The 56,816-nt window shown below is 72.2% G+C and carries 49 protein-coding genes, 2 tRNA genes and 1 pseudogene; 30 read left to right on the top strand and 22 right to left on the bottom strand.

Features of this window, described 5'->3' with window-relative positions; genetic code table 11:
- The 11 genes from LO763_RS12650 to mnhG all read left to right on the top strand — a co-directional run.
- The coding region (locus LO763_RS12650) for a copper resistance CopC family protein (protein WP_230602574.1) at window positions 1-671 on the top strand (671 nt) is incomplete at its 5' end.
- A 149-nt stretch (window positions 672-820) separates the two neighbouring features.
- The gene (locus LO763_RS12645; protein WP_230602572.1) at window positions 821-1,543 is read left to right on the top strand and encodes a DUF1775 domain-containing protein; all 723 of its coding nucleotides are present in this window, start codon (window positions 821-823) and stop codon (window positions 1,541-1,543) included.
- Window positions 1,540-3,207: a copper resistance CopC/CopD family protein gene (locus LO763_RS12640; protein ID WP_230602570.1), complete on the top strand. Its 1,668-nt coding sequence runs from the start codon at window positions 1,540-1,542 to the stop codon at window positions 3,205-3,207. The genes LO763_RS12645 and LO763_RS12640 overlap by 4 nt, the downstream gene beginning before the upstream one ends.
- Before the next feature lie 53 nt (window positions 3,208-3,260).
- Window positions 3,261-3,860, top strand: coding sequence for a copper resistance CopC family protein (locus LO763_RS12635; RefSeq protein ID WP_230602568.1), 600 nt, complete (start codon window positions 3,261-3,263; stop codon window positions 3,858-3,860).
- 388 nt (window positions 3,861-4,248) lie between these two features.
- Window positions 4,249-5,961: a cellulose-binding domain-containing protein gene (locus LO763_RS12630; RefSeq protein ID WP_230602566.1), complete on the top strand. Its 1,713-nt coding sequence runs from the start codon at window positions 4,249-4,251 to the stop codon at window positions 5,959-5,961.
- A 251-nt stretch (window positions 5,962-6,212) separates the two neighbouring features.
- Entirely contained in the window at window positions 6,213-9,053 is a 2,841-nt protein-coding gene (locus LO763_RS12625; protein WP_230602564.1) for a Na+/H+ antiporter subunit A, read from the top strand.
- Entirely contained in the window at window positions 9,050-9,493 is a 444-nt protein-coding gene (locus tag LO763_RS12620; RefSeq protein ID WP_230602562.1) for a Na(+)/H(+) antiporter subunit C, read from the top strand. The genes LO763_RS12625 and LO763_RS12620 overlap by 4 nt, the downstream gene beginning before the upstream one ends.
- Window positions 9,490-11,016 carry a Na+/H+ antiporter subunit D gene (locus LO763_RS12615; protein WP_230602560.1) on the top strand — a complete coding sequence of 509 codons (1,527 nt, stop codon included), beginning with the start codon at window positions 9,490-9,492 and terminating at the stop codon, window positions 11,014-11,016. Before LO763_RS12620 ends, LO763_RS12615 begins: the two co-directional genes overlap by 4 nt.
- Window positions 11,013-11,594 (top strand): Na+/H+ antiporter subunit E, encoded by a 582-nt coding sequence (locus LO763_RS12610; protein ID WP_230602558.1) that lies wholly within the window; start codon window positions 11,013-11,015, stop codon window positions 11,592-11,594. The genes LO763_RS12615 and LO763_RS12610 overlap by 4 nt, the downstream gene beginning before the upstream one ends.
- Window positions 11,591-11,851, top strand: a complete 261-nt coding sequence (locus tag LO763_RS12605) for an MrpF/PhaF family protein (protein ID WP_230602556.1) — start codon at window positions 11,591-11,593, stop codon at window positions 11,849-11,851. Before LO763_RS12610 ends, LO763_RS12605 begins: the two co-directional genes overlap by 4 nt.
- Entirely contained in the window at window positions 11,848-12,225 is a 378-nt protein-coding gene (gene mnhG, locus LO763_RS12600; protein ID WP_230602554.1) for a monovalent cation/H(+) antiporter subunit G, read from the top strand. The genes LO763_RS12605 and mnhG overlap by 4 nt, the downstream gene beginning before the upstream one ends.
- 10 nt (window positions 12,226-12,235) lie before the next feature.
- Here the strand turns inward: mnhG and LO763_RS12595 are convergent, their stop codons facing one another.
- A complete protein-coding gene (locus tag LO763_RS12595) occupies window positions 12,236-12,667 on the bottom strand; it encodes a low affinity iron permease family protein (RefSeq protein ID WP_230602552.1) in 432 nt (143 codons plus the stop codon).
- A gap of 128 nt (window positions 12,668-12,795) precedes the next feature.
- Here LO763_RS12595 and LO763_RS12590 point away from each other — a divergent pair, with 128 nt between their 5' ends.
- Both LO763_RS12590 and LO763_RS12585 read left to right on the top strand, forming a co-directional pair.
- A complete protein-coding gene (locus tag LO763_RS12590; protein ID WP_230602550.1) occupies window positions 12,796-13,350 on the top strand; it encodes a hemerythrin domain-containing protein in 555 nt (184 codons plus the stop codon).
- Between the two features lie 111 nt (window positions 13,351-13,461).
- Window positions 13,462-14,289 carry an alpha/beta fold hydrolase gene (locus LO763_RS12585; RefSeq protein WP_230602548.1) on the top strand — a complete coding sequence of 276 codons (828 nt, stop codon included), beginning with the start codon at window positions 13,462-13,464 and terminating at the stop codon, window positions 14,287-14,289.
- An 11-nt stretch (window positions 14,290-14,300) separates the two neighbouring features.
- On the opposite strand, the gene LO763_RS12580 is transcribed toward LO763_RS12585, so the two are convergent.
- Window positions 14,301-15,113 (bottom strand): SigB/SigF/SigG family RNA polymerase sigma factor, encoded by an 813-nt coding sequence (locus LO763_RS12580; RefSeq protein WP_230602546.1) that lies wholly within the window; start codon window positions 15,111-15,113, stop codon window positions 14,301-14,303.
- Between the two features lie 386 nt (window positions 15,114-15,499).
- Here LO763_RS12580 and LO763_RS12575 point away from each other — a divergent pair, with 386 nt between their 5' ends.
- Window positions 15,500-17,482, top strand: a complete 1,983-nt coding sequence (locus tag LO763_RS12575) for a serine/threonine protein kinase (RefSeq protein ID WP_230602545.1) — start codon at window positions 15,500-15,502, stop codon at window positions 17,480-17,482.
- Window positions 17,483-17,782: 300 nt separating this feature from the next.
- On the opposite strand, the gene LO763_RS12570 is transcribed toward LO763_RS12575, so the two are convergent.
- Together LO763_RS12570 and LO763_RS12565 are read right to left on the bottom strand one after the other, a co-directional pair.
- Complete coding sequence (locus LO763_RS12570; RefSeq protein ID WP_230602544.1) at window positions 17,783-18,655, bottom strand: haloalkane dehalogenase; 873 nt, start codon at window positions 18,653-18,655, stop codon at window positions 17,783-17,785.
- Window positions 18,652-19,104 carry a nuclear transport factor 2 family protein gene (locus tag LO763_RS12565; RefSeq protein ID WP_230602543.1) on the bottom strand — a complete coding sequence of 151 codons (453 nt, stop codon included), beginning with the start codon at window positions 19,102-19,104 and terminating at the stop codon, window positions 18,652-18,654. Before LO763_RS12565 ends, LO763_RS12570 begins: the two co-directional genes overlap by 4 nt.
- A 96-nt stretch (window positions 19,105-19,200) precedes the next feature.
- Between LO763_RS12565 and LO763_RS29820 the strand changes: the two are divergent.
- Window positions 19,201-19,479: pseudogene (locus LO763_RS29820) on the top strand (MarR family transcriptional regulator); the annotation flags it as partial.
- Between the two features lie 228 nt (window positions 19,480-19,707).
- On the opposite strand, the gene LO763_RS12555 reads toward LO763_RS29820, so the two are convergent.
- Window positions 19,708-21,099: an aldehyde dehydrogenase family protein gene (locus LO763_RS12555; protein ID WP_230602539.1), complete on the bottom strand. Its 1,392-nt coding sequence runs from the start codon at window positions 21,097-21,099 to the stop codon at window positions 19,708-19,710.
- A 149-nt stretch (window positions 21,100-21,248) separates the two neighbouring features.
- Here LO763_RS12555 and LO763_RS12550 point away from each other — a divergent pair, with 149 nt between their 5' ends.
- Window positions 21,249-22,346 (top strand): calcium:cation antiporter, encoded by a 1,098-nt coding sequence (locus tag LO763_RS12550; RefSeq protein WP_230602537.1) that lies wholly within the window; start codon window positions 21,249-21,251, stop codon window positions 22,344-22,346.
- Between the two features lie 1,370 nt (window positions 22,347-23,716).
- Here LO763_RS12550 and LO763_RS12545 read toward each other — a convergent pair.
- A complete protein-coding gene (locus LO763_RS12545) occupies window positions 23,717-24,505 on the bottom strand; it encodes a TSUP family transporter (RefSeq protein WP_230602535.1) in 789 nt (262 codons plus the stop codon).
- An 89-nt stretch (window positions 24,506-24,594) separates the two neighbouring features.
- On the opposite strand from LO763_RS12545, the gene LO763_RS12540 reads away from it, so the two are divergent.
- Window positions 24,595-25,194 (top strand): helix-turn-helix domain-containing protein, encoded by a 600-nt coding sequence (locus LO763_RS12540; RefSeq protein ID WP_230602533.1) that lies wholly within the window; start codon window positions 24,595-24,597, stop codon window positions 25,192-25,194.
- 152 nt (window positions 25,195-25,346) lie between these two features.
- On the opposite strand, the gene LO763_RS12535 is transcribed toward LO763_RS12540, so the two are convergent.
- Window positions 25,347-26,819, bottom strand: coding sequence for a catalase (locus LO763_RS12535; RefSeq protein ID WP_230602531.1), 1,473 nt, complete (start codon window positions 26,817-26,819; stop codon window positions 25,347-25,349).
- Window positions 26,820-26,998: 179 nt separating this feature from the next.
- Between LO763_RS12535 and LO763_RS12530 the strand changes: the two genes are divergently transcribed.
- The 3 genes from LO763_RS12530 to nhaA all read left to right on the top strand — a co-directional run bounded on the left by LO763_RS12530 (window position 26,999) and on the right by nhaA (window position 30,977).
- On the top strand, window positions 26,999-27,415 hold the full coding sequence (locus tag LO763_RS12530) for a Fur family transcriptional regulator (RefSeq protein ID WP_230602529.1): 417 nt from the start codon (window positions 26,999-27,001) through the stop codon (window positions 27,413-27,415).
- A 191-nt stretch (window positions 27,416-27,606) separates the two neighbouring features.
- Window positions 27,607-29,043 (top strand): alanine/glycine:cation symporter family protein, encoded by a 1,437-nt coding sequence (locus LO763_RS12525; protein ID WP_230602527.1) that lies wholly within the window; start codon window positions 27,607-27,609, stop codon window positions 29,041-29,043.
- A 44-nt stretch (window positions 29,044-29,087) separates the two neighbouring features.
- Window positions 29,088-30,977, top strand: coding sequence for a Na+/H+ antiporter NhaA (gene nhaA, locus LO763_RS12520; protein ID WP_230602525.1), 1,890 nt, complete (start codon window positions 29,088-29,090; stop codon window positions 30,975-30,977).
- Between the two features lie 60 nt (window positions 30,978-31,037).
- Here nhaA and LO763_RS12515 read toward each other — a convergent pair whose 3' ends face one another.
- The 3 genes from LO763_RS12515 to LO763_RS12505 form a co-directional block, all read right to left on the bottom strand.
- Window positions 31,038-31,535 carry a Rieske (2Fe-2S) protein gene (locus LO763_RS12515; RefSeq protein ID WP_230602523.1) on the bottom strand — a complete coding sequence of 166 codons (498 nt, stop codon included), beginning with the start codon at window positions 31,533-31,535 and terminating at the stop codon, window positions 31,038-31,040.
- 451 nt (window positions 31,536-31,986) lie between these two features.
- Window positions 31,987-33,114, bottom strand: a complete 1,128-nt coding sequence (locus tag LO763_RS12510; RefSeq protein ID WP_230602521.1) for an acyl-CoA dehydrogenase family protein — start codon at window positions 33,112-33,114, stop codon at window positions 31,987-31,989.
- Between the two features lie 29 nt (window positions 33,115-33,143).
- Window positions 33,144-34,667: an acyl-CoA carboxylase subunit beta gene (locus LO763_RS12505; RefSeq protein ID WP_230602519.1), complete on the bottom strand. Its 1,524-nt coding sequence runs from the start codon at window positions 34,665-34,667 to the stop codon at window positions 33,144-33,146.
- A gap of 603 nt (window positions 34,668-35,270) precedes the next feature.
- Here LO763_RS12505 and LO763_RS12500 point away from each other — a divergent pair.
- Window positions 35,271-37,337 carry an acyltransferase family protein gene (locus LO763_RS12500; RefSeq protein WP_230602517.1) on the top strand — a complete coding sequence of 689 codons (2,067 nt, stop codon included), beginning with the start codon at window positions 35,271-35,273 and terminating at the stop codon, window positions 37,335-37,337.
- A 41-nt stretch (window positions 37,338-37,378) separates the two neighbouring features.
- Here the strand turns inward: LO763_RS12500 and deoD are convergent, their stop codons facing one another.
- Entirely contained in the window at window positions 37,379-38,086 is a 708-nt protein-coding gene (gene deoD, locus LO763_RS12495; RefSeq protein ID WP_230602515.1) for a purine-nucleoside phosphorylase, read from the bottom strand.
- Window positions 38,087-38,194: 108 nt separating this feature from the next.
- Here deoD and LO763_RS12490 point away from each other — a divergent pair.
- From LO763_RS12490 to LO763_RS12480, 3 genes are all read left to right on the top strand, one after another.
- A tRNA-Ser gene (locus LO763_RS12490) sits at window positions 38,195-38,285 on the top strand.
- Window positions 38,286-38,462: 177 nt separating this feature from the next.
- Window positions 38,463-39,398, top strand: coding sequence for an endonuclease/exonuclease/phosphatase family protein (locus LO763_RS12485; protein WP_230602513.1), 936 nt, complete (start codon window positions 38,463-38,465; stop codon window positions 39,396-39,398).
- A gap of 187 nt (window positions 39,399-39,585) precedes the next feature.
- The gene (locus LO763_RS12480; RefSeq protein ID WP_255672333.1) at window positions 39,586-40,293 is read left to right on the top strand and encodes an ABC transporter ATP-binding protein; all 708 of its coding nucleotides are present in this window, start codon (window positions 39,586-39,588) and stop codon (window positions 40,291-40,293) included.
- A 179-nt stretch (window positions 40,294-40,472) separates the two neighbouring features.
- Here the strand turns inward: LO763_RS12480 and LO763_RS12475 are convergent, their stop codons facing one another.
- Window positions 40,473-42,908, bottom strand: a complete 2,436-nt coding sequence (locus LO763_RS12475) for a transglycosylase domain-containing protein (RefSeq protein WP_230602509.1) — start codon at window positions 42,906-42,908, stop codon at window positions 40,473-40,475.
- Window positions 42,909-43,252: 344 nt separating this feature from the next.
- On the opposite strand from LO763_RS12475, the gene LO763_RS12470 reads away from it, so the two are divergent.
- Entirely contained in the window at window positions 43,253-43,579 is a 327-nt protein-coding gene (locus LO763_RS12470) for a WhiB family transcriptional regulator (RefSeq protein WP_230602507.1), read from the top strand.
- A gap of 584 nt (window positions 43,580-44,163) precedes the next feature.
- Here LO763_RS12470 and LO763_RS12465 read toward each other — a convergent pair.
- The 3 genes from LO763_RS12465 to LO763_RS12455 are packed head-to-tail and all read right to left on the bottom strand — an operon-like array spanning window position 44,164 to window position 46,848.
- A complete protein-coding gene (locus tag LO763_RS12465; protein ID WP_230602505.1) occupies window positions 44,164-45,297 on the bottom strand; it encodes an ArsA family ATPase in 1,134 nt (377 codons plus the stop codon).
- The gene (locus LO763_RS12460; protein WP_230602503.1) at window positions 45,287-46,276 is read right to left on the bottom strand and encodes an ArsA-related P-loop ATPase; all 990 of its coding nucleotides are present in this window, start codon (window positions 46,274-46,276) and stop codon (window positions 45,287-45,289) included. Before LO763_RS12460 ends, LO763_RS12465 begins: the two co-directional genes overlap by 11 nt.
- Before the next feature lie 14 nt (window positions 46,277-46,290).
- Entirely contained in the window at window positions 46,291-46,848 is a 558-nt protein-coding gene (locus tag LO763_RS12455; RefSeq protein WP_230602501.1) for a hypothetical protein, read from the bottom strand.
- A 127-nt stretch (window positions 46,849-46,975) separates the two neighbouring features.
- Here LO763_RS12455 and sp36 point away from each other — a divergent pair, with 127 nt between their 5' ends.
- Together sp36 and LO763_RS12445 are read left to right on the top strand one after the other, a co-directional pair.
- A complete protein-coding gene (sp36, locus tag LO763_RS12450; protein WP_166659633.1) occupies window positions 46,976-47,134 on the top strand; it encodes a Sp36 family protein in 159 nt (52 codons plus the stop codon).
- A 2-nt stretch (window positions 47,135-47,136) separates the two neighbouring features.
- The gene (locus LO763_RS12445) at window positions 47,137-47,619 is read left to right on the top strand and encodes a RidA family protein (RefSeq protein WP_230602499.1); all 483 of its coding nucleotides are present in this window, start codon (window positions 47,137-47,139) and stop codon (window positions 47,617-47,619) included.
- A 57-nt stretch (window positions 47,620-47,676) separates the two neighbouring features.
- On the opposite strand, the gene LO763_RS12440 is transcribed toward LO763_RS12445, so the two are convergent.
- The 4 genes from LO763_RS12440 to LO763_RS12425 all read right to left on the bottom strand — a co-directional run bounded on the left by LO763_RS12440 (window position 47,677) and on the right by LO763_RS12425 (window position 50,746).
- Complete coding sequence (locus tag LO763_RS12440) at window positions 47,677-48,771, bottom strand: fumarylacetoacetate hydrolase family protein (protein WP_230602497.1); 1,095 nt, start codon at window positions 48,769-48,771, stop codon at window positions 47,677-47,679.
- 56 nt (window positions 48,772-48,827) lie between these two features.
- Entirely contained in the window at window positions 48,828-49,679 is an 852-nt protein-coding gene (locus LO763_RS12435) for a tetratricopeptide repeat protein (RefSeq protein ID WP_230602495.1), read from the bottom strand.
- 21 nt (window positions 49,680-49,700) lie between these two features.
- Window positions 49,701-50,171, bottom strand: coding sequence for a 2-C-methyl-D-erythritol 2,4-cyclodiphosphate synthase (ispF, locus tag LO763_RS12430; RefSeq protein ID WP_369431977.1), 471 nt, complete (start codon window positions 50,169-50,171; stop codon window positions 49,701-49,703).
- Between the two features lie 77 nt (window positions 50,172-50,248).
- On the bottom strand, window positions 50,249-50,746 hold the full coding sequence (locus LO763_RS12425) for a CarD family transcriptional regulator (RefSeq protein WP_091037357.1): 498 nt from the start codon (window positions 50,744-50,746) through the stop codon (window positions 50,249-50,251).
- Between the two features lie 416 nt (window positions 50,747-51,162).
- On the opposite strand from LO763_RS12425, the gene LO763_RS12420 reads away from it, so the two are divergent.
- The gene (locus tag LO763_RS12420) at window positions 51,163-51,927 is read left to right on the top strand and encodes a copper chaperone PCu(A)C (protein WP_230602491.1); all 765 of its coding nucleotides are present in this window, start codon (window positions 51,163-51,165) and stop codon (window positions 51,925-51,927) included.
- Between the two features lie 196 nt (window positions 51,928-52,123).
- Here the strand turns inward: LO763_RS12420 and LO763_RS12415 are convergent, their stop codons facing one another.
- Window positions 52,124-52,801: an exonuclease domain-containing protein gene (locus LO763_RS12415; protein ID WP_230602489.1), complete on the bottom strand. Its 678-nt coding sequence runs from the start codon at window positions 52,799-52,801 to the stop codon at window positions 52,124-52,126.
- A 193-nt stretch (window positions 52,802-52,994) separates the two neighbouring features.
- Between LO763_RS12415 and recD2 the strand changes: the two genes are divergently transcribed.
- On the top strand, window positions 52,995-55,223 hold the full coding sequence (recD2, locus tag LO763_RS12410) for an SF1B family DNA helicase RecD2 (RefSeq protein ID WP_230602487.1): 2,229 nt from the start codon (window positions 52,995-52,997) through the stop codon (window positions 55,221-55,223).
- A gap of 29 nt (window positions 55,224-55,252) precedes the next feature.
- Here the strand turns inward: recD2 and LO763_RS28940 are convergent, their stop codons facing one another.
- Both LO763_RS28940 and LO763_RS12395 read right to left on the bottom strand, forming a co-directional pair.
- Window positions 55,253-55,927 carry a ribosomal protein L7/L12 gene (locus LO763_RS28940; RefSeq protein WP_255672278.1) on the bottom strand — a complete coding sequence of 225 codons (675 nt, stop codon included), beginning with the start codon at window positions 55,925-55,927 and terminating at the stop codon, window positions 55,253-55,255.
- A 4-nt stretch (window positions 55,928-55,931) separates the two neighbouring features.
- Window positions 55,932-56,423, bottom strand: coding sequence for a YajQ family cyclic di-GMP-binding protein (locus LO763_RS12395; protein WP_230602485.1), 492 nt, complete (start codon window positions 56,421-56,423; stop codon window positions 55,932-55,934).
- 207 nt (window positions 56,424-56,630) lie between these two features.
- Here LO763_RS12395 and LO763_RS12390 point away from each other — a divergent pair.
- A tRNA-Tyr gene (locus tag LO763_RS12390) sits at window positions 56,631-56,715 on the top strand.
- The last annotated feature ends 101 nt before the right edge of the window (window positions 56,716-56,816 follow it).

The raw sequence follows: 56,816 nt of genomic DNA, 5'->3' as shown, positions 1-56,816 counted from the left end.
TATCCAAATTCATTCACATGAACTCCGAGGAGGACCCGATGCGACCGGACGCCGACCGCCGCCCCGCGCCGCCGATCCCAGGGGAGGAGCGCCGCGGCCGCCCGCGCGTCCCCGCCGCGCTGCTCGCCGTCCTGGCCGGGCTGGCATTGGCGGTGTCGCCCGCCCGGCCCGGCTTCGCGCACGCCGCGCTCGTGGCGACCGACCCCGAGGAGGGAGCGACCCTGGCCACCGCCCCGGCACAGGTCACCGCGACCTTCTCCGAGGTCCTCGACGCCGCCTCCACCGAGATCGCCGTGACCGGCCCCGGCGGCGCGCTCGTCGACGCCGGGGCGCCGGCCTTCGACGCCGACACGTTCACGCAGCCGATGCGCTACCTCGGGCCCGGCGACTACACCGTGGCCTTCAGGGTCATCTCCGAGGACGGCCACCGCGTCGACGGCGCCCTCACGTTCACCGTCGAGCAGGTCCCGCCGGACCTGCTGGACAGTGCTGCTGAAACCGCCGCCGCGACTGCCGCTGAGACCGATGCGGCCGCCGCGACCGACGCCGAGGCGGCCGAGGACCCGGCCTCGGGCGCCTCGGCGACCGCCGTCGCCCTCGCGCTGCTGCTGGTCCTGGCCGCGGCGGTCGCGACCGCCGTGCTCCTGCGCCGCCGCGGCGCCAGGGACTGACCGGGGGCCGACGACATTTGAATCGATATCTGTCAATCTAATGAGAGGACGGCGGCATGGCCGCCCGAGCACCGCCCCGAGTCCCCGCACCCGACCCGAACCCGGCGCGACCAGCGCCGCGACCTCCGTCTTCAGAAAGCAGTACCACCATGCAGCGTCCCACCGCCCGCCGCGCGCTCGCGCGCACCGCACTCGCCGGCACCGCCGCCGCCCTCGCCGTCCTGGCGACCGCCGGCCCGGCCGCCGCCCACGTCACCATCGCCGCGCCGAGCACCGTCGCCGGCGCCTACACCCTGCTCACCGTCTCGGTCCCGCACGGCTGCGACGGCGACGCCACCACCGCGGTCGCCGTCCAGATCCCCGAGCCCATCAACGCCGTCACCCCCAGCGTGAACCCGAACTGGGAGGTCGAGAAGGTCATGGCCGACCTTCCCGAGCCGATCACCGACAGCCACGGCAACGAGGTCACCCAGCGGGTCGACCAGATCGTCTACACCGCGAACACGCCCCTGCCGGACGAGCTGCGCGACGCCTTCGAGCTCTCGCTCCGCCTCCCCGAGGAGGCCGCCGGGCAGACGCTCTACTTCCCGGTCGTGCAGACCTGCACGGCCGGCGACCACCCCTGGATCGAGATCCCCGCCGAGGGGCAGGACGCCGACGCGCTCGAGTCCCCGGCACCCTCGATCACCGTCACCGCCGCGGAAGCGGCCGACGCCGAAGAGGCCGACGCCGAACCCGCCCAGGGCGAGGAGGCCGCCGAAGCCGCCGACGACCCGGACGGCACCGACCCGGTCACGTACGTGGCGCTCGCCATCGGCATGATCGGCGCCGCGCTCGGCGCGTTCGCCCTCGTCCGGAGCCGGCGCGCGTGACCGCGCTCCGCACCCGACCGCCGGGGCGGGCGATCCCGCCCGCCCTGGCGGCGCTCCTCATCCTCTTCGCGCCCGCCGCCCCCGCGCAGGCGCACGCCGCCCTCCTGGCGACCGACCCCGCCGACCGCGCCGTCCTCGACACCGCCCCCGACGAGGTCATCCTCACCTTCAACGAGGCCGTGCGGCCCGTCGACGACGCCATGCTCCTGGTCGGCGGCAACGGCGCCGAGCAGGAGCTGACGGCTGCCGCCAGCGACACCGACGTGGTCGTCGACCTGCCCGACCTCGCCGAAGGCCCCTACTACCTCAACTGGCGCGTCATCTCGGCCGACTCGCACCCGATCTCCGGCGTCCTGTCCTTCACCGTGGGCACCGGGACCGCGCCCCCGCCTCCGGCGGAGGACCGGGCCGAACCCGACCGGCCGTGGGCGGTCCAGGCCGTGAACATCGCCGCCTACCTCGGACTGCTCCTGTTCACCGGCTACGCCCTCTTCCGCGCCGCCATCGCCCGCGAACTGGCGCCGCCCCGGCCTCGGCACCGGCTCCTGCGCGCCGCCGGCGCACTCGCGGTCCTCGCCGCGGCACTGGCCGTCCCGGTCGGCGCCCTCGACCTCGCCGGGCGGCCGCCCGGCGACCTCGCCGACGTCGGCGCCTGGAGCGGCACCGTCCAGACCGGCGCCCTCACCGGCCTCGCCGCCACCGCCGTCGGCGTCGCGCTCGCCTACCTCGGCGCGGTCCGCGGCGGCCGCCCCTGGTCGACGCCCGCCGTCGTCGCCGGCTCCGCGCTCGCGCTGCTCGCGCCGGTCCTCATCGGGCACTCGATGGCGTTCGGGCCGCGCTGGCTCATGGTCGCCGCCGACGCGGTGCACCTGGCGACCGCCGCGATCTGGGTCGGCGGCATCGCCGGGACCGGCCTCGTCCTCACCCGCCTGCGCCGCGGCCACGGCAGTCCCGAGCACGCCGCGGCGGTGGTGGCCCGCTTCTCGACCTGGGCCGGGTACGGCGTCGCGGCCCTGGGCGCGAGCGGGATCGCGATGGCCTGGGCGATCCACCGGACCTGGGACAGCCTGCTCGAGTCCGACCACGGCCGGGCCCTGCTGGTCAAGCTCGGCCTGGTCGCCGTCGCCCTGGCGCTCGCCGGATGGAACCGATACCGGCTCGTCCCGTCGATCCGCGCCGCCGACCCCCGCGCGGGACTGGCGCGGCTGCGGCGCACGGTCCGCGGCGAAGCCGTCGTCCTCGCCGCGGTCGTCGCGCTGACCGGCGTCCTGGTGAACCTCCCTCCCGGCGCCGAACCGGAGGCGCCGCCCGCGGCGCAGGAGCCGGCCGCGCCGGTCCCCGAGACGGTGTCGCTGAGCGAGGCCCTCGGCGACGGCGGGGCCGCCCTCCAGGGCGCCACCGCGGGCACCGGCGAGCACACGTTCGCGCTCACCCTCACCGACGCCGCAGGGCTGCCGCTGGAACCGCTGGAGGCGCCCGCGGTCACGGCCTCGCTGCCCGAACGCGACTTCGGCCCCGTCGAAGCCCAGATCCACGAATACGGTGCGGGCCAGTACCACTGCATCGTCGACCTGCCGCTCGACGGCGACTGGCAGATCACCGTCCAAGTCCGCGCCTCCGAGTTCGAATCCCACTCGGCCGTCTTCGACCTCACCGTCGGATGACCGGACCGAGCCGACCCCACGACCGCCAACCCCCGCACCCCTAGGAGTCTCCGATGCGAGCCGACCATCACCTTCCGACCCGAAGCCTCCGGAGGACCGCGGTCCGCCTCGCGGTCGCCGCCCTGGGCGCCATGGCGTTCGCCCTGGCCCCGGCCTCCCCGGCGTTCGCGCAGGCCGAGCTCTGGGCCACCTCCCCCGAAGACGGGACGGCGCTGGACGCCGCGCCCGGCGAGATCGCCGTGACCTTCTCCGAGACCTTGGACGGCGCCTCCAGCGTCGCCGTCGCGGGCCCGGACGGGTCGCCGATCGAACTCGAGCAGCCCGAGTTCAACGGCAACGTCCTCATCCAGCCGATGCGCTACACCGCCCCCGGCGAGTACACCGTCACCGTGACCGCCGCCTTCGAAGACGGCGAAGGCCTCGAGAGCTCGTTCGCCTTCAGCGTCGCGTCCATCCCCGACATGCTCACCGTCGCGGGCGCCGCCCCCGAAGCCGCCGACGGCACGGACGCGGAGGCGGCGACCGACGCGCAGGCGGACGGGTCCGGGTCGGGCACCGCCGTGCTCATCGGCGTCGCCGTCCTCGCCCTGGTCGTCGTCACCGGCGGGATGCTGATGATCAGGAGGGGCGCCGGGCGACGTCACCACCGGTGACGCCGACGCTTCGGGCGACAGCGATGCCGTCGCGACCGGCGGCAATGGCGGCCACTCCGGCGGCGCCGGCGACGGCGGGAACGCCTGGAACACCGCGCACTCCGGCCAGACCCCCCTGGTCTGACCTGCTGAACCGGCGGGGCGCCCGGCGACGGGCGCCCCGCCTTCATGCTCCCGTCGGCGGGCGAGCGCCCTCCGACCGAAACTTTTCGTAAGTGCCGCGAAAACCTTGACAGGACCTCTAAATATAGGAAACCATCAATATATCGCTTGGTAGCGCTTTCTCCATGAAGCGGACCCGAGCGGATTCGCAGAGCCAAGACACCCGACGGACCCCCCTCACCGTCGCCGCTGCGACGAGGCCGCGAAGAACAAAGGACATCGCGACATGCAATCGCATCGAAGTCACAGGAGACTGGCGGTCACCGCCGCGGCCATCGCGGCCCTCGGCGCCGGCGCCCTCACGACCACCTCGGCGGACCGCGCCTTCGCCGAGGCCGGCTGCGAGGTCGACTACACCGTCATCAGCGACTGGAACTCCGGCTTCCAGGTCAACATCACCATCACCGCCGACGAGCCCATCGACGGCTGGCGGATCGAGTGGGACTTCCCCTCCGGCACCACCGTCAGCAGCGCGTGGAACGTCGACTGGAACCAGAGCGGGACCGGCTTCACCGGCACCGACGTCGGCTGGAACGCCGCCATCGCCTCCGGCCAGAGCCGCGAGGTCTTCGGCTTCGTGGGCACCGGCAGCAGCGCCGCCCCGAGCCGGATCGCCGTCAACGGCGACGTCTGCGACGGCCAGACCGACCCCGACCCCACCGACCCGGACCCCACCGACCCCGACCCCGACCCCGGGAACCCCGCCTGGGGCGAGGGCCTGCCGCCCGCCGACGCCGAGCTCAGCCGGGCCTACGAGCTGATCCGGGAGTCCGACCCGAAGGGCTACGAGCCGCGGGCCGGCGAGTGCTCCAACGAGGTCCACGCCCGGTACTGGACCTATGGCGCCGACGGCAAGGTCTACCCGACCTGGCACCCCACCCGCGACCCCAGCGGCTGCTCGTTCGGGCACGAGCACGGCGACGACCCGCGCGACTCGGCGCTGTTCGGTGAGAGCGGCTTCCCGCCCTTCGGCTACGTCAGCGAGGTGCAGGTCGACAGCCTGCCCGAGCACAGCCACCGGCACGAGGACCACGTCGGCCACAAGGTGCTCGCCGAGAGCGTGAACGTGATCCAGGGCGACAACGCCGGGAACTTCCTCCCGCCCCAGGGGCCCACCATCGCCACCTGCGACATCCTGCTGAAGATCCACCAGGGCACGCACTCGCCGGACGCGTTCAAGAACAACGTCCACGAGCTGATCAGCAACATCAAGTGCAACGCGAACGGCCAGACCGTCCAGGCCGACATCGCCCTGATGATGCCGTTCGGCGAGGCCGGGGGTTTCAGCCCCTCCGAATGCCCGAGCTTCGGCGGCCAGCGCATCGAGGTGGGCGAGCCGGTGCCGGCGGACTCGCCCTCGGAGTTCACGACGCCGGGCCGCCTCATCGCCGAGTCGGGCTGCATCGAGGCGATCCGCCGCGGCGACACCCACAACGACCCGCTCTACCCCACGCCGCAGCCGTTCAACGTGTCCGACATGGACGACTTCTGGTTCGGCAACTCGCAGATCAGCGGCGCCGGGGTGAACTTCAGCATGTCGCCGCTGTTCTACGTGGTCGACTCGCAGCGCTACTACGACCCGTCCCTGCCCGGCGGCATGGGCCGGGTCCTGGACCTGTGCTACGAGCCGGACCTCCTGGGCGGCCCCAACTGCGACGAGGCCCTCCAGGCCGGGGGCGGCCAGCGCCTCGCGTGGGACGACCCCCGCTCGCCGTTCAAGGGGACCCTGCGCGAGTACCGGCCGGGCGGCTTCACGCTCCAGGCCTCCGGCTCGACCACGGTCTACACGGACGCTTACGGCCGCAACGCCTCCACGACCCCGTTCGAGGGCTCCATCGAGCAGCGCTTCTCCGGGAGCACCTCGTCGGGCGGCTCGAACTGGTACGTGCGGGGCGCCACCCGCGACTGGGACGACGGCACCGTCCACTCGCCCAACTGACCCGACCGCTCGGACCGGGGCCCGCGGCGGAGGCGCCGCGGGCCCCGGCGCGCCGCCGCAGGGCGGCCGCGCCGGGTCCCGGTCTGTGAAGTGAACCTTCATGTGCGGGAAATGAACCGGGCCGATCCCCAGCGCAACGGGGTGAACGCGACGAGTGTTCGCAACTTCTCAACGCCGAGTTTCGCGGTGAGCTCTTCGGAACGGATAGTGTGAGTGCCAGTGTCGGCGTGATCGTTTTCCGGGGAGGCCGTTTGACAGTACTGCTCGCCTGCTACGCCTCCATGGCGGTGCTCGCCCCCGCACTCGTCCGCTGGCTCGGCCCCAAGGCCCTCTACGCGGTGGCCGCCGTCCCGGCGGCCACCTTCGCGTGGGCGCTGGCCCACACCGGCGCGATGCGCTCGGGCGGCGCGGTGACCGAGGTCCACCCCTGGGTGCCGCAGTTGGGCCAGGAGCTCGCGTTCCGCATGACCGCGTTCCCGTGGCTCATGGTGCTCCTCGTCAGCGGCGTCGGCGCCCTCGTGCTCGCCTACAGCGCCCACTACTTCCCGGCCGGCGAGGCCGGGCTCGGGCGCTTCGCCGCCGTCTTCGTCGGCTTCGCCGGCGCCATGCTCGGACTCGTCGTCGCCGACGACCTGCTCCTGCTCTACGTCTTCTGGGAGCTGACCTCGGTCTTCTCCTACCTCCTCATCGGACACGACCCGACCCGCCGCGCGAGCCGCTGGGCGGCGATGCAGGCGCTGCTGGTGACCACGCTCGGCGGGCTGGCGATGCTCGTGGGCTTCATCATGCTCGGCCAGCACGCCGGCACCTACCGCCTGTCGGCCGTGGTCGAGGACCTGCCCGGCGGCGCGTACCTGGTGGTCGCGCTCGTGATGGTCCTCCTCGGCGCCCTGTCCAAGTCGGCCCTCTTCCCCTTCAGCTTCTGGCTGCCCAACGCGATGGCCGCCCCGACCCCGGTCAGCGCCTACCTCCACGCCGCCGCCATGGTCAAGGCCGGGGTGTTCCTCATCGGCATGCTCACCCCGGTGTTCGCCGCGGACCCGCCCTGGCGGGAGGCGGTCTGGGCCTGCGGCGCCCTCACCTTCCTGTTCGGAGGGTGGACGGCGCTGCGCCAGACGGACCTGAAGCTGATGCTCGCCTACGGGACGGTCAGCCAGCTGGGCATGATCGGCATCGTCCTCGGCAGCGGGTTCCGCGACGCCGCGCTCGCCGGCGCCGCCCTCCTGGCCGGGCACGCCATGTTCAAGGCCGCGCTGTTCCTGGTGGTCGGCATCGTCGACAAGACCACCGGCACCCGCGAGATCTACTCGCTCAGCGGGCTCGGCGCCCGCAGGCCCGCGCTGGCCGCCGTCGCCGTCCTCGCCGTGGCCTCCATGATCGGCCTGCCGCCGACGTTCGGATTCGTCGCCAAGGAGGCGATGCTCGCGGCGTTCTGGGACGGCGGCCCCTGGGAGCGGGCGATGCTGGCGTGCCTCGTCGCCGGGGCCGCGCTCACCGTCGCCTACGGCCTCCGCTTCCTGTGGGGCGCGTTCGCGCGCAAGCCCGGCCTGGACGACACCGACGCCGCGCCGGCCGGCCCCGGGTTCCTCGCCGCGCCGGCGCTCCTGGCGCTCGCCGGCCTCGCCGCCGGTCTCCTCGCCCCCGGCGCCGACGGCCTCCTCGCGCCGTACGCCGACCGCTACCCCGACACCGGCCACGCCTACCACCTCGCCCTGTGGCACGGCCTCACCCCGGCGCTCGGCCTGTCGCTGGCCGCCCTCGCCGCCGGCTTCGGCCTCTACCTGGCGACGCGCCGGACCAGCGCGTGGAGGGCGGTGAAGCTCCGACTCACCTCGGGGGCGGTGTACCGGCAGGCGCAGAACGGCATCGACCGCCTGGCCGTGGAGCTGACCGGCCGCACCCAGCGCGGCTCGCTGCCGTTCTACCTCGGCGTGATCCTGGTGTCCCTGGTCGTCCTCGCCGGCGGGCTGCTGCTGTTCGACGGGCCCTGGCCGCACCGCTTCCGGCTGTTCGACACGCCGCTGCAACTGGCCGCGGGCGGCATCATCGTCGCCGCCGCCATCGCCGCGGCGCTCGCCAGGCGGCGCCTGACCGCGATGGTCCTCACCGGCGTCTCCGGCTACGGCGTCGCCGCGCTGTTCATCTTCCACGGCGCCCCCGACCTGGCGCTCACCCAGTTCCTGGTCGAGACCGTCACCATCGTCATGTTCGTGCTGGTGCTGCGCCGCCTGCCCCCGCGCTTCTCCGAGCGGCCCCTGAAGAAGGTGCGGCGCTTCCGCGTCGCCATCGGCGTCGCCGTCGGCGTCGTCGCCGCGGGCATGGCCTACGTGGCGGTCGGCAGCCGCGAGGCCGAGCCGATCTCGGAGCTCTTCCCCGACCTGGCCGTCTCCTACGGCGGCGGCCACAACATCGTCAACGTGATCCTGGTGGACATCCGCGCCTGGGACACCATGGGCGAGATCGCGGTGCTCCTGGTCGCCGCCACCGGCGTGGCGAGCCTGATCTTCGGGCGCGACAAGGCGATGCACCGCCGCGGCGGCTCCCGGCCCGCCCCGCCGAAGACCGGCGAGCACGTCAAGTGGCTCTCCCGGCCCGAGACGGACGGCAGCCACCAGGCGATCATCCTCCAGGTCGTGACCCGCCTGCTGTTCCACACCATCGTCCTGTTCTCGATCTACCTGCTGTTCACCGGGCACAACCACCCCGGGGGCGGGTTCGCGGGCGGGCTCGTCGCCGGGCTGGCCCTGGCCGTCCGCTACCTGGCCGGCGGCCGGGCCGAGCTCAACGCCGCCGCCCCGGTGGACGCCGGGCGGCTCCTCGGCACGGGGCTGCTCGTCTCGGTCGGCACCGGGGCCGCGTCGATGCTGCTGGGCGGGCAGGTCCTCCAGAGCGCCATCCTCGACGTCGAGGTGCCGCTGCTCGGCCACCTCCACTTCGTGACCTCCACGTTCTTCGACATCGGCGTCTACCTGATCGTGGTCGGCCTGGTGCTCGACATCCTGCGGAGCCTCGGGGCCGAGATCGACCGCCACCGCGAGTCCGGGGACGGCCCCGAGAACGCCGCGCCGCTGCCCGAGAAGGAGGCCGCATGAGCCCGAACCTGGTCTACGTGGTCGTCATCGGCGTGCTGTTCGGCGCCGGCGTGTCCCTGCTGCTCGAACGCACGCTCACCCGCGTGCTCATCGGCGTGGTCCTCATCGGCAACGGCGTCAACGTGCTCATCCTCATGGGCGGCGCGTACGGCACGCCGCCGATCATCGGGGAGGCGCCCGTCGAGGGCATGAGCGACCCGCTCCCGCAGGCGATGATCCTGACCGCCATCGTCATCACGCTCGGGATCACCGCGTTCCTCCTGGCCCTCGCCTACCGCAGCTGGCAGCTCCTCGGCCACGACGAGGTGCAGGACGACGCGGAGGACACCCGCATCATCGAGCTCGCCGAGCGCGACGAGATCCCGCACGCGAAGGAGAGCGAGACCGAGGACCTCCCCAGCCCCGTGTACGACGCCGGACCGGGCTGGGCCGAGCGATGAGCTTCCTCGTCCCGCTCCCGGTCATCATCCCCGCGCTCGGGGCCGCGCTGACCCTCATGATGGCCCGGCGCCCGGGCGCCCAGCGCGCCGTGAGCCTGACCGCGCTCACGACCACGCTCGTCGTCTCCTCCGCGCTGCTCGTGGTCACCGCCGCCGAAGGGCCGCAGGTCGTGGCCGTCGGCGGGTGGCCGCCGCCGCTGGGCATCATCCTCGTCGCCGACAAGCTCGCCGCGCTCATGCTGGTCGTCTCGACCGCGGTGACGCTGTGCGTCCTGGTCTACTCGATCGGGCAGGGCTCGGCCGACGGCGACGAGGAGACGCCGCTGTCGGTCTACCACCCGACCTACCTGGCGCTGACCGCCGGCGTCACCAACGCGTTCCTGTCGGGCGACCTGTTCAACCTCTACGTCGGCTTCGAGATCCTGCTCGTGGCGAGCTACGTGCTGCTCACCCTGGGCAGCACCGAGAACCGCATCCGGGCGGGCACCACGTACGTCGTGGTGAGCCTCCTGTCCTCGGTGATCTTCCTGAGCGCGCTCGGCCTCGTGTACGCCGCGACCGGGACGCTGAACATGGCCCAGCTCGCGGGCCGCTTCGACGAGCTGCCGGACAACCTCAGGCTGCTGCTCCAGGGGATGCTGCTGCTGGCGTTCGGCATCAAGGCCGCCGTGTTCCCGCTCGGGGCGTGGCTGCCCGACAGCTACCCGACCGCGCCCGCGCCGGTCACCGCGGTCTTCGCGGGCCTGCTGACCAAGGTCGGCGTGTACGCCATCATCCGCACCGAGACGCTCCTGTTCCCCGACGGGCGCATCGCCGACGTGCTCATGGTGATATCGCTGCTGACGATGGTCGTGGGCATCCTCGGCGCGGTGGCGCAGTCCGACATCAAGCGGCTCCTGTCGTTCACGCTCATCAGCCACATCGGGTACATGCTGTTCGGGGTGGCGCTGGCCTCCGAGGCCGGGCTGTCGGGCGCGATCTTCTACATCGCGCACCACATCACGATCCAGACGACCCTGTTCCTCGCCGCCGGGCTCGTCGAGCGCCGCGGCGGCACGACCGCGCTCGACCGGCTCGGCGGCCTGGGGCGGATCGCGCCGCTGCTGTCGGTCCTGTTCTTCATCCCAGCGCTCAACCTCGCGGGCATCCCGCCGTTCTCCGGGTTCCTCGGCAAGCTCGGCCTGCTCCAGGCCGGAGTCGATGAGTCCGGTCCGCTGGTGTGGGCCGTCGTGGCCGGCGGCGTCCTCACGAGCCTGCTGACCCTGTACGCGATCGGGCGCGTCTGGAACCTGGCGTTCTGGCGCGCCCCGCACCCGGACCTGCCGCGCGCCGACGACGACTCGGAGGGGTCGACGGTGCTGCTGCCCAAGCTGATGGTCGCCCCCACGTTCGCGCTGGTGGCGTTCAGCGTCGCCCTCACGGTGGTGGCGGGCCCGCTCTTCGGGATCACCTCGGAGGCCGCGGCCGACCTGCTCGCCCGCACGCCCTACATCGAGGCGGTCTTCCCGGACGGTGCGCCGTGAGCCGCCTCCAGGCCCCGCTGACCCGGCGCGAGCGCCTCCGCAGCCGGATCACCGCCGTGATCGGGCTCGTCCTGGTGTGGGACCTCCTGTGGGGGGACTTCAGCCTCCTGAACACCGTCTTCGGCGTCCTGGTGGCGACCGCGATCCTGGTGGTGTTCCCGCTGCCGCCGGTCAAGTTCGGCGGGCGCCTGCGCCCGGTCGGGGTCGTCCGGTTCGCCGCGCGGTTCCTCTTCGACCTGGTGGTGGCGAGCTTCCAGGTCGCGCTGCTCGCCTTCCGCCCGGGGCGGCCGACCAACGCGATCGTGGCGGTGCGGCTGCGGGTCCCCTCGGACCTGAACATGACCCTGGTCGCCGAGGCGGTCTCGCTGGTGCCCGGCAGCCTCATCGCCGAGGCCGACCACCAGACCGGGACGCTGTACATCCACATGCTCGGCGTGCGGGACGAGGCGCACCTGGAGCGGCTGCGCGCCGGAGTCCTGCTGCTGGAGGCGCGGCTGATCCGGGCCATCGGCTCGGACGAGGAGCTGCGGAAGGTGAGCGCGCCCCGCGCGGGCGATCGAGAGGAGTCCCCGTCATGACCTACGTCGCGGTCGCCGTCGCCGTCCTGCTCATCGCCGCGTGCGCGATGACGCTGGTCAGGGTCGTCCGCGGTCCCACCACACTGGACCGGATCGTCGCCACCGACGTGCTGCTGGCGATCACCGCCACGGCGATCATCGCCGAGGCGGCGTTCAGCCGCGACCCCACGGCGCTGCCCGTCCTGGTGGTGGTGTCGCTCCTGGGCATCACCGGCTCGGTGGGCGTGGCCCGGTTCGTCACCAGGGAGAAGCCATGACCCTCCAAGGCGTGCTCGACGCGGTCGCGGCCGTCTGCATGATCGCCGGGGCGCTGCTCAGCCTGGCAGCGGGGGTGGCGCTCCTGCGCTTCCCGGACCTGCTGAGCCGGATGCACGCGGCGGCCAAACCGCAGGTGCTCGGGCTGCTGCTGATGCTGACCGGGTGCGCGATCCGCATCGCGACGGTCGTGGACATCACGACGATGGTGCTCATCGCGGTGTTCCAGCTGGCGACCGCGCCCGTCGCGGCGCACATGGTGGGCCGGGCGGCCTACCGCGACGGCCACACCCGCACCGACCTGCTCATCGCCGACGAGCTCGCGCCGGACATGGAGAAGTTCGCCGACGCGCCGTCCGACCCGCCCCCGCCGTAGCGGCCGCCGGTCAGGCGCTCTCGTCCTCTTCGAGGCCCACCGCGCGGCGCAGCTCCTCGCGGCGCTCGTCCAGGTCCCGGTGCGCCTGCTCGTCCTCCTTGGCCACGTGCTCCATGAGGTCGGCCAGGCCGCTGGCGAGGGCGTTGAGCTTGTGCTGGATCGCCGCGTCGTTGCGCGACTGGGTGTTCTGGAGCAGCGCGACCATGAGGAACGTGATGATCGTGGTCGTGGTGTTGATGATCAGCTGCCACGTGTCGATCGGGAAGAACAGGAACGACGGCGCCCAGACCAGCACCAGCAGGACGCAGAAGAAGAAGAACGGCGCGCGCGACACGAAGTCGGCCGCCTTCGTGGCGAAGCGGTCGAACGGACCGACCTTCGACGAGACGTCCCGCGGCATGACCGCCGAGGCCTTCTCCGAACCGTGCTCCTTGGATGTCATACCCGGACTGTTTCCACTGCGCCGAGCGGGTAAACATGCCCGGTCCGCGGCGGCGGACGCATGAACCGGGACTCCGCGGGTATCCGGGCCCGGTCCGCAGGCGACGCCCACGAGAGGGGAGCAGTGACGTGACCGGTGATGTGGTGGACCTGATCATGGCCGACCACCGAGAGGTGGAGCGGTTGTTCGAAGAGCTCAAGCAGTACCCCGAGAAGCGCCCGCTGCTGGTGCCGGTGGTCTCGGCCATGCTGATGGCGCACAGCCGGGCCGAGGAGGCCGAGGTGTACCCGGTCGCGCGGGCCGAGGCCCACGAGGCCGAGGAGGTCGCGCACGGCCAGCACGAGCACGAGGAGGCCGAGGAGCTCCTCATGAAGCTCACCGAGGCCGACCCGCGGTCGCCGCAGTTCGACACGGCGCTCCAGAAGCTCGTCGACGCGGTCACCCACCACGTCGAGGAGGAGGAGTCCACGGTCCTGCCGGGGATGAAGCGGCAGCTGGACGAGGCGCGCCGGCAGCAGCTGGGCACCGCGTTCGCGGCCAGCCGCGCCGCCCACCTGGGCGACCGCCCCGGCCACGCCAGCAAGGCCGAACTGGAGTTCCAAGCCGGGAATGTGGGGATCACCGGGGCCTCCTCGATGGGCAAGGACGAACTCGCCAGGGCCCTGAAGGCCTCGGCGTCCTGATCTGAGCCCGCGCCCGCCCGCCGGCGGCGCGGGCCCGAGCCGCCCCCGCCCAGCGGGGGCGGCTCCGCCGACTCCCGCGGCCCCGGCCGCCCGACCCGCCGAGGTGACGCGTTGCCCAATCCGTGGAACTGGAAGACCATGCGCGCGAAGCACGCGGTGGCGACCCGCGCGCCCGAGCCCGACGCGCTCTTCGAGAGCCGCTGGACGAACGTCCGCGGCGCGCAGCTCCACTCGCGCGAGTCGCGGCACCCGCCGCTCGGCGTCACGCCGCTCGTGCTGGTGCACGGGCTCGCGGTCTCGCACCGCTACCTCATGCCGCTCGGCGCGCTGCTGTCCACCGGCCGCCCCGTGCGCGCGGTCGACCTCCCCGGCTTCGGCCTCAGCGAGGGCGCCCGCGAGACCCTGGACGTCCCCGCCCTCGCCGACCGGCTCGCGGACTGGCTGAAGGCCTCCGGGAACGCACCCGCCGACCTGCTCGGCAACTCCGTCGGCGCGCAGGTCGCCGTCGACGCCGCCGCCCGCTACCCCGAGCTGGTCCGGAAGCTGGTCCTGGTGGGGCCCACCATGGACCCGCGGGCGCGCAGCATGACCCGCCAGGCGCTGCGCTGGCTGCGCGGCCTGCCCCGCGAGAACCCGGGGCTGCTGCCGATCCTCCTGCGCGACCTCGCCGACGCCGGGCTCGTGCGGGCCGTGCGCACCTTCCGGGAGGCCCTGCGCGACCCGGTCGAGCGGAAGCTCCCGTCCGTGCTCGCGCCCGCGCTCGTCACCCGCGGCGAGCACGAGGCCGTCGCCTCCCAGCGCTGGGCCGAGGAGGTCGCGCGGCTGCTCCCGCACGGCGAGCTCGCGGTCGTCCCGGACAGCCCGCACGACGCGACGTTCACGACCGCGCACGGGCTGGCCGCGATCACCGTCCCGTTCCTCGACCGCGACCCCGCCTGAGCGGGGGCGGCCTACCGCGGTGCGGTGAGCAGGTGCTCGCGCAGGTCCTCGAGGGTCTCCTTGAGGAGGCGGGAGACGTGCATCTGCGAGATGCCGACCTCCTCGCCGATCTGCGCCTGCGTCATCTCGTCGTAGAACCGCAGGGCCAGGATCCGCTGCTCGCGCGCGGGCAGGTCCTGGAGGAGCGGCAGCAGCGCCTCGTGGTCGACCACGAGTTCGAGCGCGAGGTCGTCCTCGCCGATGGACTCGGAGAGGGCGCCGCTCCCGGCGTCCTGGAACGCGGGCTCGTCGAGGGAGACCGACCGGAACGCCTGCCGGGCCTCCATGCCCTCCTCGATCTCGGCCTCGGTGACGTCCAGGTGCGCGGCGAGGTCGGCGTTGGTGGCCGGGCGGCCCAGCTCCTGGGCCAGGTCGCCGCTGGCCTGGTTGATCGCCATGCGCAGCTCCTGGAGGCGGCGCGGGACGCGCATCGGCCAGGTCGTGTCGCGGAAGTGGCGCCGCACCTCGCCCATCATGGTGGGGACGGCGTAGGACAGGAAGTCGCTGCCGCGGGCCGGGTCGAACCGGTCGACGGCGTGGATGAGGCCCACCGAGGCGACCTGGAGCAGGTCCTCCTTGGCGATGCCCTTGCCGGAGTACCGCTGCGCGATGTGGACGGCCAGCGGCAGGTGGCCGGTGATGATCTGCTCGCGCAGGTCGGCGCGTCTGGGGTCCTCTTCGCCGAGGGCCGCCATGTCGTGGAACAGCGGGCCCAGGGCCCGGTACTCGTCGCGGTTGCGCTTGGCGTCGTTCTGGTTGACGGTCTTGCTGTGCTGTGATGCCATGTGGCCACCGCCTAACAGCGGACTGGTCGGTAACTCTGCCTGCTCCTGCGCGGGACCGGCTTCGCCGCACTCGTCCCGGCAGGTGTTCGAGCGTCTGTCGATCGCCTCAGCGTATAACGGAAACATCACATTGTCCCCCTCCTGGCTTTTGAAGATTTCTCTAAACATCGCAAGCATGCCAATCTCGGCGAAACGCCTCCCGCGGCATCGGCGCAGGTGCTATGCGGCGCCGCGCCATTGCGGGGCCGAATGCGCCGGTGCCCCCGCACCGGTCTCCGGCGGGCGCGCGGGACCCGGGGGCGGGGCGCGCCCGGTCATGACGGAGTCGTGACGGGCCGCCCTACCGTTGCGGACCACCCGGATTCGCCGAGACCAGGAGCCGTCGCATGAAACCACTGCGGGACGATGAGCCCAGGGAGATCGGGCCCTACCGCGTCCTCGCCGAACTCGGCGAGGGCGGCATGGGGCGCGTCCTGCTCGCCGCCGCCTCGGACGGCCGGCTCGTGGCGCTCAAGGTCATGCGCCCCCACCTGCTGCACGACGACCGGTTCCGCTTCCGGTTCCGCCGCGAGGTCCTCACCTCCCGCGAGGTCGCCGCCAGCCGGTGGACGGCCGCCGTCGTCGCCTCCGACGAGCACGCCGCCGAGCCCTGGCTCGCCTCCGAGTTCTTCCACGGCCCCACCCTCGCCGAGGCGATCGCCGCCTCCGGCCCGCTCGACGAGGCCGCGGCGCGCCGCCTCATGCACGGCCTGGCCTCGGCGCTCGCCGAGATCCACGCCCACGGCGTCGTCCACCGCGACCTCAAGCCCTCCAACGTGATCCTCACCGAGGACGGCGTGCGGATCATCGACTTCGGGATCGCCCGCGCCCCCGGCGCGGGGGACGGCGACACCACCGTCACCGAGACCGGCGCCCTCATCGGCGCCCCCGCCCACATGTCGCCCGAGCAGATCACCATGCGCCCGGTCGGTCCCCCCACCGACCTGTTCTCCCTGGGCACCACCGTGATCGCCGCCGCGACCGGCGCCAACCCCTTCGACGCCGAAGCCCTGTTCGACATCATGAGCAAGGTCGTCCACGCCGACCCCGACCTCGACGCCCTCCCCGCGGGCCTGCGCACGCTCGTGGAGCCCTGCCTGGTCAAGGACCCCGGCGAGCGCATCACCGCGGCCGAGCTCCTCGCCCGCATCGGCGAGCCCCTCGCCGGGCCGTGGCCGCCCGGCGTCGCCGCCCTGGACGAGATGCAGCGCGTCGAGGTCGCCTCCGTGGCGGAGCGGCTCGGCTGGGAGACCCGGGTGCAGCCCGACCGCACCGTCCTGATGTACGGCCCCGGGTTCGTCCGGGCCGACACGGGCGTCCCGACCGGCCCCACCATCCGGTACCCCACCGGCCCCACCGCCCAGTACCCGCCGGGCGCGCCGGTCTCGGGCGCCGGGCCCGTCCTGCGTCCCGGGCCGGTGCCCCCCGCGCCGTCCCGGCCCGACCGCACGGTCCTCTACAGCGTCCTGGCGGTGGTCGCCGTGGTCGCCCTGGCCTCGCTGCTCTTCCTCATCGACCGGCCGGGCGCCCGCGACGATCCCGGCACCACCGCGGCCGACTCGTCCGAGGACGCCGACGCCGGCTCCGACTGGGACGGGGGCACCGAGACCGACACCGACCCGGTCGAGACCACGCCCGACGCTGTTGCCGACCCTGTCGCCGACGCCGTCGTCGGGGACTGCTTCCACGACTACGGCGGCGAGGACGAGGCCGACCTCGAGGCCGCCTCCTGCGGCGACGGGACCTTCGAGGTCATCGACGTCTATCACGACACCACCGACCTCTCGCTGTGCGACGGCCTCGACGACCTCACCACGAGCGTCGCCGACTCGGGGAGCCGGACGGTGCTGTGCCTGAGCTACCGGCACTCGTACGGCGACGCCTACCACGCCGAGGTCGGCGAGTGCGTCTTCGGACCGGACGACGACGTGTCCCCGTGGTACCGGATCGACTGCCAGACCGGCGCGTTCGAGGTGCTGGAGCGCCTCCCCGGCGAGTCGGACCAGGACGCGTGCACCGAGTCGACCTACTACAACCACGCGTTCTGGTTCACCACCGACCAGACCTACCTGGACGTGCTGCTGTGCCTCCGGTTCATCTACCCCGACGACGCCGGGTATGCCGCCGTCGACAATTGCATGTACATGGACGGCGACCCCGAGGACGGGGCGAACTACTGGTTCAGCGACTGCGACGGCGCCAACGTCTACGTCACCGGCCGCACCGACGAGTACGAGGCCTCCGGGTTCTGCGGCGATGACGGCTGGACGACCTGGTCCAGCCCCGACTTCGCCGCCCACACCTACACGGTGTGCTGGCGCTACCTCTAGGCAGCGCCCGATTCGGCGGGCCGCGGCGGGCTCGGACGTCCGCGCAAAGTGGTGCGAACACGGACGGAGCCTGCCGAAACGGCGCTCCAAATTCAAGTCCCCAATAGACTCAATGGAGATGATGAGGTAACGGATCTCGTTGGGAGCGTTCGCTATCGGTGTGCACCCGCCCGGATATAGCGCGCGCAAGTGGTTTGGTACGCTGATGCCAAGCTTGTCTTCGAGGGGTATAGGCCCTGGCCGACGTCACCGCCGGTCAGGGCCTTTCTCGTGTCCGCGAACGGTTCTCCGCTCCGCGCCTCACGCGAGCCGGTCGAGCAGCCCCGCCACGGCCTCGGCGATCGGCCCGGGCGCGTCCTCGGGCGCGTGGTGGCCCACGTCCTCCCCGATGCCCGCCACCTCGAGCCCCGCCACGTGCGCCCTCGCCCACGCGGTCATCGCGGGCGAGCCGAGCGCGTGCGGGCCCGCCGTGAGCAGGAGCTTCGGGACCTCCGGGGTGCTCGCCATCCACGCGCCGTACGCGTCGAAGCGCTCGGCCACGGCCGCGGGCTCGAACGCCCCGCCCTCCTCGGCGAGCGGGATCTGCCGCGGCCACGCGAGCAGGGGCCGGCGCGAGGCCGGGTCCGGGTAGGGCTCGCGGTAGACCGCGAGGTCCTCGTCCGCGATGGCGCCGTTGGTGGCGCGCAGCGCGGTCTCGATGAACCAGTTCTCCTCCAGGGCCATCCGCTCGCCCTCGCCGGGCGTGCGCAGGGCGCGGAAGAACGCGACGGCCCCGGCCGGGTACTCGGCCCAGGTCATCGGCCGCAGGAACGTCTCCATCACGGCCACGCCCCGGACGCGGTCAGGATGCCTCGCGGCCCAGTCGAGGGCGAGCGAGCCGCCCCAGTCGTAGCCGACCAGGACGGGCCGGTCGGCGCCGACCGCGTCGAGGAACGCCTCCAGGTGGGCGGCGTGGTCGGCGAAGGCGTACTCGATGTCGGGCTTGCCGGAGGCGCCCATGCCGATGAGGTCGGGGGCGATGACGCGGGCCCGGCCGCTCAGGCGGGGGACCACCTCGCGCCAGATGTGGGAGGAGGTCGGGTTGCCGTGCAGGAGCACGACGGCGGTGTCGCCGTCGCCTTCGTCCACATAGGCCATGTGGGAGCCGAGGACCTCGACGGTGTCCATGCTCATGCCCTCCCGGTGGGCAGCGGGGCCCGGTCGAGGGCCGCGGTGAGGGCGACCGGCTCGATCTCCAGGCCGGAGAAGCGCCAGCCGTCCGGGGTGCGGCGCGCCCGGTAGTGGGCGATGCCGGCCGCGACGGACGCGGTCGCGTCGTCGACGACGAAGACGGCGAGGTCGCTCGCCCGCACCGCCGCCGTGTCGCCGTCGAGGTCGATGATCAGGCTCCCCTTGTGGTGCATGGTGCGGGCGAACCTGTCATGGCCCTTCCGGACGAGCGCGAGGAGCGCCTCGATGCCGCGGGCCTCGCCGCGGGGGGAGACGGTGACGACGTCCTCGGTGAAGATCCGGTCGGTCTCGTCCCAGCGGGCCTCGTCGATCCACCGGCTGTGGCGGGCGACGAGGTCGGCCAGTTCGGCGCGGTCGGCGAGTTCCCGGACCGCGGTCTCGATGCTGCTCATGACGGTTCCCTTCATTACGTTAGTAAAGCTAACGTTTGTGTTGCTAACGAATATACATCGTTAGTTCCACTAACGCAATGGGGGTAGGCTGTCCGCATGGAAGACCACGACGAGCTGCGGTTCGACCGCGGCGAGGACACGCCGCCCCGCCTCAAGCGCCAGTTCTCGAGGCTCCTCGGCATGACCGCCGCCCAGGTCCACCGGGTCGCCCACGACGCCCTCGCGGCGGTCGGCGCGCACCGCCACCACTTCGTGGTCCTCGCCGCGCTCGACCGGTCCGGGCCCGCCAGCCAGGCGCAGCTCTCCGACCGCACCGGCGTCTTCAAGTCCGACCTCGTCGCCGTCCTCAACGAACTCGCCGAAAGCGGCTACCTCCGGCGCGCCCCCGACCCGGACGACAAGCGCCGCAACGTCATCACGATCACCGAAGCCGGCGCGGGGCGCCTGCGCGAGCTCGACGAGGTCCTCGACGGCGTCCACGAGCGGGTCCTCGGGCCCCTCGCCGAGGACGAGCGGGACCGCCTGTTCGACCTGCTCGGCCGCGTCAACGCCCACCTCGCCGAGGGCTTACGCCCCCGGCCGCGGCCCGGAGCGCCCGGGCGGTCAGCGCAGGCGCCGCAGCACCTGCTCCTTGATCGCCGTGAACGGCGGGTAGACCACCCGCATCGTGTCCGGCGCGAGCGGCTTGTCCAGCACCGACTTGAGGTGGCTGAACGCCTCGATCGAGGCCTTCCCGTGGTAGCTCCCCAGCCCCGAGCCGCCGACCCCGCCGAACGGCAGCCCCGGCACGTCGATGTGCGCCATCGGCACGTTGAAGCCCACCGCGCCCGAGGAGGTCCGCGTCAAGAGCTTGCGCCGCGACGCCTCCGAGGCGGTGAACGCGTACAGCGCCAAGGGCTTCTCGCCCGCGTTCACGAACGCGATCGCCTCGTCCAGCGAGTCCGCGGCCAGGATCGGCAGGACCGGCCCGAAGACCTCCTCGCCCATCACCGCGTCCTTCGGCGAGACGTCCGCGAGCACCGTCGGCGCGATGTACCGCTCCTCGCGGTTGTGCCCGCCGCCGCACACGAGGCGGCCCTCGCCGAGGAACCGCGCGATCCGGTCGAACGCGCGCTCGTCGATGATCCGCCCGAAGTCGGGGCTCTCGGCCGGGGCGTGCCCGTACATCTCCCGGACCGCCTCGGCCAGGTGCCGCTCCAGCTCCGGGCCGGTGCCGTCGACCGCGAGCACGTAGTCGGGGGCGATGCAGGTCTGCCCGGCGTTCATGAACTTGCCCCACGCGATGCGCCGCGCCGCCGCGGCCAGGTCCGCGCCCGGCTCCACGATCGCCGGGCTCTTGCCGCCCAGCTCCAGCGTCACCGGCGTCAGGTGCTCGGCCGCGGCCTTGGCGACGATCCGGCCCACCCGCGCCGAACCGGTGAAGAAGACGTGGTCGACCCGCTCGGCCAGCAGCGCCGCCGTCTCGTCCGGCCCGCCCTGCACCACGGCCACCGCGTCCGGGTCCAGGTACCGCGCGATCAGCCGCCCCAGCGCGGCCGCGGTCGCGCCCGCCGCCTCGCTCGGCTTCACGACCACCGCGTTCCCGCAGGCCAGAGCGCCCGCCAGCGGTGCCAGCAGCAGCTGCACCGGGTAGTTGAACGGCCCGATCACGGTGACCACGCCGAGCGGTTCGCGCAGCGTGTACGCCTTCGCGGGCTGGAGGTGCGGGGGCGTGTGGACCCGCTTGGGCCGCAGCCACGACCGCAGGTGCTTGCGCAGGGCCCGCACCTCGGCGGCGACGAAGTCGATCTCGGCGAGGAACGACTCGGGCGCGGCCTTGCCGAGGTCGGCCCGCAGCGCGTCGGCCAGCTCGTCCCCGGCCTCCCGGAGCATCCGGTCGAGTCCTTTGAGCTGCTCCAGGCGCCACGGCAGCGGTTTCGTCCGCCCCGTGGCGAAGTGCGCCCGCAGCCGGGCGACGGTCTCGGAGACGGGCTGAGGGTCGTTCGCGCTTGCCATGCCATGACTCTAGCGACTCCCGGCCGCGAGCGGCGCACTAGCGCATCCGGAGTGCGAAAGCCGCACAAGGGACAGTACAAGTGTGTTATGGCACATGCCCGCGATGTAGCTGCTGAGACACCGGCGCCCCTCCGTGACAGGATGCTCGGATGAGCGTCGCGAAACGATCCCCGCTGCTGTCCTGGACCGTTATCGCACCGGTGGTGGGATTGGCGGTGCTCGGGCTGACCTGGGGCCGCGAGTCCGGGGCGGCGCTGGTGGTCGTCGCCGCGATCGCCCTCATCGCCACGGTCCTGGCGGCGGTCCACCACGCGGAGGTCGTCGCCCACCGGGTCGGCGAGCCCTACGGCTCCCTCGTCCTCGCCGTCGCGGTCACCGTGATCGAGGTCGCGCTCATCCTCACCGTCATGGCCTCGGGCGGGCACGACGCCGACACGCTCGCGCGCGACACGGTCTTCGCCGCGGTCATGATCACCACCAACGGCATCGTCGGCATCGCCCTCCTGGTGGGGGCGCTCAAGTACGGGACGACGCTGTTCAACCCCGAGGGCTCGGGCGCGGCGCTCGCGACCGTGGCGACGCTCGCGACGCTCGGCCTGGTGCTGCCGACGTTCACCACGAGCGCCTCCGGCCCGGAGTACTCGACCTCGCAGCTGATGTTCGCGGCCCTGGCCTCGATCGTCCTGTACGGCCTGTTCGTGTTCACCCAGACGATGCGCCACCGCGACTTCTTCCTGCCGGTGACCGAGGCGGGCGTGATCACCGAGGAGGAGCACGCCGACCCGCCGAGCGGCAGGACGGCGCTGCTGAGCCTCGCCATGCTGCTGGTGGCCCTGGTCGGCGTGGTCGGCCTCGCGAAGGTGGAGTCCCCGGCGATCAAGGCGGGCGTGGACGCGGCGGGCTTCCCCGCCTCGTCGGTCGGCGTGGCGATCGCGCTGCTGGTGCTGCTGCCGGAGTCGATCGCGGCGATCCGCGCGGCCTCGCGCGAGCGCATCCAGACGAGCATCAACCTCGGGTACGGCTCGGCGATGGCCTCGATCGGCCTCACGATCCCGGCGATCGCGGTCGCCTCGTTCTGGATGGACGGCCCGCTGCTGCTCGGCCTGGGCTCGACCCAGATCGTGCTGCTGTTCCTCACCATCGTGGTGAGCGTCCTGACGGTGGTCCCCGGCCGGGCGACGCGGATGCAGGGCGGGGTGCACCTGGTGCTGCTGGCCGCCTACCTGTTCCTGGCGATCAACCCCTAGCGGCGATGCCGTGCGGTTAGAGGACGTGGCCCTCAGCCCTCGGTCGACGTTCAGGTGCTCAGGCGCTCAGCGACGGGGAGATTAGGAGGCCTGCCGCGGAGGTCCGCCGGGCCGGGTTGGTTCGTGCCGATGTTCAGACACTCGGCGACGGCGTGGCGGAGGGGCGGGTTTGGGTGCGTCGCCGGGGTCGGGCTGGTGCGCGGGTCAGGTTCGGGCGGGCGGCGACGGAGGCGTGGAGGCCGGGCGGGGGCGGGCTGTCGGGGCCGGGCGGGTGCTCGGGTGGGGTGCAGGCGGCGGCGACGGTGTGGCGGAGTGGCCGGTCCTGGGTGGGCTGCCGGGGCCGGGGTGGTGTGGGTGGCGCCGGGAACGGGCGGGCGCTCCGGTGGTGGTGGCGATGGTGTCGGTGAGTGCCGGTGCGGTGGCGGCTCGGCCGGTCGTCGATAGTGCGGCATGGCCGGTGCCGGTCGTCGGTGGTGCGACGGCGGGGCCGGTCGTCACCGCGGTAGCGGTGGTGGGATCGGTGGCTGCCGGGTTCGTCGCAGCGGCCTGCCGCCGGGCGGCCTGGTGCGCGGTACGTGCCGCAGGAGTGCTCGCACAGAGTATCGTCGTGGTCATGGTGGGTTCACCTCCTTCCAAAGGCGTGGTCGCGGGCACGCGGTCGTGAGCGTGCTGCTCGGTGGGGTCGCTGGGCAGTGCCGTCTCGCAGCGGGGTCTCATAGCGCCGCAGTAGACACCGGTTCCGCCGGTTCTCCCTGGCGTGTGGACCTATCGTCCTGTCGGGCCTGCCGGTCTTGTTCCTCCGGCTCGTCCTGTCCTTTCTGTCGGTGGTGGTCGGGTGGGTGTGCTGGATACGCCTCGGGGTGTGTGCGGGACTCCGACTGTGCTGGCCGGCGGTACCTCCTCAAGGAGGCCGCACTCCCGTCACATGCCCGTAGACCGCGGTGACGGTGGTACCAGCGCAGGACCGGAACGCGGGACAAACAACCCCCGTCCTAGCTGCGAGGGCGGCCCCGACACCAGTGGGCGGTACGAGCGGCCAGAGGCTGTCGTAGTCTGCATTAAGTGAACACATCTCGTTCGCTTGCACTGATTCCGTAACCCTGTACGTACCCCAATCATCCCCCCACCAGCCCCACCCCGGCAACACCCACACGGGTAGAGAACCCTCATGTTTCCACCGGTGTCCCTGCGCCGCAACGACATCCACACCCCAGGCCGACGCCCCGCCCGCCCGACCCACACCGGCCCCCGAGCCCGCCAACGAACACCGGCCCCACCCACCTCTTCGTCGCCGCCGCCGTAAGCCCGATCCCCGACAGCCCGGCCCCGCACACCCGCGCACCCAGCGCGCCAACCGAAAGGCGTCACGCCTAACGGGCGGCGCTCCAGACGTCCCAGCCGAGGCGGGCGAGGAGCGCGAGGACGACCGCGACCAGGACGATCCGCACGAACCGCGTCCCCCGGGACATGGCGGTGCGGGCGCCGAACCAGGCCCCGGCCATGCAGCCCAGGCCCAGGACCGCGCCCAGGAGCCACCAGATGTTCCCCTGGATCCCGAACACGACGAGCGCGCCGAGGTTGGTGGTGGCGTTGACGACCTTGGTGTGCGCCGCGGCGGCCACGTAGTCGAGGCCGATGACCGTGGTGAAGGCGACGGACAGGAAGATGCCGGTGCCGGGGCCGATCATCCCGTCGTAGAAGGCGATGGCGACGCCGCAGACGAGCACGACGGCCGCGCCGCGCAGCGGGGTCCGCAGCCGCGGCTGCGGCTCGAGCCCCAGCTGCGGCTTGGCGACGACGAGCACGAGGACTGCCAGGAGCACCGCGATGATGATGGGCTTCAAGGCGCCCGCCGAGACCGCGAGCGCCGCCATGGCCCCGCCTCCCGAGCCCAGGAGCGCCAGGCCCACGGTCGGCCACAGCAGCCGGTGGTCGAGCTTGATCTTGCGCGCGTAGGTGATCGCCGAGGTGGTGGTGCCGAACACCGAGGCCATCTTGTTGGTGCCCAGCATCAGTGCGGGCGGCGCTGTGGGGAAGGCCACGAGCAGGGCGGGGAGCTGGATCAGCCCGCCGCCGCCGACGACCGCGTCGACCCATCCGGCGAACACCGCGGCGACGATGAGCAGCGCGAAGAGTCCGGGGTCGACGTCGAAGGGCACCCGGCCAAGTTACTTGCCGCACGGTCAGCCGACACGCCGATGAGGTGAGGAACACGTGTCGGTGCGTAATCGTCTGATATCAACAGGTCATGGACTTGACGAAGCCTATGACCCACTTGGTGAAACGCGGCTACGAGTATACGTTCGACCCCGATGAGCAGCAGCGGCGGAACCTGGAGGAGACGCTCGAAGCGGTTCGGTCCGTGTACAACTGGTCGCTGTCGGTCTTCCAGGGGGAGTGGCGCGCGAAGGCGGAGAAGATCTCGTACGCCGACATCTCGTCCCGCCTCACCAAGTGGAAGAACCAGCCCGCGAACCGGTGGGTCAAGGCCTATTCGTCGGTGCCGCTCCAGCAGATCGCCCGCCAGCTGCACACCGAGTACCACGCGTTCCTCAACGGCCGGGGCCGCGAACCGGTGCCCAAGGAGCACGGGGAGCAGGTGCAGCTGGTGTACTCGCGGGCCGGCTACTACCTCAAGGGCCGCGAGGTGAAGCTCGCGAAGCACCAGGCGCCCTTGGACATCGCGTGGGGGCTGGAGCGGCCGGGCCGCGACGACATCACGTCGATCACGGTGATCCGCGAGGATGAGGACCACTGGCGGCTGCGGATCGTGGCCGAGGAGTTCGTGGAGGTGCCGCGCCAGAAGCCGCCGGAGTGCGGCGAGTGCGGCCGCGAACTCGAGGACTAGCCGAGACCGGAACGGGAAGGCCCTTCTCGATCCCGGCCCGGGCGGGTGGCTCTCATCGGCGTTCCGTGACAGGGGGGCCGATGCGGCAGAGCCGTTGTCCGGCGCCGCGCGGACCCCGGCGGCTTCTCTGGGGCCCGTGCGGCGCTCGGCGTCTACTGGCCGCGCAGTTCGGCGACCGCCACGGAGAGGCGCTTGCCGTAGTCCTCGTCGGCCTTCGCGAAGTTCGCGATGGCGCGCTGGACGATGTCCTCGCGGCTGACCTTGGCCAGGAACCCGGAGAGGTTCGCGATGAGGCGCTCCTTCTCGGGCTCGGTCATGAGGTTGTAGAGGTACCCGGCCTGCACGAAGTCGTCGTCCTCGGCGTGCGAGGGGGTCTCCCACTCGCCGGTCGGGCCGTTGACCTGGACGGGCGCCCACAGCGGCTGGCCGGTCTCGTACGGGCCGCCGAAGGAGTTCGGCTCGTAGTTCTTCTGGCGGCCGTGGCGGCCGTCGTAGCCGACGCCGTCGCGGTTGCCGTTGCGCGCCTCGGTGGCGTGCGGGCGGTTGACCGGCAGGTGGTCGGCGTTGATGCCGACGCGGTAGCGGTGCGCGTCGCCGTAGGCGAACAGGCGGCCCTGGAGCATCTTGTCGGGGCTCGGCCCGATGCCCGGCACGAAGTGCGCGGGGGAGAAGATCGACTGCTCGACCTCGGCGAAGACGTTCTCCGGGTTGCGGTTGAGCTCGAGCTTGCCGATGGTGATGCGCGGGTAGTCCTTGTTCGGCCACACCTTGGTGAGGTCGAACGGGTTGAACCGGTAGTTCGCGGCGTCGGCGGCGGGCATGATCTGGACCTGCACGGTCCAGCTCGGGTACTCGCCGCGCTCGATGGCCTCGCGCAGGTCGCGCTGGTGCGAGTCGGGGTCCTCGCCGGCCAGGCGGTTCGCCTCGTCCTGGGTGAGGTTCTTGATGCCCTGGTCGGTCTTGAAGTGGTACTTGACCCAGAACTGCTCGCCGGCCTCGTTGACCCACTGGAAGGTGTGGGAGCCGAAGCCGTCCATGTGGCGGTAGGACGCCGGGATGCCGCGGTCGCCGAACAGCCAGGTGACCTGGTGGACCGACTCGGGCGAGAGGCTCCAGAAGTCCCAGACGTTGTCGGCCTCCTGCGAACCGGTGTACGGGTCGCGCTTCTGGGTGTGGATGAAGTCGGGGAACTTGATCGCGTCGCGGATGAAGAACACCGGGGTGTTGTTCCCGACGAGGTCGTAGTTGCCCTCCTCGGTGTAGAACTTCAGCGCCCAGCCGCGGGGGTCGCGCACGGCGTCGGCCGCGCCGAGGTTGCCGGCCACGGTGGAGAAGCGCAGGAACGTCTCGGTCTCCTTGCCCACCTCGGACAGGAACTTCGCCCTCGTGTACTTCGTGACGTCGGCGGTCACGGTGAAGGTGCCGTAGGCGCCGGCGCCGCGGGCGTGGACCACGCGCTCGGGGATGCGCTCGCGGTTGAAGTGCGCGAGCTTCTCGAGCAGCACCTGGTCCTGGATGAGCAACGGACCGCCGACGCCGGCGGCCTCGCTCTGGTTGTTGTTGGAGATCGGCGCGCCGGACTCGGTGGTCAACGGCCCCGCAGTGTTGTCGAACTGCTCGCTCATGAATGGCCCTCTCTAGCGTGTCACCGGCTCCGCGGGGCGACCGCTCGCGGAATCCTTGGCTCTCGACAGAATCCTAGCTTAGACTATGTCTAAACAAAGAACCAGTCCCAAGTAAGTGGTGCCACAATGTTTAGGCTGCTAGAGTGGTATTTCACTCCCCGACCGCGTGAGAGAACAGCATGAGCGACCTCGTTACCCGCCTTCGCCGCCACAACTGGCGCATCACGCCCCAGCGCCGCGTCATCGCCGAGACCCTCGAGGGCTCCCACGTGCACTTCACCGCCGAGGAGATCCTGGAGCGCGCCTGCGAGCGCATGCCCGAGCTCTCCCGCGCCACGGTCTACAACACTCTCAACGAGATGGTCGCCCTCGGCGAGGTCCTCGAGCTCGCCCTCGACGGCCGTTCCAAGCGGTACGACCCGGGCGTCGACGAGGAGCACCACCACCTCATCTGCGAGGGCTGCGGCCTCATGAAGGACGTCCACGCCGTCACCGACCCCCTCGGGTGGCTGCCCGCCGACGAGCGCCACGGCTTCGCTGTCACCCGCGCCTCCGTGACCTACCGGGGCCGCTGCCCCGACTGCCAGGACGCCTGACCCCCGCCGCCGGGACCGTCGCGCGCCGGTCGCGCCGCGGTCACGGAGCGATCACAGTCGCCTCTTTGCCTTGCCTTGTCCTGTTCTGCTCCGATATCGTCAGCGGGCTTCGCCGTGAAACCCGGGCGAACGCGCCGATGGACCGCTAGGTTCGGGCCACGAGCCCGCCCGCCCGATCGAAGGAGTCCGAAGTGGAACGGCTGCTGTCGCTGAACGACCAGTACTGGGCCTGGGTGGTCATCCCGCTCATCGTCCTGACGAGCCTGCTGCTCCTGGTCCGCACCCGCGGCGTCCAGTTCCGCCTCCTCCCGCAGATGCTCCGCGGCCTGCGCGAGGACCCCGGCGAGGGCGCCGAGGGCCGCCGGGTCTCCCCGTTCCAGGCGTTCGCGATCTCCTCGGCCGCCCGCGTCGGCACCGGCAACATCGTCGGCGTCTCCACCGCCATCGCCGTCGGCGGCCCCGGGGCCGTCTTCTGGATGTGGGCCATGGCGATCCTCATCGCCGCGGCCGCCTTCGCCGAGTCCACCCTCGCCCAGGTGTACAAGGAGCGGACCCCCGAGGGCTTCAAGGGCGGACCCGCCTACTACATGAGCCGCGGCCTCGGACTGCCGTGGCTGGGGGCGGTCTTCTCGGTCATCCTCATCTTCACCTACCCGTTCAGCTTCAACATGGTGCAGGCCAACACCCTCACCGGCGCGGTCAACGACTCCCTGGACGGCCTCGGCGTCGCCACCGGCGACCGGACCTCGCTCGTCACCGGCGTCGTCCTGGCCGCCGTGACCGCCGCCGTCGTCTTCGGCGGCCTGCGGCGCATCGCCCACTTCGCCCAGCTCGCCGTCCCCGCCATGGCGGTGGTCTACCTCGCGCTCGGCACCGCGATCGTCGCCCTCAACGCCGAGGCGCTCCCCGGAGTGATCGCGGACATCTTCAACTCCGCGTTCGGCATCGAGCAGTTCTCCGGCGCCGCGCTCGGCACCGTGATCATCCAGGGCGTGCGCCGCGGCATGTTCTCCAACGAGGGCGGCATGGGCTCGGCCCCCAACGCCGGGGCCGCCGCCACCGTCAGCCACCCCGCCAAGCAGGGCCTCACCCAGGCGTTCGGCGTCTACTTCGACACCCTCTTCATCTGCACGATCTCGGCGTTCATCATCCTCACCACCGACCCCGTCTACGGGGACGCGGAGGTCAACCTCGTCACCCGCGGCGTCGACGCCGCCCTCGGCGGCTGGGCCCTCCAGGTCATGGCCCTCATCCTGGTGCTGTTCACCTTCACCTCCGTGATCGGCAACTACTTCTACGGCGAGTCCAGCGTCCGCTTCCTGCGCGACCGGCCCTGGAGCGTGGCCGCGCTGCGCGTCGCCGTGGTCGGCCTCGTCCTGCTCGGCTCGGTCGCCTCGCTCGACACCGTGTGGAGCATCGCCGACGTCACCATGGGGCTCATGGCCACCGTCAACCTCGTCGCCGTGCTCGCCCTCTCGGGCGTCACCGTCAAGGTCCTGCGCGACTACGACCGGCAGCGCGCGGCCGGGCTCGACCCGGTGTTCACCCGCGACTCGGTGCCGGGCCTCAAAGGACTCCAGGTGTGGGAGCCCGAACCCGAGCCCGCGGTGCGGGCTCACGAAAAGTGACGACGCCGTGCGACTCGGCCTGACGCATCGATAGGCTCACGCGCATGACGGAGTCGAAGGAACCCTGGAAGTCCCCCATCTGGCGTTCGGAGCCGGCGTTCCTCTACTCGCGACGACCCCTGGCCCGCTACGTCGGGCGGCCCACGGCCGAGTTCCTCAAGATCGAGCCCGCCGCGGGGGTCGTGCTCGTCGCCTGCGCCGTCGTCGCGATGCTCTGGGCCAACTCGCCCTGGGCCGCCTCGTACGAGGCGGTCTGGGGCCTGGAGATCAGCTTCCACTTCGGCGGCTTCGAACTCCACCACACCCTCCAGGACTGGATCAACGACGGCCTCATGGCCGTCTTCTTCTTCGTGGTGGGCGTGGAGATCAAGTCGGAGATCGTCTCGGGCGAGCTGCGGAGCCTGCGCAACGCCGTCCCGCCCATCGCCGGCGCCGTCGGCGGCATGGCCGTCCCCGCGCTCCTCTACACCGCCTTCAACGCCGGCGGCGAGGGGGCGCACGGCTGGGGCATCCCCATGGCCACCGACATCGCCTTCGCCGTCGGCGTCCTCGCCCTCTTCGGCTCCCGCATCCCTTCGGCCGCAAGGATCTTCCTGCTGACCCTCGCGATCGTCGACGACCTCGGCGCCATCGCCGTCATCGCGGTCTTCTACACCGACGACCTCTCCATGGCCTGGCTCGCCGCCGCCGGCGCGCTCATCGCCCTCGCGGTGGGCATGCGCCTGCTCAACGTCTGGTCCGCCCCGGTCTACCTCGTCATCGGCGTCCTGCTGTGGGTCGCCATGCTCGAGTCGGGCGTCCACGCCACCATCGCCGGCGTCGTCATGGGCCTCATCATCTCCGCCAAGCCCCTGCTCGACCCCGAGGTCGCCCACGCCGAGGCGCAGGAGCTCGCCAAGGAGGGCCTCACCGTCGAGGAGACCGAGCGCCTCGTCAAGCTCGCCCGCGACGCCCAGCCCCCGGCCGAGCGCATCCAGCACCGCAACCACCAGTTCTCCTCGTTCGTGGTCCTGCCGCTGTTCGCGCTCGCCAACGCCGGGGTCGCCCTCTCCGCCGACCTGTTCGCCACCGCGTTCACCTCGACCGTGACGCTCGGGATCGTGCTCGGCCTCGTCGTCGGCAAGCTCGTCGGCATCACCGCCGTCACCTGGCTGGTCGTGAAGCTCGGCTGGGGCCGCCTGCCCACCGGCGCGACCTGGCCGCTCATGGCCGCCATCGCGCTCGTGGCGGGCATCGGGTTCACCGTCGCGCTGTTCATCACCGAGCTGGCCTTCCGCGGCGGCGACGCCGGGCTGCTCACCGACGAGGGCAAGATCGGCGTCCTGTGCGCCTCGGTGATCGCCGCGGTCCTGGGCGCCCTGGCCGTGCACCTCACCGCCCCCCGGACGCCCCAGGACGGCGGCGAGGAGGACGCGGACGGCGACGGCGGCGAGGGCGACCAGCCGCGCAAGGGCGCCGCCCGTGCGGCGTTAGGCTTGGCTGACCGCCTTCACGAGCGACTCGATCTTAGAGTGAGGACAGCGCAATTGGCTCCGCAGAATCTCATGTCCCAGCCGCCGGCGACCATGCTGCCGGAAGACACCGAGGCCAGGAAGTACCTCGACGAGCACGCACCCGAGGACACCGTGCGCCACTTCCCGTGGTTCTGCGCGGCATGGGCCCGGCTGGCGAAGAACGCCCTGGAGTCGGGCGACGACGTCACCGCCTACGCCTTCGCCCGCACCGGTTACCACCGGGGGCTCGACCAGCTGCGGCGAAGCGGCTGGAAGGGGCACGGCCCGATCCCCTGGGAGCACAAACCGAACCGCGGCTTCCTCAAGTCGCTGCACCAGCTCTCGCGCGCCGCGGCGGCGATCGGCGAGGCGGACGAGGCCGCCCGCTGCGCGCAGTTCCTGCGCGACTCGGACCCGGCCGCGGCCGACGCCCTGACCTGATCCGCGGGGAAGCGAAGCGGCCGGGGAGCGGGTGCTCCCCGGCCGCTCCCGCGTCCGCGGTCAGCCCAGGAAGATCTGGCCGTCCTCCACGGTGATCGCCACTTCGGCGAGGTCGACCTCGGCCGGGCCCTGCTCGAGCGCGCCGTCGATGGTCCAGGCCGAGCCGTGGCTGGGGCAGACGATGCTGCCGTCGGCGCCGGGGGCGCCGACGATCGCGCCCTGGTGCGGGCAGACCGCCGAGAAGGCGAGGAACTCGTCCGCGCTGGGCTGGACGATCACGGTCTCGTCGACGACGATGCCGCCGCCCTCGGGGACCTCGTCGGTCGTGGCGACCGCGGTGCCGGCGCCCGAGCCGGTCGAGCCGTCGCCGGAGGCGTCGGCGCCGGTGGTCGCGTCGGCGTCGCCGCCGGAGGAGGAGGGCGGTTCGGCGGTGCCGCAGGCGGCGAGCGCGCCCGCGGCGCCGAGCCCGGCCAGCCCGCACATCACGCCCCGCCGCGAGGCGTTGCCCTTCGCGAGCACTCGTCTCGCCAGGTCGTTCCCGGCCTTGGTGTCGGTCATCGTTGAGCTCCTTGCGCTTGAGGTGCGGCGCCCCGTCCGGCCGGGGCCGCCTGCGGGCCCCGGTCCGGCCGCCGCGGCGCCTGCGGCCGCGGACGCCGGAATGCCGAGCTTGTCACGCATTGGCGTGGAAGCTCAAGAGCTTAGTTGAAGCTTTAAGCAAACTCTCAGCCGTCACTCGGCATTCCGACAGGTCCGCGCACCACGCGCCCGCGGCGCCCCTCGCGCCACTCGGCCCGGCCCTCCCCGCGCCGCGGGCCCGATCGGCGCCAACGGCACGCTCGTCGGGACCCGGGCCTCCCCGCGCCCGCGGAGCGGCCCGCCGAGGCCGGCCGGTCCTCGAGCTCGCGCAGCGGCCCCGCCCTCGCCCGACGCGCCCGCGACAGCGGACGGCCCGCTCCGCGAACGCGGAGCGGGCCGTCCCGCAGGCGGGGCGCCGAAGCCCCAGTGCCCGCTACACCCCCAGCGACCGGGCGATGAGCATCCGCTGCACCTCGTTCGTGCCCTCGCCGATCTCCAGGACCTTGCAGTCGCGCCAGGCCCGCGCCACCGGCGTCTCGTTCATGAACCCGTACCCGCCGAAGATCTGCGTCGCGTCCCGCGCGTTGTCGACCGCCGCCTGCGACGCGTGGAGCTTCGCCAGCGCCGCGTCGGTGCCGAACGGCTCGCCCGCGTCGGCCTTCAGCGCCGCGTCCTGCCACGCCAGCCGCGAGGTGTGGGCCCGCAGCCGCATGTCGGCGAGCATGAACGCGATGGCCTGGTTCTCGAAGATCGGCCGCCCGAACGCCTCCCGCTCCTTGGCGTGCGCCACCGACTCGTCCAGGCACCCCTGGGCCGAACCGGTCGCGAGCGCCGCGATGGCGACGCGCCCGGCGTCGAGCAGCTCCAGGAACTGCACGAACCCGCGCCCGCGCTGCCCGACGAGGTTCGCCTCCGGCACCCGGCACCCGTCGAAGTAGACCGGCCGCGTGTCCGAGGCCCGCCACCCCACCTTCGAGTACTCGGGCCCGATCTGGAGCCCGGGCGTGCCCGGCTCGACCGCGATGCACGAGACCTCGCCGGGCCCGGTCTGCGCCGTGGTGATGATCAGGTCGGTCATCTCGGTGCCCGCGTTGGTGATGAAGCACTTCGCGCCGTCGATGACCCACTCGCCGTCCTCGAGGCGCGCCTTGGTGTCGGTGTGTCCGGCGTCGGTGCCGCCGCCGGGCTCGGTGAGCGCGAACGCGACCAGGCCCTCCCCGGCGGCCAGCCGCGGCAGCCAGCGGTCGCACTGCTCCTTCGTCCCGTATCGGGCCAGGCCCTCGGCGCCGAGGGTCACCGAGGCCTCCACGGTGACGGCCACCGAGGCGTCGACGCGGGCGAGCTCCTCGATGGCGAGGCCGAGCATGAGCAGGCCCTGGCCGCTGCCGCCGTACTCCTCGGGAAGGGTGACCCCGAGGACGCCCAGCTTGCCCAGCTCGCGGACGAGGTCCGCGGGGAACTCGCCCCGCTCGTAGAAGCCGCCGATGACCGGCTTGATCTGCTCTTCGGCGAACTCGCGCACGGCGGCGGCGAAATCGGTCTGCTCGATGTCGAGTCTCATGGCTGCTCCCTCTGATGTGCGGGCCGCGTTCACACCGGTGTGATCGGGTGCCTGCGGTCGGAGAACCGGCGGTCCTTGTGGGTCAGCCGGCGGTAACGGGCGATGAGGTCATCGCGGAGCTCCTCGGGGGCGAGGATGTCGTCGACGACGAGTTCCCCTGCGAGCCTTCGCAGGTCGACGTCGGCTTCGTATTCGGCGCGGCGGTCGGCGACGAAGCGCTCGCGCGCCCCGGGGTCCTCGATCGCGGCGATCTTGTTGGCGTACACGGCGTTGACGGCCGCCTCGGCGCCCATGACGGCGATCCGGGCGGTCGGCAGGGCCAGCACGGCGTCGGACCCGAAGGCGGGGCCGGCCATCGCGTACAGCCCGGCGCCGTAGGCCTTGCGGACGACGACGCACAGCTTGGGGACGGTGGCCTCGGCGACGGCGGCGATCATCTTGGCGCCGTGGCGGATGATCCCGGCGTGCTCGACGGCCGAGCCGACCATGAAGCCGGGGACGTCGGCGAGGAACAGCAGCGGCACGTTGAACGCGTCGCACGTGTTCACGAACCGGGCGGCCTTGTCGGCGGAGTCGGAGAACAGGACCCCGCCGCGCACCGCCGAGTTGTTGGCGACGACGCCGACCGGGCGCCCGTCCAGGCGCGCGAACGCGGTCATCAGCTCCCCGGCCCAGCGGGCCTGCACCTCCAGGACCGAGCCCTGGTCGACCAGGCCGTCGAGGAAGCGGTGCATGTCGAACGGGGCCGACTCGCTCTCGGGGACGACCGATGCGAGGTCCACTGGCATCGGCGGCCGGGCCGCGCGCACCGGCGCGGGCTGCGTCCAGTTCGACGGCAGGTAGGAGAGCCAGCGGCGCACGTCGGCGATGGCCTCGTCCTCGTTGCGGCACAGAAAGTGCCCGACGCCGGACTGCTCGCAGTGGACGCGCGCGCCGCCCATGTCCTCCAGGGTGGTCTTCTCGCCGGTGACCATCTCGACCATGCGCGGGCTGCCGAGGTACATGGAGGCGTTGCCGTCGACCATGGCGACGATGTCGCAGAACGCGGGGATGTAGGCGCCGCCGGCGGCGGAGGGCCCGAAGAGCGCGCACGCCTGGGGGACGCGGCCGGAGGCGCGGACCTGCTCGTGGAAGATCCGGCCGGCGCCGCGGCGGCCGGGGAACAGCTGGACCTGGTCGGTGATGCGGGCCCCGGCGGAGTCGACGAGGTAGACGATGGGGTGCTGCTCGAGCTGGGCCGCCTCGACGGTGCGGATGATCTTCTCGACGGTGCGCGCGCCCCAGGACCCGGCCTTGACGGTGGAGTCGTTGGCGACCAGGCGGATCGGGCGGCCCTGGACGGTGGCGGTGCCGACCACGACGCCGTCGGCGGGCAGGCTCGGGTCGGGGTTGGCCCAGAGGGCGTCCTCGCGGAAGGAGTCGGGGTCGCACAGGCGCCTGATGCGCTCGCGGGCGTGGTACTTGCCCGCCGCGGCGGCGGCCTGGTGGTACTTCTCGGCCCCGCCGCGCTCGATCCGCGCGCGTTCGGCCGGGTAGTGCCCGCTGAAGTCCACGGAACCGCTCCTCCACGACGATCCAGTCCCTTAACGATCGTTAAGGCACTGCAATCCTGGCATGTGGGAACCCCTGGTGTCAACGCTTCGCCCAGGCCCGTCGATCCACCCGCGAAACCATGTCGCACCCCCGGGGCGCGCTCGAACCGAGGGCGCTTGCGAACGCCCGATTCATCCGGGAATCGCCGCTTACCTTTCCCGACCGGACCGCTCCTGCTGATATGTCGCACCCGCAGGGCACCCTTGGAACCGGGGGCCCGCCAATGTCCGATTCGCCCCGGAACCGCCGCTCACCTTTTCGCCACCGACCCGGCTCCGCCGGACTTGTCGCACCCGCGAGGCACCCTTGAGCCCGGGGGCCCGCCAATGCCCCATTCGCCCCGGACGCGCCCTTCACCTTTCCGGCGAAGTCGCCTTCCCTCGCCGCGGCGGCCGCTTCCCGGGCGCCTTCGGCGCAGGAAAGCGGCCACCGCGCCGCCGGCCGCAGCCGCCGCCCCCGAAACACGCCCGGCCCTCGCCTCCCCGCGACCCGCCGCGGCTAGGCTCGGAGTCGCCTCACCGCCACCCCGCGTGGACGCACCTCCCCACCGCCTCCGGAGACCCATGAGCGCCACCGCCACCTCGGCCGACACCGCGCCCCCCGCCGCCGCGCCCGCCCGGCCCCCGCGCCTGCGCGAGATCGACGGCCTCCGCGGCCTCGCCATCGCCGTCATCGCCGTCTACCACATCTGGTTCGACCGCGTCTCCGGCGGCGTCGACATCTTCCTGCTCATGTCCGGCTTCTTCATCACCGCCGGGTTCCTGCGCTCGGCCGACGCCGGCCGCGGCCTCGGCCACCTCGCCTACGCCGCCCGCATCGTCCGCCGCATCTTCCCGCCCGCCCTCATCGTCGCCGCCGCCACCGTCCTCATGGTCGTCCTGTGGCTGCCGCGCGCCACCTGGAACCAGCAGCTCGGCGACATCCTCGCCTCCGCGCTCTACTACGGCAACTGGAACCTCGCCGCCCACTCGGTCGACTACCTCTCCTCCAACAACGGCGCGAGCATCGTCCAGCACTACTGGTCCCTCGGCGTCCAGGCCCAGTTCTACGTCCTGTGGCCGGTCCTCGTCGGCGCCGTCCTGTGGGCCGCCCGCCGCGCCGGCCTGCCCCCCATGCGGGCCGTCGCGGCCGTCCTCGCCCTCCTCCTCGCCGCGTCCTTCGCGTTCGCGCTGTGGGAGACCGCGACCAACCAGGCCTTCGCCTACTTCGACACCCGCGCGCGACTGTGGCAGTTCGCCGCCGGCGGCCTCCTCGCGCTGGCCCTGCGCCCGGCCTCCAGGGGCTGGACGCGGCGCCTGCGCGGCCCCGCCCCCGCGGTCCTCGGCTGGGCCGGGGTCGGCGTCCTCGTCTTCGCCGGGGCCTTCCTCGAGTCCACGGCCTTCCCCGGCTGGGCCGCCCTCGCGCCGGTCGCGGGCGCGTGCGCCGTCATCCTCGCCGCCACCGCGGCCCCCGGCACCGGCGCCGGGCGCCTGCTCAACACCTGGCCCCTCCAGCGCCTCGGCGTCCTCTCCTACACCCTCTACCTGTGGCACTGGCCGGTCCTCATCTGCTACCTCACCGCCACCGGACGCGACACCGCCACGCTCCCCGGCGGCCTCGGCATCCTCGCCGCGTCAGCGGTCCTCGCGTTCCTCACCAACCGGACCGTCGAGGTCGGCCTGCCCGCCACGGGCCTGGGCCAGCGCACCGCGCGCGGCGCCTTCGCCCTCGGCGCCGCCTGCGTCGCCCTGGTCCTCGCCGCCTGCGCCGCCCTGAGCGGGTACATCTCCTACGAGCGCGCGCGCCTGGCCGACGCCGCCGCCGACACCGACCGCTACCCCGGCGCCGCGGCCCTCGCCGAGGGCCTCGACGTCGCCGAGGCCGACTTCGCGCCGTCCACGCTCGACGCCGCCGACGACCGCGACCCGGCCCTGTCCGACGAGTGCAACCAGTCCATGAACGGCTACGAGCCGATCCGCTGCGACTTCGGGGCCCCCGAATCCGAGTCGACCGCCACCGTCGTCATGTACGGCGGCTCCAAGATCTGGCACTGGCTCCCGGCCGTGCTCGCCGCCGCCGAGTCCCGCGACTGGCACGTGGTCACGTACATCAAGAACGCGTGCATCATCGAGACCGGCCAGGAGGCCCTCGGCGAGGAGCGCTACACCTCCTGCGCGGCCTGGAACGACGCCGTCGTCGCCGAGATCGGGGCCATGCGGCCCGACCTGGTCTTCACCTACGGCTCCCGCGTCGGGTACGAGGCCTACGAGACCTTCCCGGACTACACCGACCGCTACGAGCAGCTGCTCGCCACCGGCGCGCAGGTCGCGGTCGTGCGCGACACGCCCAGCCCGCGCTTCGACGTCCCCATGTGCGTCGACCTGCACGGACCCGCGTCGCCCGAGTGCGCGGTCGACCGCGGCGACTACTTCGAGGAGGACGCGTTCGCGTCCCTGGCGGTCCCTGACGGGGTCGCCAAGATCGACCTCACCGACTACATCTGCGAGGCCGAGTCCTGCCCGCCCGTGGTCGGCAACGTCCTGGTCTACCGCGACGACGCCCACCTGACCAACACGTACGCGGCCACGCTCGGCCCCTACCTGGAGGCCGCGCTCGCCGCCGTCCTCGCGGCCCCGACCGAGGCCGGGTAGCGCGGCGGCCCGGCTCGAGGAGCCGGGCCGGACGGTGCGGTTCAGGCGGTAACGGCGTCCAGGGCGATCTCGCACATCTCCGCGAACGACTCCTGGCGGTCGGCCGCGGGCAGCGCGGTGCCCTTGAGGATGTGGTCGGAGATCGTGCACAGCGCCAGGGCGCGGGCCTTGAACTTCGCCGCGAGGGTGTAGATCGCCGCGGCCTCCATCTCGATCGCGAGGATGCCGTAGTCGGCGAGCTTCGCCTCGACCTCGGGCGCGTCGGTGTAGAACGTGTCCGAGGAGTACAGCTGGCCCACGTGCAGGTCGATCCCGCGCGCGGCCGCGGCGTCCACCGAGGCGCGGAGCAGGCCGAAGTCCGCGACCGGGGCGTAGTCGACCACGCCGTTGAAGCGGATGCGGTTCATCGAGGAGTTCGTGGAGGCGCCGATCCCCGCGACCACGTCCCGCAGCTCTATCCGATCGTGGATCGCCCCCGCCGAGCCGACCCGCACCACCGTGGTGACGCCGTACACCTCCAGCAGCTCGTGCGTGTAGATCGACGCCGACGGCTGCCCCATGCCGGTGCCCTGGACCGACACGCGCTTCCCCTTGTAGGTGCCGGTGAAGCCGAACATGTTCCGGACCTCGGTGTAGCAGGTGGCGTCCTCGAGGAAGGTCTCGGCGATCCACTTCGCGCGCAGGGGGTCCCCCGGGAGGAGGACGCTGTCGGCGATGTCGCCCGGCTCGGCGGCGATGTGCGCAGTCATGACGCCAGCCTCTCATAAACATCCCATGAATCTGCGGCGCCCGGCTGTGAGGTGAATCGCCCGATCCCGGTTGCGGCCCCGCCGCGGCGATCCGGTAACCTTCTCCGCGGTGGCGTGTCCGAGCGGCCGAAGGAGCTCGCCTCGAAAGCGAGTGTTGGGTAACCCTCAACCGTGGGTTCAAATCCCACCGCCACCGCCAGTGAAGGCCAACGCCGGGTTCGACATCGGACCCGGCGTTCGCCGTCTCTGGCGGGCTGCGGCTACGCTGTCGGGACCGCGGATCCGGAACGCCGGCACGTCCCGAACCCCGACGGAGACACCACGACAGGGCGAGCGGGCGCGCGAGCGCCGCCGGGACGAGAAGGACGGGCCTCGGGTGAGTCGATCCTCCATGGGCGCGAAGGTCTTCAGCGCAGCCGTCATCGCCTGCTCGCTCCTGCTGGCCGCGATCCTGCTGCTCCACCGGTTCATCCCCAACCGCTGGCTCAACCTCGGCAGCCTCATCGAGACGTTCCTGCCCTGGTTCGGCTTGGCCGTCCCGGTCCTGGTGGTCCTCGCCGCGATCCGCCGCCGCCCGCTGGCGATCGCCTGCTCGCTCCTGCCCGCCCTGGTGTGGTTCCAGATGTACGCCGGGCTCATCCCCGACAAGCACGTCGGCGACGGCGACTTCCGCGTCGTCGCCCACAACGTCAACGCCGAGAACGCCGACACCGAGGCCACCGCCGCGTCCCTCCTCGACTCCGACCCCGACGTGATCGTCCTCGTCGAGATCACCGAGGAGCAGCGCGCCGCCTGGGACGAGGCCCTGGCCGACCGGTACGAGTACTCGGTCGCCTACGGCACCGTCGCCCTCTGGTCGTCCTACCCGGTGGCCGCCTCGAACGAGGTCGACCTCAACCTCGGCTGGGCCCGCGCCTTCCGCGCCGAGGTCGACATCGAGGGCGAACCGGTCGCCTTCTACGTCGCCCACCTCCTGTCGGTGCGGGTCAACACCGAGGGCTTCACCTCCGAGCAGCGCAACGAGACCGCCCGGCTCCTCGGCGAGGCCATCGCCGACGAGCGGCTCGACCGGGTCGTCCTCGCCGGCGACCTCAACGGGACCGTCCAGGACCGGTCCCTCGCCCCCATCACCTACCAGCTCGAGTCCGCGCACGCCTCGGCCGGGAAGGGCTTCGGGTTCACCTGGCCCGCCGACACCCCCATGGCCCGGATCGACCAGGTCCTGTACCGCGGCCTCGACGCCACCGGCTCGGAGGTCATGGGCGCGACCGCCTCCGACCACCGGCCCGTCCTGGCCGACTTCTCGCTCTGAACCCGGGCCGCGCCGCGGGCCGCCGTGCAACCCCGGGCGGCGTCTCGGGCGTCTTGGAGACGTGACCGATGACGACGCCACCATCATCCTGCCGGCCGTGACCGACGGCGGCGCCCGGGACGACACCGCGGTGTTCGCGCGCGTCGAGGACGTCAAGCACGCCCTGATCGAGCTCGACGGCGTGGGCATGACCTACCCGGGCCCGCCGCCGGTGGAGGCCCTCAAACCGGTGGCGCTGCGCGTCGAGGACGGCGAGTACGTGGCGATCGTGGGCCCCTCGGGCTCGGGCAAGTCGACCCTGCTGAACCTCCTGGGACTCCTGGACGCCCCCACCGAGGGCACCTACTGGCTCGACGGGCACGACACCTCGAAGATGAAGGAGGCCAGGCGGACCCAGCTGCGGGCCGACAAGATCGGCTTCATCTTCCAGGCCTTCCACCTGATGGCGCACCGGACCGCGACGGAGAACGTCGCGATGTCCCTGGTGTACCAGGGGGTCCCGCGCCGCAAGCGGCGCCAGGTCGCCCGCGAGAAGCTCGAACTCGTCGGCCTCGGCCACCGCCTGGACGCGCTGCCGACGACGCTCTCGGGCGGCGAGCGCCAGCGGGTGGCGATCGCCAGGGCCCTCGCGGCGGAGCCGAGCCTGCTGCTGTGCGACGAGCCCACCGGCAACCTGGACTCGCAGACGGCCGACGCGGTCCTGGCGACGATCGACGAGCTGCACGCCGCGGGGCTGACGATCCTCATGATCACCCACGACCACGACGTGGCCGAGCGCGCGCAGCGGGCGGTCACCATCCGCGACGGGCGCCTGCGCGAGGGCAACCACCTCCACGACGACTCCCCCCACGCGCCCACCGACCGCGCCACGGCCGTCATGCCGACCGTCCCTTAGGACCTGACCCAGTACGACTGCGGAAACCCGCGCACCGCCTTTCCCGACACCCCGGGGCGGCGGCACCGAACGCACACCGCGGCAAGGAGAACGGGTGGGGCCCGCGCCGATCGGCGCGGGCCCCACCCGTCTCATGCGGAGTCGGCCGCCGCCCGCTGTGGGACGGGCGGCGGCCCGGTTCAGTCGTCGCCGCCCGGTCCCGCGGGCGTCTCGTCCTCTTCGTCCTTCTCCTCGTCGTCCTTGTGGCCCGAGCCGTTCGACACGAGGATGTAGACCGGGCTGCCGCTGGGGGCCGAGCCGGTCACCGAAGTCGAGAACGCTTGTCCCTCTTCGCAGTCGGAGTCGAAGCGACCGGGCGCGATCGAGGCCTCGAAGCCCGCGTTGGCGACCCGGGAGCGCGCCTCGTCGGGGTCCATGCAGCCGATGGAGGGGATCGACACGAGGTTCTTGCCGTTGACCATGTCGCTCGTCGGCTTGCTCCAGCCCTCCTCCTCCAGGTCCTTCACGGCCGACTTGAGGATGGAGATGCCGGACGCCTTCACCGCGTCCTTGAGGTCGTTGGTGGCGACGTTCGACCGGTAGGTCGCGTCGGTGTCCCCGACGAACGTGGCGGTGGTGGCGTTCGGGGTCGAGGCGATGAACCAGTAGGAGCGGTTGGAGTCGGCGGTGCCGGTCTTGCCGAACAGCGGGCGGCCGAAATCGCTCGCGTAGGACGCGGCGGTGTTGCCCGAACACTGGGTGCCCTCGGCGCTCTGGCCGACGACGCAGCGCCCGGCGCTGACGGCCGCGTTCGCGACCTCCTCGGGGAAGGCCTGGTCGCAGACGGGCTCGGTGACGTCGGTCCACTCCTCGCCCTCGGCGTTGACGACCTGGAGGGCCGGGAGCGGCTCGCAGTGCTTGCCGCCCGCGGCGACCGTGGCGTAGGCCTCGGCCATCTCCAGCGGGGTCGTGGCGTCGAACCCGAGGGTGAAGGTGCCGTAGTCGTCGAGCGTGCCCCGCTCCTTGTTCTGCTCCACCGCGCTGTCGGGGTGGAAGTCGATCCCGGCGGCCACGGCGGCCTCGTAGGCCTTGCTGGTGCCGACGAGTTCCTGGAGCTGCACGAACGCGGTGTTCGAGGAGCGCCCGAACATGCCCCACATGTTCATCGGCCCTGCGGACCAGTTGCCGTCGTTGGAAGGGCACCAGGCCTTCTCGCCGTCGGCGTTCGTCGACCCGCAGTAGGCGGTGTCCCCCTCGCCGGGCACGGCCATGTAGTGGGAGGTGTAGCGCGCGGGGGAGGGGATGCGCGTCTCCAGCGGCCAGCCCTCGTCGAGTGCCGCGAGCATGGTGAACATCTTGAACGTCGAGCCGGCCGGGTACCCGGCGAGTTCGTCGTTGCCGCTGAGCAGGGGCACGGTCGTGTTGGGGTAGTTGGAGGGCTCGTCCTTGCCGTCGGTCCGGGGCCCGTTGTCGGACTGGTCGAGCGAGTAGACGCGGTTGACGGCCATGGCCCGGATGTGCCCGGTGCCGGGGGTGATGGTCACCGACCCGAGGGTGGCGGGGTCGTCGACGTCGACGCGGTCGGCGAGCTTCTCGGAGGCCTTGTCCTGGAGCTCGGGGTCGAGGCTGGTGACGATCTTGAAGCCGCCGCGCTTGAGCAGGCTCAGGCGCTCGCGCTCGTCGGCGCCGAAGGCCTCCTGGTTGCCCCACCACTCCTTGAAGTAGTCGCAGAAGAAGCCCCAGTTGGCGGTGGCGACGTCGACGCATTCGCTGCGCTGGGCGCGCGGGTTCAGTCCGAGGGGCTGCTCCTTGGCCTCGTCGGCCTCGTCCTGGGTGATGGTGCCGAGGCCGGCCATGCGGTCGAGGACCCAGTCGCGGCGCTCGACGATCTTCGAGTCGTCGCCCTCGCCGTCGAGGAGGCCGTCGGCGTAGGAGGGGAACTTCGGGAGGGAGGCGAGGGTGGCGGCCTCGGCCAGGGTCAGGTCGGCGGGGGGCTTGTTGAAGTAGGTGTAGGACCCGGCGTGGACGCCGTAGGCCTGGTTGCCGAGGTAGATCACATTGAGGTAGCCCTCAAGGATGTCCTCTTTGGACATGGACTCCTCGACGGCCAGTGAGTACCGCGCCTCCCGCAGCTTGCGGTCGTAGGTGTCCTCCGACGCGGCGATCACCTCGTCGATGGTTGAAGCGGAGTAGATCAGGGTATTGCGAACGAATTGCATGGTGAGGGTCGACGCTCCCTGGGAGTCGCCGCCCTGGTTCGCCACGGCGGCCCGGATGATCCCGGCCCAGTCGACCCCGTTGTGCTCGTAGAACTTCGAGTCCTCGGCGGCCAGGAGCGCGTCGATCATGAGGGGGGACACCTCGTCGAGCGTGACCTCGCGGCGGTTCTCCTCGTAGAAGGAGGTGATGAGCGTCTCGCCATCTGAAGCGTACACATAGGACGTCTGCGGCAGCGTGGGCTGCGTCAGCTCGGTGGGCAGCGACTCGAAGGAGTCGACGCTGTTCTCGGTCATCATTCCGGCGAGGCCGACCAGCGGGAAGGCGGCCGCGGCCGCGAGGACTCCGGCGAGGACGCCGCAGATCAGCAAGGCTATGGCGCCGCCCAGGGGACTCCGGTCGCGTTTCAAGGTCTCCACCGCCTCAGATTAGAACGAACGTCGGGAAGCACGGGAGTTGCCATGTCCATGTATGAAAAGACGACATGGGAGTGCACTCGCGGTCGGCGCCCGACATTGATACGTCGCAGGCTCAGTGCCGAGCTGCACTCGTATCGGAATCGTTATTATCGCGAGCTGCCATCGCGTGCTGAATCGTAGGGGTGAAGCCGTCCCGCGGCGTCCGATTTTCGTCTCGGAGAGTAGTCAAACCCTTACAAGAGGTGTAGGGTCCGTTCTGACGACGACGTTGTGTGATCGAGAGATCACTCGACTGTAGTCGTCGGGGGGTATGAAGGGAAAGATCTCACGGGGAGGTCATGCGGATGGGACTGCTGATCGACTGGACGACCAAGGCGCTATGTCAGGAAAGCGATCCTGACGCCCTGTTCGTGCAAGGAGCAGAGCAGAACAACGCGAAGAAGGTGTGCCGCGGCTGTCCGGTTCGGCTCGAATGCCTCGCGGACGCGCTCGACAATCGCATCGAGTTCGGCGTGTGGGGCGGCATGACGGAACGGGAACGCAGGGCGCTGCTGCGCAGGCACGCCGACGTCCGGTCCTGGAGGGCGGTCTTCGAGGTCGCACTGGAGGAGGAGCAGCGCAGTGCCCGCAAGGGCGGTCGGCGCCGCATACCGGTGGACATCAACTTCTGACCGGCGAGCCGCCGCATCGGCGGCGAAGCCAGACAACCGCGCCCGAGACGGCAACGCCGTCCGGGCGCGTCGTCGTCCCCCTGTGGATAACTCTTCCCCATGCGACCAGGCAACATGATCAACCCTCGTCAAGTTATCCACAGGCCGGAAACTTTCTGTCGACAACCCTTGCCCCGCATGTGATGGTTGATGGAAAAAAGAGGTCGGTTCCGCCGGTGGTGCAGGTGGAAGTGCGGGTCGGCCTACCGGTGCCTGTGGGACCGGCGGCAGCAGAGGGTATCCCGGGAGCCGCCCCCGAAGACCGCGCGCGGGTGCATCCGCGCGCGGCTCCTGCAGGCGCCACATGCCTCGCGAGGCAGATCGCGGGCGCACCGGCTGGGTGCCGGTGCGCCCGCACCACACACACCAACCGGCCGAGCGAACCCGGCCGCCCGCACCGGCGAACGCCGATCGAACGACCCCACCGAAACCGCCGAGCAGCACCGACCCGGCCAGCCCAGCGCCTGCTCGGGCCCACTCGGTCGGCCGAGCCGGTCAAACTGGGCCGGACCAGCCGCCGCCTGCTGAACCGAACCGACCCCGGCTCAGACGACGGGGCTCGACCCGCCGGCGGCCGCGGCGCCGAACGCGCGCAGGTCATCGAGGTCCACGACCTCCACGCCCAGCGCCGGGAGCCACCGCTGCGGCACCGCCGGGCAGGCCGCCGCGTACCGCGCCGCCACCCGCTCCTCCGCGGCCCGGCGGCGCGCGAGATCCGCGTGCGTCCGCAGCACCGCCGCCACCGGGTCGTCGGCGTCCGCCTCCTCCAGGGCCGCCGCCGCCCCCAGCGCCCGCTCGGCGGACAGGTCGGCCGCGACCGGCGTGAGCCGGTTGAGGATCATCCCGTCCAGCGGCATCCGCTCCTCGGTGAGCCGCCGCGTGAAGTACACCGCCTCGCCCACCGCCGCCGGCTCGGGGGCCGCGATCACCAGGAACGACGTCTGGTCACCCTGCAGGGCCCGGAACGTCGCCTCCGCCCGTTTGCGGAAGCCCCCGAACGTGTCCTCCAGGCTCGCCGTGAACTCCGCCACATCCGTGAGCAGGTGCCCGCCGAGGACCTTGTTGAACACCCGGGTGAACACCGCCGCGCTCGCGCCCATGAGCGAGAGCATCGAGCGCCGCGACCCCGGGGTCGCGGCCGACAGCAGCCGGATCACCCGCCCGTCCAGCAGCCGCGCCAACCGCGCCGGGGCGTCCAGGAAGTCCAGGGCCGACCGCGACGGCGGGGTGTCCAGCACGATCAGGTCCCACCGGCCGGTCGCCCGCAACTGCCCGAGCTTCTCCATCGCCATGTACTCCTGCGTGCCCGAGAACGTCGAGGACACCGCCTGGTAGAACGGGTTCGCGAAGATCTCCGCCGCCCGCTCCGGAGTCGTGTGCGAGGCCACGACCTCGTCGAACGTGCGCTTCATGTCGAGCATCATCGCGTCGAGCGAGCCGCCCCGCACCCCCGCGACCGGGCGCGGCGTGTTGTCCAGCGCCTCCATGCCCAGCGACTGCGCCAGGCGCCGGGCCGGGTCGATCGTCAGCACCACCGCGCGCCGCCCGTGCGCCTCCGCCGCCCGCAGCGCCAGCGCCGCCGCCGTCGTGGTCTTCCCGACCCCGCCCGAACCGCAGCAGGCGATCACATGCTTGCCGCCGTCGCCCAGGAGCGCGTCCAGATCCAGTTCAGGCCGCATCCGGGGCCCCCTTCCCCGTGCGCCGTCCACCGGCGACCCCGGGCCGCAGCACCCGCGCGAGCTGGTACAGCCCCGACAGGTCCACCCCCTCGGGCAGCAGCGGCAGCTCCGCGACCGGGCGGCCCAGCCGCTCCAGCCGCTCCCGGTAGGCGCCCACCGACTCGATCTCGGCCCGCGCCGACGCGTACTCCTCCATCAGCCCTGCCACGAGCGCCCCGTCCGCGTGCAGCCCGGCCCGCTCGAGCCCGGCCCCGACCTCCTCGGCCGCGACCTCCACGGCCTTCGCCCCCGCGACCTTGTTCAGCACCACGTGCCCCACGGGCAGGTCGGCCGCCATGAGCTCTCTGTACGCGTCCGCGGTCTCCTGCACCGGCATCGCCGCCGGCGTCGTCACGAGGTGCACGGCCGTCAGCGACGAGTGCAGCATCCGCGCCACCGAACGCGAGTGGTTCCCGATCGGGCCGGTCTTCGCCAGGCGCCCGCTCTCCACGGTCACGTTCAGGAACTTCACCACCCGCCCGGTCGGTGGCGCGTCCAGCACCACCGCGTCGTAGGCCATCCGCCCCGACTCGGTGCGCGACACCGCCTCCTTGAGCTTCCCGGTCAGCAGGATGTCCCGCAGGCCGGGCGCGATGGTCGTCGCGAAGTCGATCGCGCCGGTCTTCTGGAGGACCTTCCCGGCCGAACCCAGGCGGTAGAACATCGCCAGGTAGTCCAGGAGCGCCTCGTCGGCGCCCACCGACTGCCCGAAGACCTCTCCGCCGTCGAGCCCGGCGGCCAGGTGCCGCTCCTCGTAACCCAGCGAGGCCGCGTCGAACAGCGGCGCGATCCCTTGGCGCCCTTCGACCTCGACCAAGAGGACCCGCCTGCCCGGGCCGGCCAGCGCCAGCGCCAGCGCGGCGGCGACCGAGGTCTTCCCCGTGCCGCCCTTCCCGGTGACGATGTGCAGTCGCGACGCGTTGCGGGCGGTGGCGCTCATTCATCGGAGTGTAGTCATTCGGCGGCGATGCCGCATATGAGCCACTGCGGGTCGCCCTTCTCGGCCACGAGCGAGAACACCCACGTGGTCGGCGCCGAGGCCGCGTCGCCGCCGTCCATCCGGATCTCGGCGGTGACGGTGGCCGCGCCCACCGAGCGGCCGGTCTCGGTGACCTCGCCCCACGCGAGCGAACCGGGCCCGCTGGTGAACGACATGCTCGCGACCGCCGCGCCCAGGTCCCGGTCGGCCTTGTCGGCGCACAGCCACGCGGCGGCCGCCGACGCGTCCCGCTGCCCCAGCAGGGCCTCCAGGAACGCGTCCACGGTGTGCTCGGGCGTGTCCGTGATCTCGCCGACGTCGGTGTGCAGGCGCATCGCGCCCAGTACGAGCGCGACGCAGAACAGGACCGCGGCGGCGGCGGTGAGGAGGGCCCATCCCCGGCCCGGTCGCGGGGTGCGGCGGAGGCGGCGGCCGTGCGGCGGCGCCGCCGGGCCGGTCGCCTCCCGCCGCGCTTCGGGCGGTGCGCCGTCCGGGGTCTCGGGCGGCGCGGCGGCGGTGTCTGGTGACGACACTGGTACTCCCTGGTTCGCCGGTGCGGCCTGCGGCTCGGCACCGTGGTTCGACAACACTGTGGGGAGGCGACGCACTCTGAGCGTAGCGGTGCGCCGTGGGCGAATCAAGACGCCGTACTGTGGGCCCATGGAGAAATGGGAGTACTTCACGGCGCCGCTGCTGATCCACAACACCAAGATGATCCTCGATACGTTCGGTGAGGACGGCTGGGAACTGGTGACCGTCCTGCCCGGTCAGAGCTCGGAGCAGCTCGTGGCCTACTTCAAGCGCAAGAAGGAGCAGTAGCGGTGGTCGATGTGGACAAGGCGCTGGCGCGCCTGGGCCTGCGCCTCCCGGCGGTGGTCCCGCCGGTGGCCGCCTACCAGCCCGCCGTCCGCTCGGGCGACCACGTGTACACCTCGGGCCAGCTGCCGATGGTCGACGGCGCGCTGGCCGCGACCGGGAAGGTCGGCGCCGAGATCGACCCGGAGCAGGGCTACGAGCTCGCCCGGATCTGCGCGTTGAACGCGCTGGCGGCCGTCGCCTCGATCGCCCCGCTCGACCAGGTGGTCAAGATCGTGAAGGTCGTCGGCTTCGTGGCCTCGGCGCCCGGGTTCACCGGCCAGCCGAAGGTGGTCAACGGCGCCTCCGAGCTGCTCGGGGAGGTCTTCGGCGGGGCCGGGACGCACGCCCGCAGCGCGGTGGGCGTCGCCGAGCTCCCGCTGGGCGCCCCGGTCGAGGTGGAGCTGATCGCGCAGCTCGCCCCGAACGCGAAGACCGTCCTGGTCTGACGTCCCGCTCCGGCTGGTCCCGCGTCGCGCGGGACCAGCCGTTCTGTCTCCGGCCGATCAGGTGATCGACGGGAGGACGCGGGTCTCGACCTCGCCGAGGGCGATGGTGGTGCCGCGCGGGCCCGGGGCGGTCGCGGTGACCTTCACGGCGTCGCCGTTCTCGAGCCGCCACTGGCCGGTGACGGCCTCCCCGGAGCCGTACAGCAGGCCCGGGCGCAGGAGCGCCCCGCCGGCGGTGAGCTGCGCGAGCTGCTGCGCGGGGGTCCAGTAGGCCTCCGAGAAGTCGGCGCCGGCCACGGACACCCCGTTGACCTCGATGCTGAGCCGCAGGTCGTAGCCGTACCGGTCGGACTCCTTCAGGTACGAGGCCATGTCGGGGCCCGGCGCGGGCGCGGCGGTGCGGGCCGCGTTCAGCGCCTCGATCGGCGTGACCCACGCGCTCATGGAGGTCGCGAAGGACTTCGACGCGAACGGGCCGAGCCCGTCGGTCTCGACCTCGGCGAAGTCGCGGGCGGTCCAGTCGTTGAGCAGGACCGCGCCGAACACGTAGTCCTCGAAGGCGTCGGGGGAGACCGGCTGCCCGAGCGCGGACTCGCCGCCGATGAGGAACCCGACCTCGGCCTCGATGTCGAGGGCGCGGGTGGGGCCGAACACCGGCTGCCCGTCCTCGCCGCGGCGGTGCCCGGCGGGGCGCACGACGTCCATCCCGGAGGGGATGAGGGTCGAGGCCCGGCCGTTGGAGGCGCGCGGGTAGAACCGCTCGGCGCCGGGGGCGCGCATGGTGAAGTCGACGTAGTCGGTGACCAGGAGCGGGGCGTGCATGATCGCGTCGCCGAGCGGCGTGAGCCAGTTGGACGCGGCGTCCTGGAGGCTCGGCTCGGTCAGGCACTCCTGGACCTGGGCGCGGACCTGCTTCCAGGCCTCCTTGCCGAGCGACAGCAGCCGGTTGAGCGCCGGGTCGCGCAGGGCGGTGCAGGCGGCGCAGGTCTGGCAGTCGCCCGACAGGACCGCCTTGTGCATGTCGAGGATCCGGTCGCCGATGCGCACGCCGATGCGCGGCAGGTTCTCCTCGGCGGTCGAGAAGACCCCGAACGGGAGATTGTGGATGTTGTAAGGGCTCTCGTCGGCCCCGGGAACCCAGCAGGTTGTCACTGGTTCGTCCTCCAGACGGTCGTGGTGAAGGACTAACGAGCGCCGCGCGCCAAAGGTCACTCAGGGCGACGGTGACGGCGCAGAACTGTGAACCAGGCCACCCATGCGGCGGCGGCGATGAGGGCGAAGAAGACCCTGGTGCCGGTGGCGATCTCGGAGCCGAGCAGTGCGGGGATCGCGAAGAGGACCGCGATGCCGAGCAGGACCGAGCGGCCGAGCGCACCGGAGAAGAGCCCGGGCCCGTAGATCTTCTCGCGCCAGTGCGGGTCGTCCCGCTCGGCGTCGACCCAGCGCCGGCGCGCGCGCTGCGCCTCGGGCGGCAGCGGCGGCAGGTCCGCGCCGACGCCCTCGGGCGCGCCGTCGGCGGCCTCGCCGCCGGGGGAGAGGTCGGCGGCGGCCTGGCGGGAGCGTTTCGCCAGGTCGGACATGCCGAGGCTCTCGGCGATCGCGGCGAGCGTCATGTGGGTGCGCGGCTGATCGGGGGCGAGGTTCACGGCGTTCCACGCGGCGTCGAGCGCGGGCTGGCCCGCCCCGGCGCGGCGGGTGATGAGCGCGTAGTGGACGTGGTGGAGCCAGGAGCCGCGGTCGAGTTCGAGCATGCTGGCGGCGGCCTGGAGGGCCTCCTCCCGCCGCCCGGCGTCGGCGAGCGCGTAGCCGCGCATGATGAGCGCCCGCTGGTGCTCGGGCTGGTGCGCGAGCGCGGCCCCCGCGTAGACGAGGGCCTCGTCGGGGTCCTGCTCGGCCACCGCGCAGGCGGCGGCCATGGCGTTGGCGTCGGGGTCGAGGGGGTCGACGCGCAGGGCGGCGTCGACTTCTTCACGCGCGTCGGGCACCTGGCCGAGCTGGAACATGAGCTCGGCGCGCTGGAGGTGCTCGGCGACGGTGCGACGAGCGGGGTCTGCGTCCATGGATCTACTCCCGGATGGGAATCAGGGCTGGTACAGCAACGCTACCGCGGTCGCGGCCAGACCCTCGCCGCGTCCGGTGAAGCCCAGGCCGTCGGTGGTGGTCGCCGACAGCCGCACGGGTGCGCCGACGCACGCGGCCATGGCGGCCTCGGCCTCGGCCCGCCGCGGGCCGATCTTGGGGCGGTTCCCGATGACCTGCACGGACACGTTCCCCACCGCCCATCCCGCCTCGCGGACGCGGCGCGCGGTCTCGCCCAGGAGCGCGGCCCCGGAGGCGCCGGCCCATTCGGGGCGGCTGGTGCCGAAGTTGGAGCCCAGGTCGCCGAGGCCGGCGGCGGCGAGCAGGGCGTCGCAGGCCGCGTGGGCGGCCGCGTCCCCGTCGGAGTGCCCGGCCAGTCCCGCGACGCCCGGCCAGTCGAGGCAGGCGAGGCGGCACGGCCGGTCGTCGTCGAAGCGGTGCACGTCGCTGCCGTGGCCGACGACGAAGGGCACCGGGAACGTCGCGCCCGCTGAGGGGCGGGCGCCATCGTGGTCGAGATGCACGTCGCGGTTCGCTGGCGGTGGGCCGGTTACTTGACCGGGGCCTCCGACAGCAGGACCTTGTCGAGGATGTTGTCGGCCTCGGTCTTCACGCAGTCTTCGGCGAGGGCGATCTCGCCGGTGAGGATCTCGCGGGCCTTGGAGAGCATGCGCTTCTCGCCGGCCGAGAGGCCCCGTTCGCGGTCGCGCCGCCACAGGTCGCGCACGACCTCGGCGATCTTCAGCGGCGAGCCCGACGCGAGCTTCTCGACGTTGGCCTTGTACCGCCGCGACCAGTTGGTGGGCTCCTCCGTGTGGGGGGCGCGGAGCACCTCGAAGACCTCTTCGAGGCCTTCGGCGCCGACGACTTCCCGGACGCCGACGAGCTCGACGTTCTTGGCTGGAACCTTGACCGTGAGGTCACCCTGCTCGACGCGCAGCACGAGGTATTCCTGTTCGATACCACCGATGACGCGAGTCTCTACAGCTTCAACGAGTGCGGCCCCGTGGTGGGGGTAGACAACGGTCTCGCCGACACTAAAACCCATAGGATCGAAACCCCTTTCGCTGTGTCTAGCCTAACACGTCATCGGGGTTTTCCCCGACAGCGGATCGCCACGAATTCCCTGGTCAATTGGTATGTGACTGATTACTCTACGGCACCTTGGGCTTCCGGGCGGCGCCCGGAGGAGTCGAATGAGGCCTGGATCGCTCCGCTGTGTCGGGCGCCTCCCCGCGTCCCGGGAGGCCGCGGACGCGCGCGGTCCGGACGCGACCCCGCGGCCCGCCTACCGGCCCGGACCGCCCCGGCGTTCCCCTGTCCCCTTCGGCCCCAAGGCGGTCGCCGCATTCGGGGCGCGGGATGAGATCCAGGGCCCACCGCGCGCACGGCCAAGGGAAGCGATGAGTCCTCGTCGTCTACGCTGTCGTCAGCATTCCTGTCGGAACTCGGGGAGGACCAGCAGTGGTCAGGGGAATCAGCACGGCGATCACGGTTCGCCGCGCGGCCGCCATCGCGCTCGCGGCAGCCGCCGCGACCGCGCTGTCCGCCTGCGGCACCGGACAGGTGACGCAGACCGACACCAAGCAGAGCGCCATCGCGGGCGTCAACATCGACGCGGGCGACCTCGCGCTGCGCGACCTCCAGGTCGAGTTCGACTCGGCCGAGGGGTACGCCGCCGGCGGCGACGCCGCCCTGCGGGTGTGGATCGCCAACGAGGGCACCGAGGCGGTCAGCCTCGTCGGCGTCGACCTCGTCGACGAGGACGGCAACGCCGACGAGGGCCTGGGCACCGTCACCTTCGTGAGCGCCGCCGCGGCCGAGGAGACCCCCTCCGAGGAGGCCGCCACACCGTCCGGGGAGGCGACCACCGGCGACGCCGAGTCCTCCGAGGAGGCCGCGGACGGCACCGAGTCCTCCGAAGGCGCCGAGGAGACGAGCACCCCCGCCGGGGAGGCGACCTCCGAGGCCCCCGCCTTCGAAGGCCAGACGACCTTCGACATCCCGATCGCCCCCTCCGACCACAAGCGCCTCGACCAGGGCGTCGAAGGCAGCGACTACCTCCTGATCGAGGGCCTCGGCGAGGACCTGCTCCCCGGCGAGACCGTCTCGGTCGTCTTCACGTTCTCCGACGGCACGGCGATCCCGGCCGAGCTGCCCGTCGGCCAGAACCTCGAGGAAGAGGAGCGCTCCTACTACGAGCCCGAGGAGCCGGCCGAAGGCCACTAGCCCGGCCCAGCGACACGCGACGAGGACCCCGATCGAGTGAATCGGGGTCCTCGTTCGGTTTCCAGGCCGGTTTTCTGTCGGACCCGGCCGCCACGATCGCGGCGGGCCCCGCGATCCCCTCTGGGCGGGCGGGGGCCAGGGACGGCTTTCGGCCTTGAGCACTGGAGGGCCGCTTCGCGAGGCCCCGCGGCGGGGCTCAGCGGCACAGCGGCCAGCGGCGCTCCACGGTCTCCTCCCGGCCCTTGCGGCGGAAGTACGCCTCCAGGCTCGCCGCGTCCTCCGCGTGCCAGCGCACCTGCGACAGGTGCAGCTCCTGCGGCGTGACGTCCCCGACCTCGGGGTGCATGGACCCGATGGCCCGCGCCAGCGCCACGGTCGCCGCGGCGTCGCCCGCCGCCGAGTGCGCCTCCTGGTGCGCCACCCCGTAGTGCAGGGCCGTCGCGCCCAGGGTCCGCTTGCCCTTGCGGTAGCGGTCGACGCGCTTGTCGAGCACCGACGGGTCGACGACCGCCATCCGCTCCCAGTCGGGCTGCTCGATCCCGTGCCGCTCCAACTCGTACGACAGCATGGTGCAGTCGAACCCCGCCCGGAAGGCCACCACCGGCACCCCGGCGTTCACGGCCGCGCGCAGCAGCTCCGCGACCTCCGCCAGCGCCTCGGCCGGCGCCGCGCCCTCCTCCCGGACCCGCTCGTCGGTGATCCCGTGGACGCGCGTCGCCCCCGGCGGGATCGGCACCCCCGGGTCGATCAGCCACACCCGGGCGCCCTCGCCGGTCACCAAGGCCGCCTGGACGATCCGGTCCCGGTCCACGGCGATCCCGGTCGTCTCGGTGTCGAACCCCAGCAGGGGCCCCTCAAACCATCGCTCGCTCATGCCCCCACGGTACCGGCAGGGCCCGACAATCCACCGATATGCTCTCCCGCCGACATCGCACCGCCCCTTCGCGCCCTTTCGCCCCGCATGCGCCCCGCGCGGCATCGCGCCCGCGGACCCGCCCGCCCCGTATCGAACAGCGCCGGACAATGAGGACGAAACGAGTGACGCACCCCCCGTCTAGCATCGGACCATGGCCGAACCCCGAACCGGCGCCGACCAGGCCCCCGTCCACGCCGTCGAACTCGAGGCGGTGCTCGAACGCGTCACCTACGCCAACGAGGAGACCGGGTACACCATCGCCCGCGCCAGCCCCGCCAAGGGCTCCTCCGACCTGGTCACCATCGTCGGCCCGCTCCTGGGCGCGCAGGTCGGCGAGTCCCTGTCGCTCACCGGCCGCTGGACGAGCCACCCCAGGTACGGCCGCCAGTTCGAGGTCCGCTCCTACCGGACCGTCCTGCCCGCCACCGTCCAAGGCATCGAGCGCTACCTCGGCTCCGGCCTCATCAAGGGGATCGGCCCCAAGACCGCCGCGAAGATCGTCGCCCACCTCGGCACCGCCACCCTCGAGGTGATCGACGCCGACCCCGCCCGGCTCATCGAGGTCCCCGGGCTCGGCCCCAAGCGCACCAAGTCGATCGCGGCCGCCTGGGAGGAGCAGCGGGCCATCAAGGAGGTCATGGTCTTCCTCCAGTCCGTCGACGTCTCCACCTCCCTCGCCGTCCGCGTCTACAAGCAGTACGGGGACGCCTCCATCGGCGTGGTCAAGAACGAGCCGTACCGCCTCGCGAACGAGGTGTGGGGGATCGGGTTCAAGACCGCCGACGCCATCGCCCGCGCCGTCGGCATCCCGCACGACTCGCCCGAGCGCATCAAGGCCGCCCTCCAGTACACGCTCTCGCAGGCCTCCGACGGCGGCCACTGCTTCCTGCCCGCCCCCAACCTCGTCGCCGACACCGTCGCCCTCCTGGGCCTGGAGGCCGGGCCGGTCGCGCAGGCCCTCGACGAGCTGGCCGCCGCAGGCGAACGCGTCATCGCCGACGAGATCCCCGTCAACGACTCGCGCGTCCCCGCCCGCTACCTCGCGCCGTTCTTCCACGCCGAACGCGGCCTCGCCGCAGGCCTCCTGGGCCTCCTGCGCGGCGGCGAGGACCGGCTCGCGGCCTTCGCGGACGTCGACTGGGACAAGGCGTTCGCGTGGCTGCGGGGGCGCACCGGCACCGAACTCGCCCCCGAGCAGACCGCGGCGGTCCGCCTCGCGCTCACCGAGCACGTCGCCGTGCTCACCGGCGGACCCGGCTGCGGCAAGAGCTTCACCGTCGCCTCCATCGTCGCCCTCGCCAGGGCCAAGGGCGCCAAGGTCATGCTCGCCGCGCCCACCGGCCGCGCCGCGAAGCGCCTCGCCGAACTCACCGGCCACGAGGCCCGCACCCTCCACCGGATGCTCGAACTGCGCCCCGGCGGCGACGCCGCCTACGACCGCGACAACCCCCTCGACGTCGACCTGCTCGTCGTCGACGAGTCCTCCATGCTCGACACGATCCTCGCGAACAAGCTCGTCAAGGCCCTCCCGCCCGGCGCGCACCTGCTGCTCGTCGGCGACGTCGACCAGCTGCCGAGCGTCGGCGCCGGCGAGGTCCTGCGCGACCTCCTCGCCGCCGAGGCGGTCCCGCGCGTCCGCCTGACCCGGATCTTCCGCCAGGCCGCCGAGTCGGGCGTGGTCGCCAACGCCCACAACGTCAACCAGGGGCGCTTCCCCGACCTCGACGCCTACCCCGACTTCTTCTGGTTCGCGTGCGACGACAACGACCTCGTCGCCGACCGCGTGGTCGAGATCGTCGCCCGACGCATCCCCGCGAAGTTCGGGCTCCACCCCGTGCGCGACGTCCAGGTCCTCGCGCCCATGCACCGCGGCGGGCCCGGCGCCGGGAACCTCAACACGCGCCTCCAGGAGGCCCTGACCCCCGCCCACGACGGGCTCCCCGAACGCCGCCACGGCGGACGGGTCTTCCGCCTGGGCGACAAGGTCATCCAGATCCGCAACAACTACACGAAGGGCAAGGCGGGCGTCTTCAACGGCACCGTCGGGCTCATCAGCTCCATCGACGCGGTCGACCAGACCCTCACCGTCCGCACCGACGAGGACGAGGACGTCGACTACGAGTTCACCGAACTCGACGAGCTCGTCCACGCCTACGCCATCACCGTCCACCGCTCGCAGGGCAGCGAATACCCCGCGGTCGTGGTCCCCGTGACCACCAGCGCCTGGACGATGCTCCAGCGCAACCTGATCTACACCGCGATCACCCGCGCGAAACGGCTCGTGGTCCTCGTCGGCTCCAAGCAGGCCCTCGCGGCCGCAGTGCGCACCGCGGGCACCGGGAAGCGCCACACCGGGCTCACGCACCGGCTCGCGCCCTAACCCGGAGACGGGCCCGCCCGGATGCGGGCTCAGGCCTCGGCGACCCGCACGACCGCGCCGGCCTGCGCGAGCCTGCCGTGGACGGCGGTCGCGGTGTCGCGGTCGACCCCCGAGAGGACCGTCGACGGCGTGTGGTCGGCCAGCCGCTTCGCCTCCACCAGGCCCAGGCCGGTGACCGCCCGGATCTCCTTGATGACCTGGATGACCTTGGGGCCCGCGTGGTCCACGACCACCGTGTACGTGCCCCCCGGGTCGAGGTCGACACCCGCCGGCGCGGCGTCGGCGCCCGCGAGGGCGGCGTCCCCGGACGGGGCGACCTCGGTGAGCCGCACCGTCGCGCCGGCGTTCACGAGCACCCGGTAGGCGACGCTCGCCGCCGCGTGGTCGACCCCGGAGAGGACCGTCGACGGCGTGTGGTCGGCCAGCCGCTTCGCCTCCACCAGGCCCAGACTGGTGAGCGCCCGGATCTCCTTGATCACCTGGATCGGCTTGCGGCCGGCGTCGTCCACGACCACCGCCCACACGCCCGGCTGCGGGGGCACCACGGGCACCTCGCCCTTCGCGGTCGGGTACTGCACCCAGTGCTCGGTCCGCTCGTCCCGCTTGTAGGAGCGCTGCGTCACCACCACCATGACCGCGACCAGGCCGCCGCCCACCACGAACAGGGCGAGCGCGAGCACGTTGACCCATGTGACGTCCATCATCGGCTTACCGGTAGTTCGTGAACTGGAGGGCGACCTCCAGGTCCTTGCCCTTGAGCAGCGCGATGACCTCCTGGAGGTCGTCCCGCTTCTTCCCGGTGACGCGCAGCTTGTCGCCCTGGACCTGCGGCTTCACGCCCTTGGGGCCCTCGTCGCGGATGATCTTCCCGATCTTCTTCGCGTCCTCGGTCGAGATGCCCTGCTTGAAGGCCACGTCGATCTTCGACTCCTTGCCGGACTGGCGCGGCTCGCCCGCGTCCAGGGCCTTCAGGGAGATCCCGCGCTTGATCAGCTTCTCCTTGAGCACCTCGAGCGCGGCCTTCACGCGGTCCTCGGTCTCCGCGGAGATCACGGCCGCCTCGTCGCCGCTGCGCTCGACGCCCGCACCGGTGCCGCGGAAGTCGAACCGGGTCGACAGTTCCCGCTGGGCCTGGTTGATCGCGTTGTCGAGCTCGGCCAGGTCGATCTCGGAGACGATGTCGAACGAGGCGTCAGCCATGGCAGACCGGTCCTTCCATGTCGGTGTGCAGCGTTGCGGAGCACGGCGTCGGGCGGCGCGAGGGGCGCGATCGCCAAGCTTAGCCCGGTCCCGCCGCACCGCACGCGCCCCCACGGGCCCGGTGCAGTGAACGCGGTCTCATCGGGGGAGAACCCGCTTGCGCGCGCCCGCACCCGGGAGGCTATTCTTGCTCTCGCTACACAGCGAGGCAGGTTGCCCGAGCGGCCAAAGGGAGCTGACTGTAAATCAGCCGGCATTGCCTACGCAGGTTCGAATCCTGCACCTGCCACCAGTAGCGGAACGGCCCGCGAACCGAGCGATCGGTTCGCGGGCCGTCGCGTTTCCCGATCGAACGCCGGGAATCGGACCGCGCTGGGCCCGAACACGCTTCCC

This window comes from Glycomyces amatae (genome assembly GCF_020991375.1).
In the GTDB taxonomy this organism is placed as follows: Bacteria; Actinomycetota; Actinomycetes; order Mycobacteriales; family Micromonosporaceae; genus Glycomyces; species Glycomyces amatae.
This window is presented reverse-complemented; position numbering and strand designations above follow the sequence as displayed.

Bases quoted from the DNA above. Each gene is read 5' to 3' on its own strand.
- LO763_RS12645 (WP_230602572.1), top strand. From the start codon at position 821: ATGCAGCGTCCCACCGCCCGCCGCGCGCTCGCGCGCACCGCACTCGCC.
- LO763_RS12635 (WP_230602568.1), top strand. From the start codon at position 3,261: ATGCGAGCCGACCATCACCTTCCGACCCGAAGCCTCCGGAGGACCGCG.
- LO763_RS12630 (WP_230602566.1), top strand. From the start codon at position 4,249: ATGCAATCGCATCGAAGTCACAGGAGACTGGCGGTCACCGCCGCGGCC.
- LO763_RS12620 (WP_230602562.1), top strand. From the start codon at position 9,050: ATGAGCCCGAACCTGGTCTACGTGGTCGTCATCGGCGTGCTGTTCGGC.
- LO763_RS12615 (WP_230602560.1), top strand. From the start codon at position 9,490: ATGAGCTTCCTCGTCCCGCTCCCGGTCATCATCCCCGCGCTCGGGGCC.
- LO763_RS12605 (WP_230602556.1), top strand. From the start codon at position 11,591: ATGACCTACGTCGCGGTCGCCGTCGCCGTCCTGCTCATCGCCGCGTGC.
- mnhG (WP_230602554.1), top strand. From the start codon at position 11,848: ATGACCCTCCAAGGCGTGCTCGACGCGGTCGCGGCCGTCTGCATGATC.
- LO763_RS12595 (WP_230602552.1), bottom strand. From the start codon at position 12,667: ATGACATCCAAGGAGCACGGTTCGGAGAAGGCCTCGGCGGTCATGCCG.
- LO763_RS12580 (WP_230602546.1), bottom strand. From the start codon at position 15,113: ATGGCATCACAGCACAGCAAGACCGTCAACCAGAACGACGCCAAGCGC.
- LO763_RS12575 (WP_230602545.1), top strand. From the start codon at position 15,500: ATGAAACCACTGCGGGACGATGAGCCCAGGGAGATCGGGCCCTACCGC.
- LO763_RS12570 (WP_230602544.1), bottom strand. From the start codon at position 18,655: ATGAGCATGGACACCGTCGAGGTCCTCGGCTCCCACATGGCCTATGTG.
- LO763_RS12565 (WP_230602543.1), bottom strand. From the start codon at position 19,104: ATGAGCAGCATCGAGACCGCGGTCCGGGAACTCGCCGACCGCGCCGAA.
- LO763_RS12555 (WP_230602539.1), bottom strand. From the start codon at position 21,099: ATGGCAAGCGCGAACGACCCTCAGCCCGTCTCCGAGACCGTCGCCCGG.
- LO763_RS12550 (WP_230602537.1), top strand. From the start codon at position 21,249: ATGAGCGTCGCGAAACGATCCCCGCTGCTGTCCTGGACCGTTATCGCA.
- LO763_RS12540 (WP_230602533.1), top strand. From the start codon at position 24,595: ATGGACTTGACGAAGCCTATGACCCACTTGGTGAAACGCGGCTACGAG.
- LO763_RS12535 (WP_230602531.1), bottom strand. From the start codon at position 26,819: ATGAGCGAGCAGTTCGACAACACTGCGGGGCCGTTGACCACCGAGTCC.
- LO763_RS12530 (WP_230602529.1), top strand. From the start codon at position 26,999: ATGAGCGACCTCGTTACCCGCCTTCGCCGCCACAACTGGCGCATCACG.
- nhaA (WP_230602525.1), top strand. From the start codon at position 29,088: ATGACGGAGTCGAAGGAACCCTGGAAGTCCCCCATCTGGCGTTCGGAG.
- LO763_RS12515 (WP_230602523.1), bottom strand. From the start codon at position 31,535: ATGACCGACACCAAGGCCGGGAACGACCTGGCGAGACGAGTGCTCGCG.
- LO763_RS12510 (WP_230602521.1), bottom strand. From the start codon at position 33,114: ATGAGACTCGACATCGAGCAGACCGATTTCGCCGCCGCCGTGCGCGAG.
- LO763_RS12500 (WP_230602517.1), top strand. From the start codon at position 35,271: ATGAGCGCCACCGCCACCTCGGCCGACACCGCGCCCCCCGCCGCCGCG.
- deoD (WP_230602515.1), bottom strand. From the start codon at position 38,086: ATGACTGCGCACATCGCCGCCGAGCCGGGCGACATCGCCGACAGCGTC.
- LO763_RS12480 (WP_255672333.1), top strand. From the start codon at position 39,586: ATGACCTACCCGGGCCCGCCGCCGGTGGAGGCCCTCAAACCGGTGGCG.
- LO763_RS12470 (WP_230602507.1), top strand. From the start codon at position 43,253: ATGGGACTGCTGATCGACTGGACGACCAAGGCGCTATGTCAGGAAAGC.
- LO763_RS12465 (WP_230602505.1), bottom strand. From the start codon at position 45,297: ATGCGGCCTGAACTGGATCTGGACGCGCTCCTGGGCGACGGCGGCAAG.
- LO763_RS12460 (WP_230602503.1), bottom strand. From the start codon at position 46,276: ATGAGCGCCACCGCCCGCAACGCGTCGCGACTGCACATCGTCACCGGG.
- sp36 (WP_166659633.1), top strand. From the start codon at position 46,976: ATGGAGAAATGGGAGTACTTCACGGCGCCGCTGCTGATCCACAACACC.
- LO763_RS12435 (WP_230602495.1), bottom strand. From the start codon at position 49,679: ATGGACGCAGACCCCGCTCGTCGCACCGTCGCCGAGCACCTCCAGCGC.
- LO763_RS12425 (WP_091037357.1), bottom strand. From the start codon at position 50,746: ATGGGTTTTAGTGTCGGCGAGACCGTTGTCTACCCCCACCACGGGGCC.
- LO763_RS12415 (WP_230602489.1), bottom strand. From the start codon at position 52,801: ATGAGCGAGCGATGGTTTGAGGGGCCCCTGCTGGGGTTCGACACCGAG.
- recD2 (WP_230602487.1), top strand. From the start codon at position 52,995: ATGGCCGAACCCCGAACCGGCGCCGACCAGGCCCCCGTCCACGCCGTC.
- LO763_RS28940 (WP_255672278.1), bottom strand. From the start codon at position 55,927: ATGATGGACGTCACATGGGTCAACGTGCTCGCGCTCGCCCTGTTCGTG.
- LO763_RS12395 (WP_230602485.1), bottom strand. From the start codon at position 56,423: ATGGCTGACGCCTCGTTCGACATCGTCTCCGAGATCGACCTGGCCGAG.